56 protein-coding genes, 1 tRNA gene and 1 riboswitch (2 of these 58 running past the window's edge) are annotated in these 55,352 nt (G+C 58.8%); of the genes, 18 read left to right on the top strand and 39 right to left on the bottom strand.

Translation table 11 applies throughout. The features are described from left to right. Nucleotides 1-268: the 5' portion of a glycine zipper 2TM domain-containing protein gene (locus M2367_RS10690; RefSeq protein ID WP_042042904.1), read on the bottom strand. It extends 203 nt beyond the left edge of the window; the window shows 268 of its 471 coding nt (coding positions 1-268); its start codon is at nucleotides 266-268; its stop codon lies off the left edge, out of view. A gap of 20 nt (nucleotides 269-288) precedes the next feature. Here M2367_RS10690 and aat point away from each other — a divergent pair, with 20 nt between their 5' ends. From aat to infA, 3 genes are all read left to right on the top strand, one after another. Further along, entirely contained in the window at nucleotides 289-996 is a 708-nt protein-coding gene (aat, locus tag M2367_RS10695; protein ID WP_259236802.1) for a leucyl/phenylalanyl-tRNA--protein transferase, read from the top strand. Then, entirely contained in the window at nucleotides 993-1,709 is a 717-nt protein-coding gene (locus M2367_RS10700) for an arginyltransferase (RefSeq protein ID WP_042042905.1), read from the top strand. The genes aat and M2367_RS10700 overlap by 4 nt, the downstream gene beginning before the upstream one ends. Before the next feature lie 68 nt (nucleotides 1,710-1,777). Next, nucleotides 1,778-1,996 (top strand): translation initiation factor IF-1, encoded by a 219-nt coding sequence (gene infA, locus M2367_RS10705; protein ID WP_005300033.1) that lies wholly within the window; start codon nucleotides 1,778-1,780, stop codon nucleotides 1,994-1,996. Nucleotides 1,997-2,061: 65 nt separating this feature from the next. On the opposite strand, the gene clpA is transcribed toward infA, so the two are convergent. Together clpA and clpS are read right to left on the bottom strand one after the other, a co-directional pair. Further along, the gene (gene clpA / locus M2367_RS10710) at nucleotides 2,062-4,314 is read right to left on the bottom strand and encodes an ATP-dependent Clp protease ATP-binding subunit ClpA (RefSeq protein ID WP_259236669.1); all 2,253 of its coding nucleotides are present in this window, start codon (nucleotides 4,312-4,314) and stop codon (nucleotides 2,062-2,064) included. Between the two features lie 59 nt (nucleotides 4,315-4,373). Beyond that, entirely contained in the window at nucleotides 4,374-4,691 is a 318-nt protein-coding gene (gene clpS, locus M2367_RS10715) for an ATP-dependent Clp protease adapter ClpS (RefSeq protein WP_005907683.1), read from the bottom strand. A gap of 230 nt (nucleotides 4,692-4,921) precedes the next feature. Between clpS and cspD the strand changes: the two genes are divergently transcribed. Then, nucleotides 4,922-5,140, top strand: a complete 219-nt coding sequence (gene cspD, locus M2367_RS10720; protein WP_005907684.1) for a cold shock-like protein CspD — start codon at nucleotides 4,922-4,924, stop codon at nucleotides 5,138-5,140. 260 nt (nucleotides 5,141-5,400) lie between these two features. On the opposite strand, the gene M2367_RS10725 is transcribed toward cspD, so the two are convergent. Next, nucleotides 5,401-5,488 (bottom strand) — tRNA-Ser (locus M2367_RS10725). Nucleotides 5,489-5,715: 227 nt separating this feature from the next. Next, nucleotides 5,716-6,171: a YbjN domain-containing protein gene (locus M2367_RS10730; RefSeq protein ID WP_083940412.1), complete on the bottom strand. Its 456-nt coding sequence runs from the start codon at nucleotides 6,169-6,171 to the stop codon at nucleotides 5,716-5,718. A gap of 155 nt (nucleotides 6,172-6,326) precedes the next feature. Here M2367_RS10730 and M2367_RS10735 point away from each other — a divergent pair, with 155 nt between their 5' ends. Then, nucleotides 6,327-7,664: a flavohemoglobin expression-modulating QEGLA motif protein gene (locus tag M2367_RS10735; protein ID WP_259236670.1), complete on the top strand. Its 1,338-nt coding sequence runs from the start codon at nucleotides 6,327-6,329 to the stop codon at nucleotides 7,662-7,664. Between the two features lie 106 nt (nucleotides 7,665-7,770). On the opposite strand, the gene M2367_RS10740 is transcribed toward M2367_RS10735, so the two are convergent. After that, nucleotides 7,771-8,352, bottom strand: coding sequence for a thymidine kinase (locus M2367_RS10740; RefSeq protein WP_042042909.1), 582 nt, complete (start codon nucleotides 8,350-8,352; stop codon nucleotides 7,771-7,773). Between the two features lie 85 nt (nucleotides 8,353-8,437). Continuing rightward, entirely contained in the window at nucleotides 8,438-10,012 is a 1,575-nt protein-coding gene (locus tag M2367_RS10745) for a Na+/H+ antiporter NhaC family protein (RefSeq protein ID WP_259236671.1), read from the bottom strand. 84 nt (nucleotides 10,013-10,096) lie between these two features. Beyond that, nucleotides 10,097-10,268: riboswitch (Lysine riboswitch) on the bottom strand. 318 nt (nucleotides 10,269-10,586) lie between these two features. Between M2367_RS10745 and M2367_RS10750 the strand changes: the two genes are divergently transcribed. Beyond that, nucleotides 10,587-10,988, top strand: a complete 402-nt coding sequence (locus M2367_RS10750) for an H-NS family nucleoid-associated regulatory protein (RefSeq protein WP_042042911.1) — start codon at nucleotides 10,587-10,589, stop codon at nucleotides 10,986-10,988. A 97-nt stretch (nucleotides 10,989-11,085) separates the two neighbouring features. Here the strand turns inward: M2367_RS10750 and M2367_RS10755 are convergent, their stop codons facing one another. From M2367_RS10755 to M2367_RS10775, 5 genes are read right to left on the bottom strand one after another with little or no spacing between them, the layout of a single operon-like run. Beyond that, the gene (locus M2367_RS10755) at nucleotides 11,086-11,646 is read right to left on the bottom strand and encodes a cob(I)yrinic acid a,c-diamide adenosyltransferase (protein ID WP_042042912.1); all 561 of its coding nucleotides are present in this window, start codon (nucleotides 11,644-11,646) and stop codon (nucleotides 11,086-11,088) included. Further along, nucleotides 11,643-11,873 (bottom strand): DUF3820 family protein, encoded by a 231-nt coding sequence (locus M2367_RS10760; protein ID WP_042042913.1) that lies wholly within the window; start codon nucleotides 11,871-11,873, stop codon nucleotides 11,643-11,645. The genes M2367_RS10755 and M2367_RS10760 overlap by 4 nt, the downstream gene beginning before the upstream one ends. After that, a complete protein-coding gene (queE, locus tag M2367_RS10765; RefSeq protein WP_259236672.1) occupies nucleotides 11,874-12,545 on the bottom strand; it encodes a 7-carboxy-7-deazaguanine synthase QueE in 672 nt (223 codons plus the stop codon). A gap of 51 nt (nucleotides 12,546-12,596) precedes the next feature. Further along, the gene (gene queC, locus M2367_RS10770) at nucleotides 12,597-13,286 is read right to left on the bottom strand and encodes a 7-cyano-7-deazaguanine synthase QueC (RefSeq protein ID WP_259236673.1); all 690 of its coding nucleotides are present in this window, start codon (nucleotides 13,284-13,286) and stop codon (nucleotides 12,597-12,599) included. Between the two features lie 13 nt (nucleotides 13,287-13,299). Beyond that, nucleotides 13,300-13,923, bottom strand: a complete 624-nt coding sequence (locus M2367_RS10775; RefSeq protein ID WP_259236674.1) for a tRNA-uridine aminocarboxypropyltransferase — start codon at nucleotides 13,921-13,923, stop codon at nucleotides 13,300-13,302. Here M2367_RS10775 and rrtA point away from each other — a divergent pair. Further along, nucleotides 13,922-14,500 carry a rhombosortase gene (gene rrtA, locus M2367_RS10780; RefSeq protein ID WP_259236675.1) on the top strand — a complete coding sequence of 193 codons (579 nt, stop codon included), beginning with the start codon at nucleotides 13,922-13,924 and terminating at the stop codon, nucleotides 14,498-14,500. The genes M2367_RS10775 and rrtA overlap by 2 nt on opposite strands. On the opposite strand, the gene pyrF is transcribed toward rrtA, so the two are convergent. The 6 genes from pyrF to cmk all read right to left on the bottom strand — a co-directional run bounded on the left by pyrF (nucleotide 14,475) and on the right by cmk (nucleotide 19,656). Next, nucleotides 14,475-15,176 (bottom strand): orotidine-5'-phosphate decarboxylase, encoded by a 702-nt coding sequence (gene pyrF, locus M2367_RS10785; RefSeq protein ID WP_224432728.1) that lies wholly within the window; start codon nucleotides 15,174-15,176, stop codon nucleotides 14,475-14,477. The two genes, rrtA and pyrF, sit on opposite strands and share 26 nt — an antisense overlap. 15 nt (nucleotides 15,177-15,191) lie before the next feature. Beyond that, on the bottom strand, nucleotides 15,192-16,358 hold the full coding sequence (lapB, locus tag M2367_RS10790; protein ID WP_259236676.1) for a lipopolysaccharide assembly protein LapB: 1,167 nt from the start codon (nucleotides 16,356-16,358) through the stop codon (nucleotides 15,192-15,194). A 9-nt stretch (nucleotides 16,359-16,367) separates the two neighbouring features. Next, a complete protein-coding gene (locus M2367_RS10795; protein ID WP_005908128.1) occupies nucleotides 16,368-16,664 on the bottom strand; it encodes a LapA family protein in 297 nt (98 codons plus the stop codon). A 158-nt stretch (nucleotides 16,665-16,822) separates the two neighbouring features. Then, complete coding sequence (ihfB, locus tag M2367_RS10800) at nucleotides 16,823-17,107, bottom strand: integration host factor subunit beta (protein ID WP_005908129.1); 285 nt, start codon at nucleotides 17,105-17,107, stop codon at nucleotides 16,823-16,825. Between the two features lie 92 nt (nucleotides 17,108-17,199). Further along, nucleotides 17,200-18,870 (bottom strand): 30S ribosomal protein S1, encoded by a 1,671-nt coding sequence (gene rpsA / locus M2367_RS10805; protein ID WP_042042919.1) that lies wholly within the window; start codon nucleotides 18,868-18,870, stop codon nucleotides 17,200-17,202. A 93-nt stretch (nucleotides 18,871-18,963) separates the two neighbouring features. Then, on the bottom strand, nucleotides 18,964-19,656 hold the full coding sequence (cmk, locus tag M2367_RS10810; protein WP_042042920.1) for a (d)CMP kinase: 693 nt from the start codon (nucleotides 19,654-19,656) through the stop codon (nucleotides 18,964-18,966). Nucleotides 19,657-19,911: 255 nt separating this feature from the next. Between cmk and ribA the strand changes: the two genes are divergently transcribed. Continuing rightward, nucleotides 19,912-20,505, top strand: coding sequence for a GTP cyclohydrolase II (ribA, locus tag M2367_RS10815; protein WP_042042921.1), 594 nt, complete (start codon nucleotides 19,912-19,914; stop codon nucleotides 20,503-20,505). Nucleotides 20,506-20,627: 122 nt separating this feature from the next. Here ribA and cysB read toward each other — a convergent pair whose 3' ends face one another. Both cysB and M2367_RS10825 read right to left on the bottom strand, forming a co-directional pair. Beyond that, on the bottom strand, nucleotides 20,628-21,602 hold the full coding sequence (gene cysB, locus M2367_RS10820; RefSeq protein WP_042042922.1) for an HTH-type transcriptional regulator CysB: 975 nt from the start codon (nucleotides 21,600-21,602) through the stop codon (nucleotides 20,628-20,630). Between the two features lie 44 nt (nucleotides 21,603-21,646). Next, nucleotides 21,647-22,540, bottom strand: a complete 894-nt coding sequence (locus M2367_RS10825) for a LysR family transcriptional regulator (protein ID WP_224432726.1) — start codon at nucleotides 22,538-22,540, stop codon at nucleotides 21,647-21,649. Nucleotides 22,541-22,629: 89 nt separating this feature from the next. Between M2367_RS10825 and M2367_RS10830 the strand changes: the two genes are divergently transcribed. Then, nucleotides 22,630-23,832: an MFS transporter gene (locus M2367_RS10830; protein WP_224432725.1), complete on the top strand. Its 1,203-nt coding sequence runs from the start codon at nucleotides 22,630-22,632 to the stop codon at nucleotides 23,830-23,832. Nucleotides 23,833-23,843: 11 nt separating this feature from the next. Here M2367_RS10830 and M2367_RS10835 read toward each other — a convergent pair whose 3' ends face one another. The 4 genes from M2367_RS10835 to M2367_RS10850 all read right to left on the bottom strand — a co-directional run bounded on the left by M2367_RS10835 (nucleotide 23,844) and on the right by M2367_RS10850 (nucleotide 28,132). After that, nucleotides 23,844-24,419 carry a VOC family protein gene (locus M2367_RS10835; RefSeq protein WP_224432724.1) on the bottom strand — a complete coding sequence of 192 codons (576 nt, stop codon included), beginning with the start codon at nucleotides 24,417-24,419 and terminating at the stop codon, nucleotides 23,844-23,846. Nucleotide 24,420: 1 nt separating this feature from the next. Then, a complete protein-coding gene (locus tag M2367_RS10840; RefSeq protein WP_042043811.1) occupies nucleotides 24,421-25,188 on the bottom strand; it encodes a hypothetical protein in 768 nt (255 codons plus the stop codon). Between the two features lie 178 nt (nucleotides 25,189-25,366). Next, nucleotides 25,367-26,092, bottom strand: a complete 726-nt coding sequence (gene nfsA / locus M2367_RS10845; protein WP_224432723.1) for an oxygen-insensitive NADPH nitroreductase — start codon at nucleotides 26,090-26,092, stop codon at nucleotides 25,367-25,369. Between the two features lie 66 nt (nucleotides 26,093-26,158). Beyond that, entirely contained in the window at nucleotides 26,159-28,132 is a 1,974-nt protein-coding gene (locus tag M2367_RS10850; RefSeq protein ID WP_042043808.1) for a bifunctional diguanylate cyclase/phosphodiesterase, read from the bottom strand. A 289-nt stretch (nucleotides 28,133-28,421) separates the two neighbouring features. Here M2367_RS10850 and M2367_RS10855 point away from each other — a divergent pair, with 289 nt between their 5' ends. The 4 genes from M2367_RS10855 to M2367_RS10870 all read left to right on the top strand — a co-directional run bounded on the left by M2367_RS10855 (nucleotide 28,422) and on the right by M2367_RS10870 (nucleotide 31,513). Further along, on the top strand, nucleotides 28,422-28,964 hold the full coding sequence (locus M2367_RS10855) for a DUF2982 domain-containing protein (protein WP_224432721.1): 543 nt from the start codon (nucleotides 28,422-28,424) through the stop codon (nucleotides 28,962-28,964). A 72-nt stretch (nucleotides 28,965-29,036) separates the two neighbouring features. Further along, nucleotides 29,037-29,930, top strand: a complete 894-nt coding sequence (locus M2367_RS10860; protein ID WP_310504067.1) for a LysR family transcriptional regulator — start codon at nucleotides 29,037-29,039, stop codon at nucleotides 29,928-29,930. 84 nt (nucleotides 29,931-30,014) lie between these two features. Further along, on the top strand, nucleotides 30,015-31,070 hold the full coding sequence (locus tag M2367_RS10865) for a response regulator (RefSeq protein WP_042043804.1): 1,056 nt from the start codon (nucleotides 30,015-30,017) through the stop codon (nucleotides 31,068-31,070). Nucleotides 31,071-31,078: 8 nt separating this feature from the next. Continuing rightward, a complete protein-coding gene (locus M2367_RS10870) occupies nucleotides 31,079-31,513 on the top strand; it encodes a PAS domain-containing protein (RefSeq protein WP_224432718.1) in 435 nt (144 codons plus the stop codon). Nucleotides 31,514-31,605: 92 nt separating this feature from the next. On the opposite strand, the gene maiA is transcribed toward M2367_RS10870, so the two are convergent. The 6 genes from maiA to M2367_RS10900 all read right to left on the bottom strand — a co-directional run bounded on the left by maiA (nucleotide 31,606) and on the right by M2367_RS10900 (nucleotide 37,228). Continuing rightward, complete coding sequence (maiA, locus tag M2367_RS10875; RefSeq protein ID WP_224432717.1) at nucleotides 31,606-32,241, bottom strand: maleylacetoacetate isomerase; 636 nt, start codon at nucleotides 32,239-32,241, stop codon at nucleotides 31,606-31,608. Nucleotides 32,242-32,286: 45 nt separating this feature from the next. Continuing rightward, nucleotides 32,287-33,282: a fumarylacetoacetate hydrolase family protein gene (locus tag M2367_RS10880; RefSeq protein WP_224432716.1), complete on the bottom strand. Its 996-nt coding sequence runs from the start codon at nucleotides 33,280-33,282 to the stop codon at nucleotides 32,287-32,289. A 39-nt stretch (nucleotides 33,283-33,321) separates the two neighbouring features. Next, entirely contained in the window at nucleotides 33,322-34,461 is a 1,140-nt protein-coding gene (locus M2367_RS10885) for a homogentisate 1,2-dioxygenase (protein WP_259236678.1), read from the bottom strand. A gap of 71 nt (nucleotides 34,462-34,532) precedes the next feature. Next, entirely contained in the window at nucleotides 34,533-35,630 is a 1,098-nt protein-coding gene (gene hppD, locus M2367_RS10890) for a 4-hydroxyphenylpyruvate dioxygenase (RefSeq protein WP_259236679.1), read from the bottom strand. A gap of 213 nt (nucleotides 35,631-35,843) precedes the next feature. Beyond that, complete coding sequence (locus tag M2367_RS10895) at nucleotides 35,844-36,584, bottom strand: HAD family hydrolase (RefSeq protein WP_259236680.1); 741 nt, start codon at nucleotides 36,582-36,584, stop codon at nucleotides 35,844-35,846. Next, nucleotides 36,584-37,228 carry a TIGR01621 family pseudouridine synthase gene (locus tag M2367_RS10900; RefSeq protein ID WP_259236803.1) on the bottom strand — a complete coding sequence of 215 codons (645 nt, stop codon included), beginning with the start codon at nucleotides 37,226-37,228 and terminating at the stop codon, nucleotides 36,584-36,586. Before M2367_RS10900 ends, M2367_RS10895 begins: the two co-directional genes overlap by 1 nt. Nucleotides 37,229-37,322: 94 nt before the next feature. Here M2367_RS10900 and M2367_RS10905 point away from each other — a divergent pair, with 94 nt between their 5' ends. Continuing rightward, a complete protein-coding gene (locus M2367_RS10905) occupies nucleotides 37,323-38,915 on the top strand; it encodes a GGDEF domain-containing protein (protein ID WP_259236681.1) in 1,593 nt (530 codons plus the stop codon). 114 nt (nucleotides 38,916-39,029) lie between these two features. Here M2367_RS10905 and M2367_RS10910 read toward each other — a convergent pair whose 3' ends face one another. The 3 genes from M2367_RS10910 to M2367_RS10920 are packed head-to-tail and all read right to left on the bottom strand — an operon-like array spanning nucleotide 39,030 to nucleotide 43,692. Next, nucleotides 39,030-40,433, bottom strand: coding sequence for a coniferyl aldehyde dehydrogenase (locus tag M2367_RS10910; RefSeq protein ID WP_259236682.1), 1,404 nt, complete (start codon nucleotides 40,431-40,433; stop codon nucleotides 39,030-39,032). 19 nt (nucleotides 40,434-40,452) lie between these two features. Continuing rightward, nucleotides 40,453-41,862, bottom strand: a complete 1,410-nt coding sequence (locus tag M2367_RS10915) for a hypothetical protein (protein WP_259236683.1) — start codon at nucleotides 41,860-41,862, stop codon at nucleotides 40,453-40,455. Between the two features lie 45 nt (nucleotides 41,863-41,907). Beyond that, a complete protein-coding gene (locus M2367_RS10920) occupies nucleotides 41,908-43,692 on the bottom strand; it encodes a DUF1302 domain-containing protein (protein WP_259236684.1) in 1,785 nt (594 codons plus the stop codon). 172 nt (nucleotides 43,693-43,864) lie between these two features. Between M2367_RS10920 and M2367_RS10925 the strand changes: the two genes are divergently transcribed. The 4 genes from M2367_RS10925 to M2367_RS10940 all read left to right on the top strand — a co-directional run bounded on the left by M2367_RS10925 (nucleotide 43,865) and on the right by M2367_RS10940 (nucleotide 48,370). Continuing rightward, complete coding sequence (locus tag M2367_RS10925; protein ID WP_259236685.1) at nucleotides 43,865-44,776, top strand: LysR family transcriptional regulator; 912 nt, start codon at nucleotides 43,865-43,867, stop codon at nucleotides 44,774-44,776. 286 nt (nucleotides 44,777-45,062) lie between these two features. Beyond that, nucleotides 45,063-45,719, top strand: a complete 657-nt coding sequence (locus M2367_RS10930) for a Bax inhibitor-1/YccA family protein (protein WP_005904184.1) — start codon at nucleotides 45,063-45,065, stop codon at nucleotides 45,717-45,719. Between the two features lie 129 nt (nucleotides 45,720-45,848). Further along, complete coding sequence (gene yccS / locus M2367_RS10935; RefSeq protein WP_259236686.1) at nucleotides 45,849-48,005, top strand: YccS family putative transporter; 2,157 nt, start codon at nucleotides 45,849-45,851, stop codon at nucleotides 48,003-48,005. A gap of 20 nt (nucleotides 48,006-48,025) precedes the next feature. Next, nucleotides 48,026-48,370: a TusE/DsrC/DsvC family sulfur relay protein gene (locus M2367_RS10940; RefSeq protein WP_042043788.1), complete on the top strand. Its 345-nt coding sequence runs from the start codon at nucleotides 48,026-48,028 to the stop codon at nucleotides 48,368-48,370. 82 nt (nucleotides 48,371-48,452) lie between these two features. Here the strand turns inward: M2367_RS10940 and dedD are convergent, their stop codons facing one another. The 6 genes from dedD to M2367_RS10970 form a co-directional block, all read right to left on the bottom strand. Next, nucleotides 48,453-49,181, bottom strand: a complete 729-nt coding sequence (gene dedD / locus M2367_RS10945; RefSeq protein WP_259236687.1) for a cell division protein DedD — start codon at nucleotides 49,179-49,181, stop codon at nucleotides 48,453-48,455. 50 nt (nucleotides 49,182-49,231) lie between these two features. Beyond that, nucleotides 49,232-50,500 carry a bifunctional tetrahydrofolate synthase/dihydrofolate synthase gene (gene folC / locus M2367_RS10950; RefSeq protein WP_259236688.1) on the bottom strand — a complete coding sequence of 423 codons (1,269 nt, stop codon included), beginning with the start codon at nucleotides 50,498-50,500 and terminating at the stop codon, nucleotides 49,232-49,234. A 2-nt stretch (nucleotides 50,501-50,502) separates the two neighbouring features. Further along, nucleotides 50,503-51,366 carry an acetyl-CoA carboxylase, carboxyltransferase subunit beta gene (gene accD, locus M2367_RS10955; protein ID WP_259236689.1) on the bottom strand — a complete coding sequence of 288 codons (864 nt, stop codon included), beginning with the start codon at nucleotides 51,364-51,366 and terminating at the stop codon, nucleotides 50,503-50,505. A gap of 118 nt (nucleotides 51,367-51,484) precedes the next feature. After that, nucleotides 51,485-52,294: a tRNA pseudouridine(38-40) synthase TruA gene (gene truA, locus M2367_RS10960; RefSeq protein ID WP_042043783.1), complete on the bottom strand. Its 810-nt coding sequence runs from the start codon at nucleotides 52,292-52,294 to the stop codon at nucleotides 51,485-51,487. 108 nt (nucleotides 52,295-52,402) lie between these two features. Then, on the bottom strand, nucleotides 52,403-54,451 hold the full coding sequence (locus M2367_RS10965) for a FimV/HubP family polar landmark protein (RefSeq protein WP_259236690.1): 2,049 nt from the start codon (nucleotides 54,449-54,451) through the stop codon (nucleotides 52,403-52,405). 245 nt (nucleotides 54,452-54,696) lie between these two features. After that, nucleotides 54,697-55,352: the 3' portion of an aspartate-semialdehyde dehydrogenase gene (locus M2367_RS10970; RefSeq protein ID WP_259236691.1), read on the bottom strand. The gene runs 361 nt beyond the window's last position; only the last 656 of its 1,017 coding nucleotides appear in the window; its start codon lies off the right edge, out of view — the gene reads right to left on this strand; it ends in the stop codon at nucleotides 54,697-54,699.

The following is a 55,352-nucleotide window of genomic DNA, read 5'->3' on the forward strand; positions in this document are numbered from 1 at the left end:
AGGCCCCCACTGCGGTGGCTATCTCCCGGCCATGGCCGCCGCCAAACTGGTTGCCGATCAGCCCCCCGATAAGGGCGCCACCCAACGTCTTCCAGCCAGATTGCTGCGACTCAATCACCTGACGCTGGGTAATGTTGCGCATCGTCTCGACCTGACCAAACACCACCTGGTTGACCGGGCGCGCCGTATTGCGTTGATAGACCTCGGCACTGGCCTGCATCGTGACAAAGCACAGCAGGCTGGATACTATCAGGATAATGGCCTTCATCTATGAAACCTCTCGATGCTATGTCTTGCTACCTGACCCAACTGGATGATGAGCCGACCCGGTTCCCCCACCCCAAACACGCGCTGGATGAGCCCAATGGCCTGCTTGCGATTGGAGGCGATCTCTCCCCTCCTCGTCTGCTCGCAGCTTACCACAACGGGATCTTTCCATGGAATGAACCCCACCAGGCCCTGCTATGGTGGTCACCGGATCCCCGTGGGGTAATAGTCCCCTCCCGCCTGCATGTGGGACGCAGCCTGAAAAAGTTTTTGCGCCGTCATTCATTCGATATTTCCATCAATCGCGCCTTTAATCAGGTTATCACCGCCTGCGCCGCCCCCAGGCCCACCGCCAGTGGCACCTGGATCAGCAGCGAGATGATAGCGGCCTATCAAGCATTGCATCGTCTGGGTCACGCTCACTCCATCGAAGTGTGGCAAGACGGGCAGTTACAGGCAGGGCTCTATGGTATCGCCGTCGGTCGCCTCTTCTGTGGCGAGTCCATGTTCAGCCGTATCGATAACGGCGCCAAAGTGGCCATGTGGGCCCTCTGTCGTCATTTCGAATGCCACGACGGTGCCCTCATCGACTGCCAGATGCAAAACAGCTTCCTGGCGACCCTGGGCATCGAAGAGTGGCCCCGTAGCCAGTTTTTAGCGGCGCTGGCGACACTGCGGCAGCAACCACTGCGTAAGGGGTGCTGGCAAACGAGGTCAATCAGCCTATGACAGAAGAAGTGATCCTCAAAGTCGGCCTGACCCCCAAACATGCCTGCAGCTATCTGGAACATCAACAGGAGCAGCTGCTGGTACTGATGGACAACGACCTGCTCAATGCTCACGGTTACGAACGCTTGTTGACTGCCGGTTTTCGCCGCAGCGGCAACGACATCTATCGCCCCCACTGCCCGAGCTGCAGCGCCTGTCAGTCTCTGCGTATCCACAGCGAGCAATTTGTGCCCAGTCGCAGCCAGAAGCGCATCCAGCAACAAAACCAGGATCTCTCCCTGGTGCTGAGCTATGACGACAAGCCCGAGTATTACCAGCTGTATGAGCGCTATATCCGCCAGCGACACCGGGACGGCAGCATGTACCCTCCCAGCCGTAGCCAGTACAAGGGCTTTCTGCACTGCGACTGGATGCCGCCGCTCTATCTCGAGATCCATCAGAATAACCGGCTGATCGGTGTGGCCGTCACGGACCTCTTGCCTCACGCCTTGAGCGCCATGTACACCTTCTTCGATCCCGCCTTTGCCGATCGATCCATCGGGACCTTTGCCATCTTGAGCCAGCTGGATCTGGGGCGGCGGACTGGTCGTCAGTGGCTCTATTTGGGCTATCAGGTTGAGGAGTGTCGCAAGATGAAATACAAGAGCCGCTTCCTGCCCCATGAGCGACTTATTAAGGGTGAATGGAAAAATATCGTCACCAAGCCCGAGTAAACTTTACACATTGGCTTAAATCCGGCATGATCCAGCGGATTTTTGTTGTGGCTTATCAAGAGGATTCAATGGCTAAAGAAGACAGTATTGAGATGCAGGGCACTATCTTGGAAACCCTGCCCAATACCATGTTCCGTGTGGAACTGGAGAATGGTCACGTGGTTATCGCTCACATTTCCGGCAAGATGCGCAAAAACTACATTCGTATCCTGACTGGTGACAAGGTGACAGTCGCTCTGACTCCCTACGATCTCTCCAAGGGTCGTATTGTTTTCCGCTCTCGCTAAGCCAGGAATTCAGCAAAAAACCCCAACCTGATGGTTGGGGTTTTTTGTCGTTTCGTGGTTTCTAGTTAGTGAGGCACGGCTTCAACATCGACCTGAAAATCGAAGCTGAGGCTATCATTTACTACTTCAACCTTGACGATACCCCCATCGACCAGTGAGCCAAATAGGATCTCATTGGCCAGGGGTTTCTTGAGGTGTTCCTGAATGACCCGTCCCATGGGTCTAGCTCCCATCGCCCTGTCATAGCCCTTCTCGGCCAACCAGTGACGGGCATCTTCCGATATCTCGAGGGATACTCCCTTGGCATCCAGCTGCACCTGCAGTTCGACGATGAACTTGTCGACCACTTGATAGATCACCGCCATATCCAAATGATTAAACCAGATGGTGTGATCGAGCCGGTTACGGAACTCAGGGCTGAACGTCTTGTTGATCACTTCCATAGCATCGTGGCTGAGATCTTGCTGCTGGAAGCCAATGGACTTGCGCTGCGTCTCCTGTACACCCGCATTAGTGGTCATCACCAAGATGATGTTACGAAAATCCGCCTTGCGCCCGTTATTATCGGTGAGCGTCCCGTTATCCATGACCTGCAGCAGCAGATTGAACACATCCGGGTGTGCCTTCTCGATTTCATCGAGCAACAACACGGCGTGGGGGTGCTTGATCACCGCATCGGTCAACAGGCCACCTTGTTCAAAGCCAACATAACCGGGCGGGGCACCAATCAGTCGAGAGACCGTATGACGCTCCATGTATTCCGACATGTCAAAGCGCAGCATCTCGACCCCAAGGGCCTTACCGAGCTGCTGGGTGACTTCTGTCTTGCCCACCCCGGTTGGGCCAGCAAACAGGAAGCAACCGACCGGGCGTCGCTCGTTCCCCAACCCTGAACGAGAAAGACGAATGGCATCGGTCAGCACCGAAATCGCCTTATCCTGGCCAAACACCACCATCTTGAGGTTACGTTCCAGATTCTTGAGCACTTCCTTATCGGAGGAGGAGACAGATTTTTCCGGAATACGCGCTATCTTGGCCACAATGGACTCAATCTCGGCCACATTGATCACTTTCTTGCGCTTGCTCACTGGCAACATACGCTGCCCTGCCCCGGCTTCATCGATCACGTCAATGGCCTTGTCTGGCAGATGGCGATCATTGATGTACTTTGCTGAGAGCTCGGCCGCGGCCCGAATAGCCTTGGCGGTGTAGCGCACACTGTGATGCGCCTCGTAGCGGCTCTTGAGGCCCATCAGGATGCGAGTCGTATCATCTATGGTCGGTTCTACGATATCGATCTTCTGGAAGCGGCGCGCCAAGGCACGATCTTTCTCGAAGATCTGGGCATATTCCTGATAAGTGGTGGAACCCACGCAGCGCAGCAAGCCATTAGAGAGCAGAGGCTTGATAAGGTTTGCCGCATCCAGCTGGCCACCAGACGCCGCCCCTGCACCTATGATGGTATGAATTTCATCGATAAACAGAATGGCCCCTTCCTGGCGCTCGATCTGTTTGAGCAGCACCTTGAGGCGCTTTTCGAAATCACCACGATATTTGGTACCGGCCAGTAATGACCCCATGTCCAGGGAGTAGATGGTACTGCCGGCAATGACCTCAGGCACATCGCCCTTGACGATGCGATAAGCCAAGCCTTCGGCGATCGCGGTCTTGCCCACTCCCGCTTCCCCAACAAACAAGGGGTTGTTTTTACGGCGGCGGCACAAAACCTGTATGGTGCGGCTCAGCTCCTGATCGCGCCCGATCAAGGGATCAATGCGGCCCTCAAGCACCAGCTGATTCAGGTTAGTGGCAAAGCTCTCTATTTGGGCGGCTGAGACATCATCATCAGCATCGGTATTGTTTTGCGGGGTGTCTGGCTTGTTGTCTTTACGCACACCATGGGAGAGGAAGTTGACCACATCCAGTCGACTGATATCGGATTTCTTCAGGAAATAAGCGGCTTGGGACTCTTGCTCGCTGAAGATGGCCACCAGCACATTGGCGCCACTGACTTCAGTATGGCCCGAGGACTGCACGTGGAATACTGCGCGTTGCAGTACACGCTGGAAACCTAGCGTAGGCTGGGTCTCTCTATCTTCGTCATCGACGGCAATCAGCGGCGTAGTCTGATTGATGAAGGCCGCAATCTCCTTGCGCATCAACTCCACATCCGCACCACATGAACTCAAGGCCTCATGGGCTGAGCTGTTATCCAGCAGGGCCAACAACAGGTGCTCAACGGTCATGAATTCGTGACGCTCATCGCGAGCGAGCTTGAAAGCCTCGTTCAGCGTCTTTTCTAACTCTTTGTTCAACATAGGCACCTCCCCTAAGTACAGCAACAATGTGGTGTCGTTCTGTCATCACGTCATGTCGTTTAGGCCTTTTCCATCGTACATAGCAGTGGATGTTCGTTATTACGTGAATAGGTATTGACCTGGACCACCTTGGTCTCCGCTATCTCTGCGGTGAAGGTGCCACAGACTCCTTTACCACTATAATGCACACTCAGCATGATCTGGGTAGCCTTATCCAGATCCATCCGGAAGAACCGCTGCAAGACTTCAACCACAAACTCCATTGGGGTGTAGTCGTCATTATTGAGCAGCACCTTGTACATGGATGGCGGCTGCAGCTTGGTCTTCTCGGACTGCGCAATCTCTTCATTAACAAAGAGTTCTTTTTGCTTACTCATGATTGTGCTTGGGTACCTCTAGATTACTACCACCAGGCGTCAGGCTGTCAATAGAGTTGTTAACTGGATCACATGACTTGTTAACAACTTCTTGACTCGACCATCAGTTGGACTAAATTGGTTACTTGCTAATCGGCGCCCTACCATTATTAGGTTGATATCACTAGTTATAATGGGCTGGCGCAGGTTACTCAACGACTTTAGGGTAATCAATAAAAGGATGTAGATGTATGGCAACCGGAACAGTCAAGTGGTTCAACAACGCAAAAGGATTTGGGTTTATCTGTCCGGAAGGGGGCGGTGACGATATCTTCGCCCACTACTCCACCATTCAAATGGAAGGTTACAGAACCCTGAAAGCGGGTCAAGCCGTTCAGTTTGAACTGCAGCAGGGTCCGAAGGGAAATCATGCCGCTGTTATTGTGCCGAATGAAGCACAAAACATCTGAGCCAAGGTTGGATAAATAAAAAATCCGGCCTCATTTAGGCCGGATTTTTTATTTATCACTGCCCACAATCGCCCTCCTCACACTCAGCCAGGCGTCATAGAGGGAAGATACGCTGCTGCTTTCTAGCCCCAATATGAGACAGAGTGACGAATGTTGGCAAACAGCAGACAGCAGACAGCAGACAGCAGACAGCAGACAGCAGACAGCAGACAGCAGACAGCAGACAGCAAAAAGCCCGACCTGGGTCGGGCTTTTCAATATGGCGGTGAGGGAGGGATTCGAACCCTCGATACGTTGCCGTATACACACTTTCCAGGCGTGCTCCTTCAGCCACTCGGACACCTCACCAAATTTTTTACTGCTTTGAAGTGGCTTGCGGAGCACGCGTTGCGTGCTTCTCTTCCGACTTCGTCGGTGGGCAGCCACTTGAACAGCCCACCAAATTCTTGACTGCTGCTTTACCTGTTCAATCACCAGGGTTGCTCACGGCCAATGCCGCGACAACGGGGCGTAATTTAGGGGAAAGCCGCTCGCCCGTCAACGGCTTTCTCTGCCTCTTGCGCTCGACTGCCGGATTAATGCACAGAACCCGGTTCAACCACCACATCGACCAGGTTGAGGAAGCCCAAACGCTCACACTCGGCAACCACGTCATGGGTCGCGGCTATGGTGCTCTGCACAAACAGGATGAATTGCTCAACCGTGAGGCCCGCCTTGGTAAACACCGTATGACCGACCACCAGCCGTGGCAGATTGTCATCAATGATGTCGAGAAACACCTTGAGGGAGGGATACTGCATGTTGAGCCGGCCCAGCTCGGCCACCATGGGCAACAGCGCCGCAGGGCGGATTTCCAGCTCGGAGGAGAACAACAGTCCTTCCTCTTCGACAAAGACGCGGCTCTCCTGAATGCCTTCCACCGATTGCAGGGAGACGATATGGATGCCATGACACTGATCGCAGACATAGTGCTCGATACGAGCCTGTTGCAACCAACGCATTATCATTTCGGAGCTGGGTGTATTCATCATGACGTTATGGGACTCTTGAAAGCGAGGGGCGCAGTCTAAACCAATTTGTGGCCAACCTAAAGCAGAGGCCCCTGCCCGCCTCTGTTTGCGCTTCTTTTTGACACTGACAGTCCATATACTCAGCCCACCTGCGCGCAGCCCTCAGCCGAGTATCGATGACCATCCAAGAGAAATATCGCCTGCACCTCAAGTCCCTTTCCGATGAATTGCTGGTGTTGCAAAAGCCGATCCGCATTCTGGATGCCATCAAATGGCCCCATCATATCCGCCATGACTTCCTGGCAAAGGGGGGCCGTGAACTCCCCGCCATCGATGCCAACTTCTATCAGGGCTTGGATCTGGGCTTCGATCCGCGCAACAAGTACCTGGAGCTCAAGGAGCTCAGGGACAGGATCCGCCGCAAACTGGGCCCCCATGACGATCTGGGCCGCATACTGCAGGCCAACGTCGACCAATATATGGTGGTGATCGAGATGCTGCGCCAACGCGGTCAGCCGGACTTTCTGCGTTACAGCCAGCGTCTCTATGGCTCGGCCCGGGATCATCTGCGTGGCGATCGCAAGACACTGCGCGAGCTGGGAGAGCGGTTGTGCGACATCTTCTCCCTGCCTGGCGCCCGCAATCTGGTGCGCCCCTATCCCAAGGAGTTTGAGGGGCAGGCAGCGGTCGACCGGCTGCAGGACAAGCTATCCAGTTACTTTCGCGACGGTCAGGTGCAGGTAAAGCTGAGCGATGGCATCGTCTCGGATGCCGCAGCCGGCGGTGACTATATCAAGCTGAGCAGCCATGCCCGCTTCTCCGAGCTGGATCTGCAGGTGTTGGAAGTCCATGAGGGCTGGGTTCATGTCGGCACCACCCTCAATGGCCGACAGCAACCTTATGCGACCTGGCTCAGTGCCGGCTCACCACGCATCACCGCCTGCCAGGAGGGGTTGGCTGTGCTGATAGAGACTCTGACCTTCAGCTCTTTCCCGGACCGGGCTAAACGCATCTCGGACAGGGTGATGGCTATCGATATGGCCGAGAATGGCGCGGACTTCATCGAACTCTATCGCCATTTTCTGGACAAGGGCGCGAGCGAGCATGATGCCTACAAGATCACCCAACGCGTATTCCGGGGCGGCATGGTGGAGGGGGGCGCCTGCTTTACCAAGGATCTCTCCTACGTAAAGGGCTATGTGGAGACGGTCAACTTCATCCGCAGCGCCGTGTTGGAGGGCGTACCCGAAATATTGCCCATGCTGTTTGTGGGCAAGGTGACCCTGGATGACATTCCTGTGCTCTATCAGCACTATCTGGAGGGGTTGATCGCCGCCCCCAAGTACCTGCCCCCCATGTTCCGTGACCTGACCGGTCTCTATGTCTGGTTCGGTTTCGCCTCCGGCATGTCCCTTGTCGATATAGGCCGGGTTCAGCAGCATTTTCGTCAGCTGTTTCATCGCCTGCCGGTGGCCGACCCCATCATTACTCCGGTCGACAGCGAATTCGATTAAGCTCCCCGCCTCCCCTGCCTGAGCCACTTCCCATGGCTGCACCCACCATCAGAAAAGGGCCCGACCGGGCCCTTTTCATCCTAATTCAAGCCTGCACTAGCTGAACTTAACGAAATGCCCGGCCAGCCAGATAGTGCTTGCGGCACAGGGAGACATAACGGGCATTGCCCCCTATCTCCACCTGAGCGCCATCCCGCACCACCTGACCATCGGCATTGACCCTGGCATTCATGTGCGCCTTGTTGCCACACCAGCAGATGCTCTTGAGCTCTTCCACCTTGTCGGCCAGACAGAGCAGATGGTAGGAGCCCGGGAACAGCTCGGCACGAAAATCAATCTTGAGGCCATAGGCAATCACGGGAATACCCGCCTCATCCACCACCCGGGCCAGCTGATAGACCTGCTCCTTGGTGAGAAATTGCGCCTCATCGACGATGAACACATCGATGGCCTGCTCCGCATGGCGGGCCTTGACCATCTCGAACAGATCGCAGCTGTCGCTAAACACCTCCACCTTTAACGTCAACCCGACCCTGGCGCTGATCACCCCGAGTCCGGATCTGTCATCAATGGCTGGCGTCATGGCCAGAGGGTGCATGCCCCGCTCGAGATAGTTGAAGTGTGCCTGGATCAACTGGGTGGATTTGCCCGAATTCATCGCGGCGAATTTGTAATGTAGTGAGGCCATGCCTGCTCCGATACCAATTTATGGCGCGCATGCTAACGCAGCATGGCGTCAAAAACAAAGGGGCCCGCAGGCCCCTCATCATTCATCAGGCGGTGGCTGCCGCCTTCTGATTGGCTCTCAGGTAGAAGAGTGTCACCCCGAGGAACCAGACGCCGCTGGTGACAAAACCTGCGCCGACCGAGTGGGTCAGTCCCAACGTCAGGTAGCCGAAGGCAGCGCCGATGGCGATGGTCAGCGCATAGGGCAGCTGCGTCATCACGTGGTCGATATGATGGCAACCGGCCCCCGTGGAGGAGAGGATGGTGGTGTCCGATATCGGTGAACAGTGATCGCCAAATACGGCCCCGGCCAGCACCGCAGAGAGCATCGGCAACATCATGCTTATCTCGCTGGCGGCAGCCATATCACCGGCCAGAGGCAGCATGATACCGAAGGTACCCCAGCTGGTGCCGGTGGCAAACGCCATGGCGCCGGAGAGGCAGAACATCACCACGGGCAGCAACTCGATGGGCAGCCCGCTCTGGGCCAGGGAAGCCAGATATTTACCGGTCTCCACATCGCGGATGACGGCGCCGATGGCCCAGGCAAACACCAGAATATAGATGGCGGGCAGCATGGCCATGACGCCGTGCTTGATGACCTCGAGCCAGGTGCGCAGGCTCAGTCCCATGCGCAGAGTCAGCACCACGGCCACCCCAAGACCGCACAGGCCGCCATTGACCAGAGAGGCACCCACATCGGTATTCTCGAACGCGCCCAGCACCCCGAACGGCAGTCCTTTCTCGGCCAGGGCAGCAGCCCCGGTGGCCATCATGAAATAGACGGTGGACGCGGTCAGGGTCAGGATAGGCAACACCAGATCGATGACCCGGCCGCGACTGGAGACCGGCAGATCGCCGCTGCTGCCGGGGGGCACACCCTTGGCCGGATCCCACAACTGCCCTTTGAGGGCGCGCTGCTCATGCTCACGCATGGGACCGATGTCGAGCTGGAACACTATCACCACCAATACCATGGCCAGGGTGAACAGGGCATAGAAGTTCATGGGGATCATCTGCACGAAGGCAGAAATGGGACTCTGATCCTGGATACCATGGGCCGTCAAGATGCCGCCGATGAGGGCGATGATATAAGCCCCCCAGGAGGAGATCGGCATCAACACACAGACAGGGGCGGCGGTTGAATCAAGCAGATAGGCCAGCTTGGCCCGGGAGATATTGAAGCGATCGGTCAGCGGACGGCAGATGGTGCCCACCGACAGACTGTGAAAATAGTCATCGATGAAGAACAGGAACACCAGCAGGCCGGTCAGCAGCTTGGCCCCCCGTCGGTCCTGGATACGCTGCGCCGCCCATTCTGCAAATGCCAGGGTCGCGCCCGACACCGTCAGCAGACTGATGATGCCGCCCAGTAGCAGCAGGAATATCAGTATATTGACGTTCCAGCCATTCAAGGCGCCGTCAGCCCAGAATATCCCCTTGGCCACCTGGCCGAGATACTCGGCACTGGCCAGGGGGGCAAACTGATTTACCAGCAGGCAGCCCAGCACGATGCCGACGCCGAGGGAGAGCAGCACCTTGCGGGTCGTGACGGCCAGTATGACTGCCGCCAAAGGGGGAATGAGGGACCACGCCGAATCGGCGTAATGGGTAATGTCCATGATCTCTTGACACCTACAACATAAGGTGGAGATCTACCGAGAGGATAAAGAAGAAAATGAGCCCGCGAAGGGTTACTCCTCAGCCCCTTCAGTAGCGCTCCATAGTGATTGACTATGGCAGTACTGCACCTGTTCGATGCAGTCCCAGCGACCCTGCATGATGGCATGATCACTTCGGCGCTGGCTCCTTTCCTCATGCTTCACAGGCATCACCCTCCGCATGAGTAGTTATAGGCAGCGCGCCTCTACTTAAAAGGTATTCGGCGGGCATTTTATCGTGCTGACATTTTATATCAAGTTTTTTGATTTAATACTCATTCGAATCAAGTCTTTCCGCACAATGGCAGTGAGAGATATCACGGAGGAAAGATCTGACGAGATTTTAGCCTGACACCCACCTTGATGAGGTTTCTCACCCTAATTAACCCGTCGACAGGGATTAAAAAATAATGATCTTAATTTCAGGCAATTATTTATTAATTCTCTCGACTTGACTTAATGTCGTCCTGACGTATAAATTACCAGAAAATAGTTATCCAATATTTATCCCTTTCTTGCTCGCATGGTAACCACTATGACTGAATTTCTGAAAGTACTGCTGAATATCCGTAGCCTGCGTGCCGCTTGCCGTGAGCTGACTCTGGAACAACTGGAAGAAGGGCTGGAGAAATTCTCCGCCATCGTTGCTGAACGTCAGCAAGATGAAGCCGTCGATCGTCAAGCTCGCGAAGAGCGTCAGCGTAAAATCAATGAATATACCGAAATGCTGAAAGCCGCGGGGATCGACCCGGCTGAATTGGTTAGCACGGCTCCTTCCGCCGAACCGGCTAAAGGCAGCAAGCGCGCTCCGCGTCCGCCGAAATACCGTTATGATGATAACGGTGTCGAGAAAACCTGGACCGGTCAGGGTCGTATGCCTTCCGCTATCGCCAAGGCCGTTGAAGCAGGTAAATCCTTGGCAGATTTCGCTATCTGATTTATCCAGGCATTCCCTATAAAAAAACCTCGCATGGCGAGGTTTTTTTTTGCTCCAGACAAGGTTGCTCACCCTGTCGTCAGAACCATCTGGGTATTTACCTGTCTGCCGCTTTAATCCAATGCACTTCCGGCTTGCCCTCTTGGCAGACCAGGTAGCGAGCCAGGGTAAAGAACCAGTCGCTGAGCCGGTTGACGTAGGGGATGACGGCAGGGTTGATCTGCTCCTGTTCCGCCAGGACAAGCAGCTGTCGCTCACAGCGCCGCGTCAGTGTCCGTACCACATGGGCCAGGGCAGCCGCCTCAGATCCGCCGGGTAGAATAAACTGGCGCAGCGGCGCTAATTGTTCAGTGTAATGATCGATCTGGGATTCCAGTCGTGTCGTCCACTCCTCCCTGACCTGCCAAATAGCACTCGACTGTGCCTCACTCGAAAATGCCAATTCACCTCCCAGGTCAAACAACTCCTGCTGAATGAGTGTCAGCTCGGCTAATACCTGAGGTTGCTGATCGGTTATTTTCGCAGCAAGAAGACCTATATGAGAATTTAATTCATCTATGTCGCCATAACTGGCCACTCTCTGATGACTTTTGGCAATGCGGCTACCATCTGCCAATCGGGTCATCCCCTTGTCGCCTTGCCGGGTATATATTCTCATACTGATATCCTATCGATGATGGGTAGTATCATGGACTCGAGCCCATTTAATTTTATCTCATACGCCAATGCCAGTGATTGCCCCAGAGAGCCAGCCGGAAATCCACTCCGTGCCATCCACACCAGATAAGGTTCAGGCAAATCGATGAGCCTGCGCCCCCGATATTTGCCATAAGGCATTGGCGTGGCCAGAGTCAGCAATATCTGTTCGTCAGGCAAGCCGGTCATTTAATCGATTTCCAGATATTTATGAGTCTGGATAGAGAGGCGCCAATTACGTTCAATACAGACCGCCATGGCAAGCTGGGTTGCCCTGGGTTTCTGGCTGATGGGTTGCAGCGCGATCACCACATCCTCGCGCAGCTGGACACTGGCGAGCAGGGCATCCAGCTCCTCGACATGTCGCATCATGGCCACAGGATGCTTGATTTCATTGGCCCTGGCCAAGGCGTTGGGCAGCACAGTCAAGCCGCCTGCCATCCCTATTTTAGGGGATACTGTGACCCAGGTCGACGGATGGGTCAGCACCTCGCTGGTACCACTCGTTTCTATCTGCAGCTGATAACCGGCCTGGTGCAGGGTCTCGCTGAGCTCGTTCAGATCATAGAGGCAGGGTTCCCCTCCGGTGATCACCACGTGCTTGGCCCGATAACCCAGCTCGGCAAAACTGGCCAATATCTGGGCGCCGCTCATCGGGCTCCAACCATCGGATTCGTTAGAACAATCCAGCACCTGGCTGACCGGCACCTGGCGCGCCGGATCCACCACCCAGGTATGACGGGTGTCGCACCAGGGGCAGCCGACGGGGCAACCCTGCAGGCGCACGAAGATAGCGGGCAGGCCGGTGAACACCCCCTCCCCCTGTATGGTCTGAAAAATTTCGTTAATCGGGTAGAGCATCATAAAACTACTGGTTACCAATCACTGTGACCCCGTGCGGGGTGAATAAGGCTAGCGCCCCTGTTTGTGTTGCAGACGCAGGCTGACGCCTGCCCGATCAGCCAGATACTGATCCAGACCACGGCGGCGCAGTATGCAGGCGGGACAAGTCCCACAGCCATCGCCAATCAGGCCGTTGTAGCACGTCAATGTTTGTTCGCGCACCAGGTTCAGCTGGCCGAACGTATCGGCGAGCGCCCAGGTCTCGGCCTTGTCGAGCCACATCAAGGGCGTCTCGAAACGCAAGCCACGATCCAGTCCCAGCGCCACCGCATGGTTAAGCGCCTTGACGAACTCATCGCGGCAATCGGGATATCCGGAGAAATCCGTCTCGCAGACCCCGGTGATCACCGCCTCCGCGCCCACTTGATAGGCATAGATGGCCGCCAGGGTCAGGAAGAGTATGTTACGGCCCGGCACGAAGGTGTTGGGCAAGCCATTGTCCTGCAACTCGCCGCTGACCGGAATATCGTCCCGGGTCAGGGCCGATATGGCCAACTCCCCCAGCAAGGTGACATCCATCACTTTGTGGGCAGCCATGCCCAGCACCTTGGATAGGGTGCGGGCCGTCTCAATTTCCGCCAGATGGCGCTGGCCATAGTCGAAGGTAATGGCGTGAACCTCGTCATATTGCGCCTTGGCCTGTACCAGACAGGTGGTACTGTCCTGACCGCCACTGAACACCACAACTGCTTTTCTCACTTGATAGATCCTCTTAAGGGCGCAGGGCCGCTGGCTTGCGCGTCGAATAGGAGAGCCACTGCTCGTTGAGACGATGGAACAGGCTCGGCAAGGGGGCATATTTGGCCGGGTCGCCCTCCCATTGCGATAACAGATGATAGCCAGCCTCCAGGGTCGACAAGGCCGTGGCAAAAGGCTTTTTGCGGATAAGGTACTGGCCTTGGACGGTGGCGAGGGCAATGCGCGGCAAGGCGGCCAGCGCCGGGTTCAGACAGAGCATTTTATAAGCCTTGCGCCAGGTGCCATCGAGCAGCAGGAAGCAAGGCTCCCCCTGAGCTGAGCCCGGGGACAAGGCACGCACCTCGGCCAGAGGCCGGGCCTGTTCATCGGGCCAGAGCAGATAGCAGGGACGAGTGGCCAGCAACTGCATCAGTGCCGGGTGCTCGCTGAACGTCTCCCCGACCCAGATCTGGGCCTCGGTCAGGCTGGCGGCCAGCAGGGACGCGGTACCCTTGGGATGCCCCACCTCACTCGGGTGTTGCAAAATGACCAGGGGGGCCCGATTCACCACGGGATGAATATATTCGCATAGACAGGCTTTGAGGGCGCGGACGCAGCGTGTACAGTAGCGACTATTTTGTTCGTTGGGCCCTTTCATGTTGTCAGTCAAATCCGGGCTATTCTGGCTCATCACGCTTTCACTCGCCTGCCTGATCCTCTTCTTTACCGTGCCAAACGATCTCATCGCCTTCAACCGGACGCTGATAGCTCAGGGAGAAGGGTGGCGCATCATAACAGGCAATCTAGCTCACACCAATCTGTGGCACCTGCTGCTCAACCTCGCCGGCCTGCTGGTGCTCTACGCCTTGTTCTGTGATTACTTGCAGAGTTGGGCCTTGCCGCGGCTGCTGGCCGTGCTCAGTCTCGCCGTGGGCCTGGGCCTGTGGTATGGCTATCCGCACACCCAATGGTACATGGGCCTGTCCGGCATGCTGCATGGGCTCTTCGTTTGGGGGGCCATTCAAGACATTCGCCACCGCCGTCATTCGGGCTGGCTCATGCTGCTGGGGATTGCCATCAAACTGGGACTGGATCACTACTCCGGGGGGGATGGTCCGGCCGCCATGCTGATCGGGGCCAAGGTACACATAGGGTCACATCTGGTCGGTGCGGGAGCAGGCCTGGTGCTTGGCCTGCTCACGCTCTTGGTCAGCGGCTGGCGAGATCGTCGTTGATTTCTGCAAGGGTCAGAGCCGGATCGGCCGATTGGGTGATCGGACGCCCAATCACCAGATAGTCCGCCCCCGCAGCCACTGCCTCACGGGGCGTCATCACCCGGCGCTGATCGCCCTGTGCCACGCCCAGAGGGCGTATTCCTGGCGTCACCAAGGTAAAGTCATCCCCCAGCGCGGCCTTCAACTCCCTCGCTTCGTTGGCAGAACAGACCACTCCATCGAGCCCGGATGCCCTGGCAAGGCGAGCCAGGCGCAGCACCTGTTCGGCCGGGCTGATATCCAGACCAATGCCCTGCAAATCCTCTTGTTCCATGCTGGTCAGTACCGTCACGCCAATGAGCAACGGCGCTTTATCGCCATAAGGCACGAGGGCTGCTTTGGCGGCCCGCATCATGCGCTCTCCCCCGCTGGCATGCACGTTCACCATCCAGACACCCAATTCGGCACTGGCCGCAACGGCCTTGGCAACCGTATTGGGGATGTCGTGAAACTTCAGATCCAGGAAGACGTCGAAGCCCTTGGCAACCAGCTGACGCACGAACTGGGGGCCAAACAGCGTGAACATCTCCTTGCCCACCTTGAGGCGGCACTGGGTCGGTGAGACCCGTTCAACGAAGGCCAGGGCATCGGCTTCACACTGATAATCCAGCGCGACCAGAACTTTGGGATCTAGCATCTCTCTTCCTATAGGTTATTCACCGTCCAGACCACGGATCGGCTTGATGGAGCCCCACTGCCGGCAGGAGGGACATTGCCAGAACAAGGAGTGGGTGGCAAAGCCACACTGGCGGCACTTGTGGGTTGATTTTATTTTGATCTGTTCGCCGACCAACTGCTGTAACAGCTCCAGGCTCTCCTTGGCGGGGCCTGGCTCCGCACTGGCAAGCTGGAAGCCTACCAGCTGGTAGAAACCCTTCATGGAGGGGTGGCGGCGCAACTGCCGCAATACCAGGGCACGAGCCTGGTTCAGGCCATCACGCTCTCCCACCAGCTTGGCTAGCGCCAGTGTGACACTCACCCCTGCGTGATCTTCCACCGCTTTCTCAAGCAACGGGATAAGCTCGGCACTGCGGCCCAGCTTTTCATAACAGTCGCTCAGCAGTGGCATGGCTTCGGAGGCAAAATCGATATCCTGCTCGAAGACGCGCAGCAGTTCGCGGCTCGCCTGCAGGTAATCGCCCTCCTCCATGTCCAGCTTGGCCAAACGCAGGCTGGCTCGAGCGCAATGGGGATTGACCCCCAGTGCCTTCTTCAGACGAGCACGCCCCTCACTCAGGTCACCATCCATCAGTGCCTGCTCAGCCAGTTCGCAATGGAAATGGGAGATGGGCTCGGCCAGCTTCTTGCCGGGGAATTTTTGCAGACGCTGGGCAACCAGAATAGCCTGCTGCCAATCCCGCAGCTGTTGATGAATGATCAGCAACTGGGTGAGCGCCGTCTCCTCGAAATCACCATCCTCGCACAGCTCAACCCAGATGGCTTCAGCCCTGTCGAGCAGACCGGCAGCCAGAAAATCCCGCGCCAGCTCCTGCAGGGCAAGCTGGCGCTGTTCGCGCGTCAGCTCGCGACTGACCAAATTCTGGTGGATCTTGATGGCGCGATCGACCTCCCCACGCTGGCGAAACAGATTGCCGAGGGAGAGATGGGTTTCGATGGTGTCGCTGTCGACTTCAAGCAACTGAATGAAGAGATCGACGGCCTTGTCAGACTCGTCGGAGAGCAAATAGTTAAGGCCCGCCACATACTGGCGGGAAAACTGGTTGCTCTGTTTCTGGGTGTCCTGGCGAACACTCCTGCGCCCCATATACCAGCCGTAACCGGCTGCAATGGGTAACAACAGGAAAAGCAGTTCAAGCATGGAGGAACGTTATTCCTTACCGGACCCCTTGTCCGATGCAGTGGCTAGTTCTAACTGGCGAGATTGCCGACGCACGGTGCGATTCAAAGTGCGATTCTGCAGCTTGAGGCGCAGGAACAAGAGGCCAAAGACCAGCCAGCCAAGCAGGAAGCCGGTACCAAAAAAGAGGCCAAGCAAGAGGGAAAGGGAAAACTCGCCTTGGGCAATCAGATAGTTGAATTGCACCAACTGACCATTCTGTGAGCCAAGGGCCAGGGTGAAGATAAAGACCAACACCAGCGGGATAAGGGCCAAGATACGCTTCATAGGATCTTCCTGTCAGTATCGAAAAAGACCTGATGATTATCCTTAAAATCCACGGCAGACTCTAGAGAGAAAGGGAAAAGACTTTCAGAAACAAGTGAATTGGCACAATTAAAGGGACAAAAACAAAAAAGGCATACTCAGGTATGCCGTTTTCTGCATTATTCAACGAGGTTGACGCGTTCGCGTAACTCTTTACCCGGTTTGAAGTGCGGGACGTATTTACCCGTCAATTCCACCTTGTCGCCAGTCTTGGGATTTCGCCCGACCCGCGGAGCACGATAGTGCAGAGAAAAGCTGCCAAAACCGCGAATTTCAATCCGATCGCCGTTTTGTAAAGTCGATGCCATCTGCTCAAGGATCTCCTTGATAGCGGCCTCAACATCCTTAGCCGGCATATGCATGCGGCTCGCAGCCAGTTGTTCGATGAGGTCTGATTTGGTCATAACGTTAAATCTCCTTCCCCGATCACATGCAATATTCATGACGTCAAAATAAAAAAGGGCGGCGTGATGCCGCCCTTTTCTCGCATCAAGGATTACTCACCCTTGGCTGCTTTGAACGCTTCCATCATAGCATTACTGAACACAACTTCTTCTTGTTGGTTCAGGCTATCGATAGCAACGCGCTCGTCAGCTTCGTCCTTAGCACGGACGGACAGGCTAACGGTGCGGTTCTTACGATCAACGCCCATGAATTTGGCTTCAACTTCGTCACCAACAGACAGAACCAGCGTCGCGTCTTCTACGCGGTCACGGGCTGCATCAGAGGCACGCAGGTAGCCTTCAACGCCGTCAGCCAGTTCGATCACGGCACCTTTGGCATCAACCTCGGTAACCTTACCGATCACAATAGCACCTTTCTTGTTGTCAGCCAGGTACTTGTTGAACGGGTCTTCTTCGATCTGCTTGACACCCAGGGAGATGCGCTCGCGCTCTGGATCCACTTGCAGAACAACGGCTTCGATCTCGTCGCCTTTCTTGAATTCACGCACTGCTTCTTCGCCCTGGTTGTTCCAGGAGATGTCAGACAGGTGAACCAGGCCGTCGATGCCGCCATCCAGACCGATGAAGATACCAAAGTCAGTGATGGACTTGATCTTGCCGGAAACACGGTCGCCTTTGGCGTGAGTTTCGGCAAACAGCTGCCACGGGTTGGATTTGCACTGCTTCAGACCCAGGGAGATACGACGACGTTCTTCGTCGATATCCAGGACCATGACATCTACCAGGTCGCCAACGTTGACAACTTTGGACGGGTGGATGTTTTTGTTGGTCCAATCCATCTCGGAAACGTGTACCAGGCCTTCAACGCCTTCTTCTATTTCAACGAAGCAGCCGTAGTCGGTCAGGTTGGTCACGCGGCCGGACAGACGAGTGGTCTCCGGGTAACGCTTGGCGATAGCAACCCAGGGATCTTCGCCCAGCTGCTTCAGACCCAGGGATACACGGGTACGCTCGCGGTCAAACTTCAGTACCTTGACGGAGATCTCGTCGCCAACGTTGACGATTTCGGAAGGATGCTTAACACGCTTCCACGCCATGTCGGTGATGTGCAGCAGGCCGTCAACACCGCCCAGATCTACGAATGCACCGTAGTCGGTCAGGTTCTTAACGATACCCTTAACTTCTTGACCTTCTTGCAGGTTGGCCAGCAGGCTTTCGCGCTCGGAGGTGTTCTCGGTTTCGATCACGGCACGACGGGAAACCACAACGTTGTTGCGCTTCTGGTCCAGCTTGATGACCTTGAACTCGAGTTCTTTGTTTTCCAGATGAGCGGTGTCACGGATCGGACGCACGTCAACCAGAGAACCCGGCAGGAAGGCACGGATGCCATTCAGTTCAACGGTGAAACCACCCTTGACCTTGCCGTTGATGATACCGATAACGGTAGCTTGCTCTTCGTAAGCCTTCTCAAGCTGCAGCCAGGCTTCGTGGCGCTTGGCTTTTTCGCGGGACAGCTTGGTTTCGCCGAAACCATCTTCGATAGAGTCCAGAGCTACGTCGACAGTGTCACCTACGTTGATTTCCAGCTCGCCCAGGGCGTTCTTGAATTCTTCAGCAGGAATGGCAGACTCGGATTTCAGACCGGCATCAACCAGTACGAAACCGTTCTTGATACCAACGACGGTACCCTTAACGATGGAACCTTGACGGGTTTCAACGGAATTCAGGGACTCTTCAAAGAGTTGAGCAAAAGATTCGATCATTGTTTGTGTCACAAATGAAACATCCACTAGCAATCCGGCACCAGCGGGGTTGTTTGAAATAATCTGCTCCATCCTTGGCGCAGACGACTGATGTCAGCGTGAGCTGACATCATTGAGTTGTTGCTTTGCATAGGATAATACCGTTGCCAGTACTTCCTCTATGGTCAGCGCGGTGGAATCCACCACCAGGGCATCTTCAGCCGCTTTCAGTGGCGCTACGGCGCGATTTCTGTCGCGGTCATCACGTTCCTGAATCTCGGTTAAAAGACGCTCGAAGTTAACATCAAAGCCCTTATCTTGCAACTGCTTATAGCGGCGCTGGGCCCGCTCCTCGGCGCTTGCGTCAAGGAAAATCTTGATCTCTGCTTCGGGGAAAACCACAGTGCCCATGTCGCGGCCATCGGCGATGAGGCCCGGGGTCTGACGAAATGCGCGCTGGCGGCGCAGCAGGGCTTCACGCACTCGCGGGAAAGCGGCAACCTTGCTGGCCGCATTACCCACCGTCTCGGTACGTATGGTGCGGGAGACGTCTTCGCCCTCCAGCACCACCTTCATGTGGCCATTTTCGACCGGAAACTGCACATCCAGATTGGCGGCCAGGGGGACCAGCGCCGCTTCACTCTCGAGCTCCACATCATGATGCAGCGCCGCCAGGGCGAGTACCCGGTAGATGGCACCGGAATCCAGCAGCTGCCAGCCCAGCTGTTCGGCCAGCAGTTGGCACAGGGTGCCTTTACCGGCACCGCTCGGGCCATCGACTGTCATTACGGGGGCCATTTGGGACATAACATATCTCCTGCACTTGATGTTGCGCATCATCCCGGCGGGGATGAGGTAATGGGCGCAGAGTATACCCAAATGTGAGGTCGCTGGCAGTCGCCAACGCACAGTTCCGCGTAAAAGCTGTCGTAACTGAGGTTTTTGTGTACAAAGTTTCTTCTGGGGATTCAGACTCTTCCTGACGGGTTCTGATGGTCGCGGAGCCCGAGGCGCGCTAAACTGATCCCCTTTTTTCGCGTCCTCGTTGTTAAGGAGTACCCCATGAGTAGCATTACTCTCGTGGCCAAATCCAAATTGCCAACCCCTTGGGGCACCTTCACCCTGGTGGGCTTCCAGGAAGTTGGCACAGGTAAAGATCATGCCGCCCTGATGATGGGCGATGTCAGCGGTGATGAACCCGTCCTCGGCCGCATTCATTCCGAGTGTCTCACCGGTGATGCCCTGTTCAGCTTGCGCTGCGACTGCGGTTTTCAGCTGCAGGCCGCGCTGCAGCATATTGCCGAAGCCGGTCGGGGCGTGCTCCTCTATGTGCGCCAGGAAGGGCGGGGGATCGGCCTGCTCAACAAGATCCGCGCCTATCATCTGCAGGATCAAGGCGCCGATACAGTCGAGGCCAATGTGGCCCTGGGCTTTGCTGCGGACATGCGCGATTACACTATCTGCGCCGACATGCTCAAGGCACTCGAGATCAAGAGTCTGCGTCTGATGACCAATAATCCACGCAAGGTCAAGGCGATGGAGAGTTTCGGCATCCCCGTCACCGAGCGGGTGCCACTGCAAGAGGGGCGCAATCCCCACAACGAGTTTTATCTCGCCACCAAGGCGAACAAGCTCGACCACATGCTGAAGAAATAACCCCCCGCTCTTGCACCACGCAATAAAAACGCCTCCGATGGGAGGCGTTTTTATTGCGTGTGAGAAAGCCCGTTACAGCACTTTTTATTTGGCCATCGTCATTGTTAAAGTGCCAGTCCCCGTTAGCGAACCGGCAGATCGATGTTGGCAAACATGGCATCCACGTCGTCACTGGAGCGCATGGCGATGGCCTTCTCGACCACATCTCTGGTCAGATGCGGCGCGAAGCGGGTCATGAAATCATACATGTAGGTGCGCAGGAAGGAGCCCTTGCGAAAACCAATCTTGGTGGTGCTGTGAGCAAAGAGGTGGCTGGCATCCAGCGCCACCAGATCCGTGTCCGTCTGTTTGTCCAGGGCCATGGTGGCCATGACACCGATGCCAACCCCGAGGCGAACATAGGTCTTGATCACATCGGCATCCGTGGCGGTGAAGACAATATTTGGCTCGAAACCGGCGCGGTTAAAGGCGGTATCGAGCTCGGATCGGCCGGTAAAACCAAACACATAGGTGACCAGGGGATAGTGTGCAATATCGGCGATGGAGATCTTGCTCACCTGGGTCAGCGGATGACCACGAGGCACTATCACGCTGCGGTTCCAGTGATAGCAGGGCAGCATGATGAGATCTTCATAGAGGTGCAGCGCCTCGGTGGCGATGGCAAAATCCGCCAACCCTTTCACCACGGCCTCACTGATCTGGGTCGGGGTGCCCTGATGCATGTGCAAGGAGACCTTGGGGAAACGCTTGATAAAGCCCTTGATCACATCAGGCAGGGCATAACGGGCCTGGGTGTGAGTGGTGGCAATGTGCAAGGTCCCCTGCTCGGGGTGAGTATGCTGGCTCGCCACCGACTTGATGCCCTCCACCTTGCCAAGGATCTCGTTAGCAATCTTGATCACGTCCCGCCCGGCCGGCGTGATCTGGGTCAGATGCTTGCCGCTGCGTTCAAATATCTGAATTCCCAGCTCATCTTCGAGCATGCGAACCTGCTTGCTGATCCCCGGTTGAGAGGTATACAGGCTCTCCGCCGTCGCCGACACGTTCAATCTGTGGTTGGCAACTTCCACGATATAGCGCAACTGTTGGAGTTTCATGGTGTTAGGCTCTAAAGACGACTTCAACTAATACTAACAAACTTTTAGTTATTAGCCTTCGTTTCTGTCATGGGCTGTGACAGCAGGAAATCTCGCAGGGCCCGATTGGCCAGAGAGAGGGGATCCCCCCGCCGCCAGGCGACGCAGAGATCCAGAAAAATGGGCGGCTCGAAGGCAATCCCCTCCAGCTCAGCGTCCTCTTCTACCACCATGCGCAGAAAGGTACTCACCGCAAAGCCCTGGCGCACCACCGCCTTGAGCAGGGGGATGAGATTGCTCTCGAATGCGATATTGGGTTCTATGCCGAGCCCCTGGGCGAGCGCCTCCATGTGCTCCCTGTGATAGAAGCCACGGCGAAACACCGCCAGCTCCTGTTGAAAGTACTCGGCCAGGGTGACACTCGGAGCCCCATGCAAGGGGTGATCCTGACCCACCACCATCAGCATCTCCTCGCGCAGCAGCTGTCCCCCCTCCAGGGCGGGCGGCAGATCGCTGGTGATCAAGATGGCCAAATCCAGCTCCCCCGCCACCATACGGCTGAGCAGCTCCCGGGTCCCCGCCTCCTCCACTCGGATCTTGAGACCAGGATACTGGTGCTTGAAGGCCATCAGAATGGGCGGGAAATAGTAAGAGCCCATCATGTAGGGAATGCCGATGCGCACCTCCCCTCGCTCCAATCCCTTGAGCTCGGCCATTTCGGCCTCGGCCTGATGCATCTGCAACAGCAGACGCTCGGCATGACGACAGAGCACCTCCCCCTCAGGGGTGAGTCGCACCGACTTGTCCTGGCGATCGAACAGACGCAGCGCCAATGCCTGCTCCAGCTTGGCAATGGCCATGCTGACCGCAGGTTGCGCCACATGCAGTTGCTGGGCGGCCCGGGTGAAGGAGCCAGTATCCCGCACCGCCAGCAGATAGCCGAGCTGCTTGAGGTCCATATCAATTCTCGTTATGAGTTGGATAACTTAAATATATTATATTTATAGAAGGCGACCCACTAATCTAGGGAAAACCTTGGAGTCTCCCCATGATCGAAGTAGGAAGTCGCGAGTGGCTGCGCGCCACCCTGGCCCTGAGCCTGGGCTCATTTCTGGTGTTTCTGAATCTCTACCAGACCCATCCCCTGCTCCCCATGCTGGCGAACTCGTTCTCCATCAGCTCCCTTTACTCCAGTTGGACCCTGGCGGGCTGCACCGCCGGGCTCGCCTTCGCCCTGCTGGTCTGTGCCCGCCTTGCCGACCGTTTCGGCCGCCGCCGAGTCATGTTGTGGACCCTGGCCGGTGCCATTGCCCTCTCTCTGATCGCAAGCGGTGTCGAGCAATTTGAATCCCTTGTCCTGCTGCGGATCCTGCAAGGCATGCTGCTGGCCGGGCTGCCAGCCACCGCCATCGCCTACATGGGGGAGGAGTTCAATCGCCGTGCCCTCATCTCGGCAGTGGGGATCTACATCGCCGCCAACTCCCTGGGAGGCATTGCCGGTCGGGTGCTCGGCGGCCTGTTGGCTGGCTGGTTTGACAGTTGGCACGCCACGTTTCTGGGCATAGGCGTCATCAGCGTGCTGCTCTTTCCCCTGGTGGTGTGGTTGCTACCGGTTCAGCGCAACTTCACCCCGGCCCTCGCCACGCCCGGCCAGCTCAGGCAGGCGCTAGGAAGCCACTTGCGCAATCCCTTGCTAGTCGGCGCCTACCTCATCGGCGGCCTCAACTTTCTGGTGTTCCTCAATCAGTTCAGTTACCTCACCTTTTTGCTCTCGGCCGAGCCTTTCGCCCTGCCGCCCCAGTGGCTCGGCATGCTGTTCCTGACCTATCTATCGGGCACCCTGGCCTCCTCCATCAGCGGCCGCTGCGCCCAACGAGTCGGGGCAGAACAGCTGTTGCTGGTGGGGATCGCCTTGATGGCGCTGGGGGGCCTGCTGCTGCTCGGCCAGACGCTGGCGTTTATTCTCGGGGGCTTGCTGGTGTCGAGCTTTGGTTTCTTCCTCGCCCACGCCTGTGCCAGCGCCTGGGTCGGTCAGCATGTGGAGCACAACCGGGCACTGGCCTCTTCACTCTATCTGGTTGCCTACTACCTGGGGGCGAGCCTGGGGGGCTTCTATCTGCATCCCTTCTGGGAGCAAGGGCAGTTGCCGGGTCTGGTCTTGGGAATAGAGCTGGTGCTGCTGGTAACGGCTGGCCTCTCGTTATGGCTGGCTCGCCAGAAGGCCCATCGCGATCAGCCATTGACCATTTGAATTGACAGGCCTCAATCTTGCTGCGTGAAGTAATCCTTCGGCACCGGCACCACGGCCGCCGTGCCAATCTCCTCTTCGATGACAGCTTCGAGGGAGCGCAGGTGGAACTTCACCTGCCCCGAGCCGAGCATCAGTCCCACATCCGGATTGCGACTGTCCCCCATGTTGCCCGTCTTGAAGGCAAGCTGGGGATGCGCCGCCACCAGGGCTGGCAGACTCGCCACCACCAGTTCGATATGCTCCAGACCCGCCTGATGATTGCGACCCGGCTTGGGCGCTGCCAGTTCGATGCAGGGCACCTGGGTGTCGATCGCTGCGCCATCTTTGCTGCGCATTTGAATGTGCAGCGGTTGATGCAAACGGTAAGTCGCGATGGGGCGCCCTCCTATCATGCCCTCCACCAGCAGATCGCCTGCATCGGCCAGGCAGTCGCTTAAAAGCAGGTATTCACCCGGGCTGGCCGCGCGATAGCAGAGGTGATCGATCTCCGGTTGGCAGAGATCGATACCGAGCGCGTCCAGCTCCCGCAGCAGACCAATAACAAAAGGGGCCATGGGCCCCAGTTTTTCGTCGAGGAGATGGGTCATGTCACCACTTCTTCTTGGGTTGGAACAGGATGTCGAGTTCATCGGTCTCTTTATCCTTGATGTTTTGCAGCTCGGACTCACTCTGCTGGGCCAGGTGTTCATCCAGCGATTGCAGCCCCTGACGCATGTCCTCCTCCCGGGCCAACAAATAGGCATCCTTGTCGCCGATATTGCTCACCGCCGCCAGCCCCTTGGTGAACAGCTGGCGGCAGGTTCCATACTGCCCCTGGATCTGGGCATCCATGGCCCGTTTGAGCAGGTTGGCGATGTTGATCTTGAGCTGCATCAGTTCGAGGCGGCGATCTTCCTGGGCAAAGCCCTGAGGATCTATCTTGCCCTTGTTGTGTTCGACCCGCAGCACGGCGCGCATCTTCTTGACCAGTTGCAGCATCTGGATCGCCTGGCGATCGGATTCCGGCGTCTTGAAGTGGCCCTCATCGTGGCTACTGTAGTTCTCCCGCACATTCTTGATCTGGGTCTGCACATCCAAGACACGCTGACGGATCTGAGCGTTCCCCGGCATCACTTGGGCGATGGCGCGGTAAGCGTCCAGGATCCTGTGCTGGAGCAGTAACACCAGATTCTTGGAGAAAGGCACCAGGTTGACGTTGAGCAGCACCTCTTCGGTCTCATCGGCGATGGACTTGTGCTTGGCAATGGCCTGGCGCTTGTCGGCTTCCGCCTTCTGCTTATATTGCTGCATGACGTTATAGGCGATCACCAGAAACAGAAGCGCGCCGATCGACAGCAATATCAGTGTTAAAATCATAGGCTTTATCCGTTCCTTCCCTATCCAATTGCCTGATCCTACAACAGCTTACCCCAGTACGATAGCCTGCAGGGCTCACAGTCTCACCAAGTCATCATCAAGGAGAGAGCGCCTTTAATATCGTCCGTCGCCGTCAATACTTGAGCCAAACAGGGCAGCTACCCCCACCAACGAGGCCTTACTTGAGGTTAAATCCCTGGGATTGCAGGAAAGCATCCATGAAGGGGCGCGCCTCTTTGCCGAGGGTAGCCTCGATTTGGCTGCTCCAGGTCTGCACCTTGTTGTTGCTGCTGCGAGCCTGATAGTACGCCTGGATCTGGCGATCGTAATCGGCAAGCAGTTCCCTGTCGAGTTGCGCGGGATAACGGTTCTCATGCACCACCATGGCCTGGGGCAGACGAGGCTTCTGCTCGGGTTGCTGCTCGGGGTGACCCAGGCAGAGGCCAAACAGCGGGATCACATGCTTGGGTAGACCGAGCAGTGTCACCACCTCGACGGGGTGGTTGCGAATGCCACCGATATAGACGCCGCCAAGGCCAAGAGACTGAGCGGCCAGCAAGGCGTTTTGCGCCATCAGGGCCCCATCGATGGCACCAATCATCAGCTGCTCCACGAACCCTGTGTAGGCATGCGGCACGATTTGCAGGTGGCGATGAAAATCGGCGCAGAACACCAGAAACTCGGCGGCCTGGGCCACATAAGGCTGGGGCCCCGCCAACTGGGCAAGTTGCTGGCGCAGTGCCATGTCTGTCACCCGTATGATGCTGTTGGCTTGCAGGAAGCTGGAGCTGGCCGCCGCCTGGGCTGCCTGCAATATGAGATCCAGCTGCTCGGCCGCGATGGGATCCGGTGTGAACTGGCGAATAGAGCGATGAGAGAGAATAAGATCTATGGTCTGGTTCATGCTGTCTCCTGATAAGGGTCACACTCTAACCTAAAAAAACAGAGGGCCCCAAGGCCCTCTTTCTATCTATGACTGGCCGAGGACAAACTCCCCCACCGGGCAGTAGAGGATGAAGCGGCTCTCCTCAATGTCGGCCACCGTCATCGGCTTGCCAAACAGGAAACCCTGGAACACGTGGCATCCCTGGGAGCGCAGTGCCACCAGCTCATGCTCCTCCTCCACCCCCTCCGCCATGATGCCAAGCCCCAGACCCGTTGCCATGGCGACAGTGGCGCGGATCACCGGCAGGTTGAGCCCCACCACGAAGGAGCGATCCAGCTTGATGGTGTCGATGGGCAAGCGGTTGAGATAGGCCAGGGAGGAGTAACCCGTGCCAAAATCGTCGATGGCTATCTTGATCCCCTGCTCACTCAGGCGATCCAGAATGCCGATGCAGCCGTTCATGTCGAGCATCAACACGGTTTCAGTCAGCTCTAGGGTCAGCAGATGGGGATCCACCCCATGCTCCTTGAGCGAGGCGGCCACCTGCTCAGGCAGGGAGGGCGCCAGCTGAAAACCGGACAGATTGACCGAGACCGGCACCCGCACTCCAAAGTGACGTTGCCAGTGGGCCATTTGGGCCAGCGCCTTATCCAGTACCCAGCCCCCTATCTCGCGTATGAGCCCCATCTCCTCGGCAAGGGGAATGAACTCCCCCGGGGAGACCTGCCCCAGCACGGGATTATGCCAGCGGATCAACGCCTCGAAGCCGAGCAGTTGCTGGCTGGCGGCATCGACCTGGGGCTGATAGTTGAGGCTCAGCTCCTGGCGGCCTATGGCCTTGGCCAGGAACTGCTTGAGGGTCAGCTTGCGATGCAGGTTCTGCTGCATGCTGGGGGTGAAACGCTGCCAACGCAGCCGTCCCATCTGCTTGGCCTGGTACATGGCCATGTCGGCGCGGGTGATCAGGTTGTCGCCATCATCGGCATCGTCCGGATAGACGGCGATACCGATGCTGCCGCCGATAGTCACCTCGGGCACCCCGCTCAATTGCAGCGGTTTACTCATCTGGGAGAGCATCAGATCCGCCACCTCCTGAGCCCGCTCGCTGCCGCTCGTCAGAGGCACCAGTGCCGTAAACTCATCCCCCCCGAGCCGGGCCAGTTCCACATCGCGCGGACAGACCTGTTTGAGACGACCCGCCACCCGCTCGAGCAGGCGATCGCCGGCCTTGTGACCATAGTTGTCATTGACCAGCTTGAAATTGTCCAGATCCATGAACACCAGGGCGAAGCGGCCCCCCATGCCGCAGTAAGCCTCCAGCGACTTCATCAGACCATAACGGTTGAGCAAGCCGGTCAGGGAGTCATGCCAGGCGAGATGGCGATGCTCCAGCTCTTCGAGCTTGCGATCCGTGATGTCTCGCATGGTGAGCAGCGTCTGCGCCCCCTGCTGGATATGGCGAAACTGGTACTGGAACCAGCGCATGCCCCGCAGGGTGCGGCACTCCCCCTCGGTCACCACCTCATCGAGGCGCGACAACTTATTGAAGAACGCATCGTCATTACCGGAGAAGACCTGCCCAAGGGTATCAATACTGCCCCCGAAGCAGGCGTCGAAGTGGTGATTGCCACTCACCAGCTGACCGTCATCATCGAACAAGCAGGCCAGGGTGTCACCGGTGGCGAGGGAGGATTGCTGATGGAGGCTGTCAGCATCGATCACCGCCTCGGTCATCATCATCAAGCGCCCCGCCAGCTGCACTCCGGACAAACGGAGATAGACCTGCTTCTTGACCCCCTTTGGGGAGAGGCTCCACCACTCGCTGTAACTGCGACCCTGTTGGAAATCACCGAGATAGCGTTGCAGCAGCAGAGCGATGGCATCGGCCATGTCGGCACCAAAATCCCGCGCCTTGAGTTCGGCGAGCGAGCTCGCCTCCCAGATAGCGAGGGCGGCTTCATTTGCCCAAAAAATGCGGTGATGGAGAATGTCATAGACCCAGATAGGTGTGTGCAGCACCTCAAAGCTGTCGAGGGTGCCTTCGTCGAGCGTATTCATCTGTTATGGTGATTCATCAGCTTGTTCCTTGAGAGTGAGGAACGATCGTCCACGGCGCCATATCTGCCTGACTACAACATATCTTGATATGGGGCTTAGACTGAAAATATAGGAAGAGCGGCAAGGTCGTCCTCATATGAAAACACTGCACGTACAACCCATGGTCAGAAGAAACGGACTCACGCTGGTATTGCTCGGGTTAATAGTAACCATTGCCATGATTTCTATACTTTTTTTATTCAGTGAACAACCACTAATCCCTGTCTATTGCGGCCTGCTGACTGGTCTGATGACACTGTTTATCGGCTCATTGAAGCTAAGAGAGCCTCATTTCAGTCTCTCTCTCTGTCACGACTGCTTGCAATATCACCACAAACAGGGTGGGTGGGTTCTCAAATGGGTAAATATCCAACGGATCGATCGACCCCGCATCCATTTGGGCTGGGATCTGGTCGAGATCCCCTACATTGGCTTGCGGATAAAAGATTACGACAGTTTTTTGAACTTGATCACACCTCGACTGGCGGTGGGCATACTCACCGAGCAACGGGCCGTGCTGATGCAGGTGCTGCAGAGCGAGCAGGCCGACTGCCCGACAGGCACCTGCGCCAGCCAGTTCGATGACTTGTTCGAAGAGAGTCACTATCGCTCAGGGGAGGGTCAGGACTACGAGGGGGTGATAGCCATGCTGGCCAACCGCATGACCCGGCTGCGGACACTGATAGGTTACGATCTGCTGGTACCGGTCAGCAGCCTGGATCGGGAGCCCGATGAGTTCGTGCGCCTGTTGCATCAGTACCAACTCGAGTCGAACCTAATCCAGATCAATTAAAGCCGTGATTGCCCTTGCCAAGGAGGGGACCGCTTCTTAAGGTCACTGTTTGACTCGAGTGCCATGCCTCCTATGAAGTTCATCGAAGAGTTCTATTTATTCGTCAAGGTGGTACAGGAGGGGGGCTTCTCCCACGCAGCCAGTGCCCTGGGCATGCCTACCGCCAGCATCAGTCGCCGCATTACTCATCTGGAAGAGGCCCTCGGCTACCCCTTGCTGCACAGATCCACTCGCAAGATCCGCCTCACCGACGAAGGATTGCGCTACTACGAGCGACTCTGTACGCCACTGGCCCAGATCGAGCAGGCAACGGGGGAGATCCAGGGCAAGGAGGCTGACCTGGCTGGCCTTATCCGGCTGGCGGCGCCGGTCGCCCTCTCCAGTACCCTGCTCATCGACATGGTGGCCGACTTCTCCTTGCACCATCCAGAAGTAGAGTTCGACATCTGCCAGACCAATGATCATCAACAGCTGTTCGAAGGCGACAAGGATCTGGTGCTGTTCCATGGCGAACTGCCGCAGACCCTGGCCCATGCCACCCTGCTGGGCCGGGTCGAATACGGCCTCTTTGCCTCTCCCCTCTATTTGGAAAAACGGGGCCAGCCCGCGCACCCACATGCCCTGGCGGATCACGATCTCATCTACTGCTGGCCGCACCAACACTGGCAGCTCAACGACCGGGAAGGGGCGGTTGCCCAGATCCGCACCCGGGCCAAATTGACCGTGAGCCAGACTCAGGCCGCGGTACGGGCAGCCAGCCAGCATCTGGGCATCATCAATGTGCCCCTCCATCTGGCACACCAGGCCTGGCAGGCGGGTCAGCTTCATCCGGTTCTCGCCGACTGGAAAACCGCTAGTCGCCCCTTCTACATGCTGGTGACGCAACCCAATTTTGCCCCGCTGCGTGTTAAGCTGTTTGCCGAGTTTGTCGAAAAGTACTCGGAACGTTACCGGCGGGATCGCTAGCACTCGCCGTTGCCCACCCCAATGTCATGGCAGCTGAGGTGGACGGGCCACACTTATCTTCAGGATTTATAAGAGGGCGGCCCCATGAATGTATTGATCTGTGATGATTCGGGCTTTGCCCGCAAGCAGCTGGCCCGGGCCTTGCCCCAGGAGTGGGCCATCACCCTGCACCAGGCAGCCAATGGCGTGGAAGGGTTGGAGCAGATCCTGATGGGTCATGGCGACCTGGTGTTGCTCGATCTCACCATGCCAGAGATGGATGGCTATGGCGTGCTGGAGACCCTCCAGCGAGAAGGGATCCGCAGCAAGGTGCTGGTAGTCTCGGGGGACATACAACCCGAGGCGCATGCCAGGGTCATGGCCCTGGGCGCACTGGATTTCATCAAGAAACCCGCCTCCCCCGAGACGCTGCAAGCCTTCTTGCAGCAACACGGCTTCTGGCAACCCAAACAGGAGCAGGCCAGTCTCCATAGCGCGACAGTCCCTGTGATGGCCCTGGCCAGCGCCGATGACGCCACGGCGGATGCACCCTCGCAGAGCGAGTTGCAACTGTGCCCCCAAACTCGGGATCTCTATCAGGAGCTGGCCAACGTCGCCATGGGCCAGGCCGCCGCGCTGCTGGCCCGCCTGCTCGACGCCTTCGTCATCCTGCCCATCCCCAACGTCAATGTGCTCGAGGTGTCAGAGTTGCACATGGCCCTCTCTTCTGCCGCCCGCTCGGAGACGCTCTCCGCCCTGTGCCAGGGATTCATCGGGGCCGGTATCGCCGGTGAGGCGCTGCTGCTGTTCCACGATGCCAGTTTCACCGATCTGGCACGGCTGATGAAGCATGAGGGGGAACTCGACAGAGCCGCCGAGCTGGAACTGCTGATGGACACCGCCAACGTGCTGATCGGCGCCTTTCTGCGCGGTTTCAGTGCCCAGCTCGATACCCACTTCAGCCAAGGCCATCCGGTATTACTCGGTCAGCACAGACCCATCCACGAGCTCATCGACACCAACAAAAACCGCTGGCGCCGCACCCTGGCCATCGAGATCAACTACAAGATCCAGGGCTATGGCGTGCAGTGCGATCTGCTGCTGCTGTTCACCGAGGACTCCATCGCCACCATGAATCACAAGGTTCAACACCTGCTCTAGGAGTTCACATGGAAATACGGGAATTTCACTGGCTGATGAACATAGTCCAGAACCTGGATGTGGGCCTGATCGTGCTGGATCGCCAGTTCAAGGTTCAGGTATGGAACGGCTTCATGGAGAGCCATAGCGGCCGTCTGGCCGCCGAGGTGCGTGACCGTGAGCTGTTCACCCTGTTCGAAGAGCTGGACAGGCCCTGGTTCGAGCGCAAGGCCAATCAGGTATTCACCCTCAACAACCGCGCCTTCAGCACCTGGGAACAGCGCCCCTATCTGCTGCGCTTCTCCAACTATCGCCCCATCACGGGGGCGGCGCCCTTCATGTACCAGAACCTGACCCTGGTGCCCCTGGCAGACTTCTGTGGCCAGGTCACCCATATCGGCGTCATGATCTACGACGCCACCGACGAGGCCATCTTGCTCGGCCAGGCCCGCGCCACCCGTTGACCCACTCGGCGACCAGGCGGCCCTGACTTCGTCAAGGGCCAATACGACAGCGCCCCCGCAATGCGAGGGCGCTGTCGTTTCTGGTTGTCACCTCAGGGGGCGTCGGGCTGCTGCTCGGGCGCCGCCTTGACGAAGGCCTGCAAGGGCTCACAGTTGGCGACGATGCGCGCTATGGTGGGATATTCATCCAGGGACATCTGGTAGCGTCGGGCGTTATACACCTGAGGCACCAGCATGCAGTCTGCCAATGTGACCTCGTTGCCGACGCAATAGACGCCGGCCGTGGTCATCAACAGGGGCTCCAGCGCCCGGAAGGTCTCATCAATCCAGTGACGATACCACTCATCCCGGCGATCCTGCCCCAGACCCAGCTCCTGTTCCAGATAGTCGAGCACCCGCAAGTTGTTGAGCGGGTGTACATCGCAGGCAATCATGTTGACTATCTGGCGAACCCGCGCCCTGTCCTGAGCCTTTGAGGGCATCAGGGGGTGAGCGGGATAGGTTTCATCAAGGTACTCCATGATGGCCACCGACTGGCCTATCTCTATCTCATCATCGATGAGAAAGGGCACCAGCCCCTGGGGATTGATGCGTTTGAAGACTTTATCTTTCTGCTCACCCTTGCCCAGGTGAACGGTTTTCTGTTCGTAACTCAATCCTTTGAGTTGCAACACCAGACGTACCCTATAGCTTGCTGACGAGCGCCAATATCCATACAACTGCAACATAGTCTGTCCCTGTCCTGGCGGGCAGGGCATGCCCGCCTTTGCATGTCATTCCGCTTGGGTCACTCGTTGAGATATGGTCCCAAACAGATTCAGTCCATTGCGATCCTGCATCGCGATGGACACTGTATCACCAAAGCGCAGAAAGGGAGTAGTTGCCTGACCCGACTCGATTATCTCCAGCATCCGGCGCTCGGCGAGGCATGCCGAACCGGCGCTGCGATCATAGTTGGAGATGGTGCCGGAGCCGATGATGGTGCCCGCGCCGAGCGGCCTTGTACGCGCCGCATGGGCGATGAGATCATGAAAATCGAAGGTCATGTCCACCCCGGCATCTGGGGCCCCAAACAGAGCGCCATTGAGGTGAGTCCGCAGTGGCAGATGCACCTTGCCATCCGCCCAGGCCTCCCCCAGCTCGTCCGGGGTAATGGCCAGTGGCGAGAAGGCACTGGAGGGCTTGGACTGGAAGAAGCCAAACCCCTTGGCCAGTTCACCCGGAATGAGATTGCGCAGGCTGACATCGTTGACCAGCATCAGCAGCCGAACGTGGCGAGCCGCCTTGCCTTTCGGCGTTCCCATGGGCACATCGTCGGTGACGATGGCGATCTCGGACTCAAAATCGATGCCCCAGGCCTCGTCGGCCATCAGGATGGGGCCACGGGGCGGCAGAAAGCTGTCCGATCCCCCCTGGTACATCAGGGGATCCTGCCAGAAGCTCGCCGGCATCTCGGCCCCGCGCGCCTTGCGCACCAGCTCCACGTGGTTGACATAGGCACTGCCGTCTAGCCATTGATAGGCGCGGGGCAACGGCGAGAGGCAAGCGCCTTCGTCAAAGGGGAACGCACTGGCGCAGGCGCCGTCGGTTTTCCCCTCGTTCAGGGCCTGATAAACCGCTTCGAGACGGGGCGCCAATCTGTGCCACTCATCCAGCGCCCCCTGCAGATTAGGGGCTATCTGTGGTACCTGCACGGCGCGGCCCAGATCGCGACTCACCACCAGCAGGGCACCGTCGCGACGGCCATTATTCAGGGTTGCCAGTTTCATCCTTGTTCCTTTTCTCTCAATGCAAACATGCGGTTGGGGCTATTTCGGCAGTGGCTGCCAGCTGTTGACATACTGGCCATTCTCGACCCGTTCGCACAGATCCCCGACCTGCAGGGCATCCCGGGTATCGAGCATCACGGCCACCTCGTCGGTGAACTTCTTGGCATAGGCCTGCCCTGCCGCGAACGCCTTGGGGTGCGGACCATGGGTGAAACCGGCCGGATGAAAGGTGACCATGCCTTTTTCTATGTTGTCGCGGCTGAAGAAGTCGCCCGCGTGATAGAAGAGCACCTCGTCAAAATCATCGTTGCTGTGATAGAAGGGCACCCGCAACGCACCGGGGTCGCTCTCTATGGGGCGCGGCACGAAGGTACAGACCACGAAGCGGCTCGCCACAAAGGTGGAGTGCGCCGAGGGTGGCAGGTGGTAGCGATGGCTCATCAGCGGACGGATATCACGCCAGTTGATCTTGACCAGGGTCAGATCCCCGTGCCAGCCAAGGGCATCGAGGGGGTTGAAGGGCCAGGTCACCACAGAGACCTGATTGTGGCGCTTGATCTGTAGCGACCAGGGCTGCTCATCTTGCTGGGCGAGAAACGCCTCGTCGATGGCAGGCACCACCAGGGCGGCCGAGTCGAAGATGGCATGATTGCCCACCAGCCCCTTGTCCGGCAGCTGATAGCTGTCATTGGTGGCCTCGATGAGCAGGATGAACAGGGGCTCGTGCGGCTCGATGCGCCACATGGTGCCTCGGGGGATCACCACATAGTCCCCATCGCGCAGGCTGAGGTGGCCATAGTCACAGAACAGTTCGCCACTGCCCTCGTGGATGAACAGCAACTCATCGCCATCGGCGTTGCGTACCAGGAAGGGCATCTTGTCCGCCAGCCGCCAGACCCGGTAACGACAGTGCACGTTATGGAGCAGATCCGGCACCACCCAGGGCGACAGCGAGTCTATCTCTGCATGGAGACCATTGAGATCGAAGGCCCTTGGTCGCAGCGGCCCCTCCCAGCTGATCCAGTCGGTCGGGGCATGCTTGTGATGCATGTGGGTGGCGGGACCGAAGAAGCCGGAGCGGCCGAGCTCCCGCTCAAAGATGGCCTGCTCGGGCAAGTCGGCATGAGCCTGGCGCGATGCCGTGCCCTCTCTATGGGGGAAGTTGATCCAGTTACGCATGACGGACTCCTTGCGCGGGGCTGATCCCGCCACGGGACAAGAGGTGAATCCCACATTGGCTCATCCCGACCTTATTGATCATTGAGCACACCCCGGCGGATCTGATCCAGCTCAATGGATTCGAACAGTGCCTGGAAATTCCCCTCGCCGAATCCTTCATTGCCCTTGCGCTGGATGATCTCGAAGAAGACGGGGCCTATCACAGTATCGGTGAAGATCTGCAGCAAAATGCCGTCCTTGGTAGGGGCGCCATCGATCAGGATGCTCAGCGCCCTGAGCGCCGCCAGATCTTCGTCATGACCGGCCACCCGCTCGTCGACCTTCTCGTAATAGGTATCAGGGGTCGACATGAAGGCGGTGCCCCTCTCCCTCAGGGTGCGGATCGTCTGGTAGATGTCCCTGGAGGCCATGGCGATGTGCTGTATCCCCTCCCCCTTGTACTGGCGCAGGTACTCCTCTATCTGGGACTTGTCGTCGGAGGACTCGTTGATGGGAATGCGGATCTTGCCGCAGGGGGCCGTCATGGCGCGGGAATGAAGACCCGTCAATTTGCCCTCGATGTCGAAGTAGCGGATCTCGCGAAAATTGCCGACTCGCTCATAGAAGTTCGACCAGACATCCATGTTGCCACGCTGCACATTGTGGGTCAGGTGATCTATTTCGTAGAGCCCGGCGTCAACCGCCTCCATCCGGGCCTGCCAGTCTGGGTGGAAGACGAAGTCGACATCATAGATGGAGCCGCGACTGCCATAGCGGTCCACAAACGACAGCGTGCTCTCGCCGATGCCATAGATGGCGGGGATGTTGAGCTCCATGGGCCCTATCTTGCCGACGAAAGTCTTGGCGCCCTGAGCCAGGGCGTACTGCTGCGCCTTGCCCGCATTGTCGACCCTGAACGCCATGCCGCACACGCTTGGACCATGGACGCTGGCGAACTGCTCAGCTTGGGAGTGCGGTTCGGCGTTGACCACAAAATTGATCTCCCCCTGGCGATAGAGCCAGCACTCTTTGTGTTTGTGGCGAGCCACTTCGGCGAAACCGAGGGAGACAAACAGGGCCTTGAGCGCGGCGATGCCTTTGCCATCAGGCGCCGTGTATTCGACAAACTCGAAGCCGTCTGTGCCGAGGGGATTGATGGTGTTGGCGGCGGTCGCCTTGGCTGCAATCATGGTGCGCTCCTTTGCACGAAATCAGGTTGAACATGGGTGTTAACAACTTGTTTCATTAGAGGTGCGCTGTCGCGGGAAGGAAAGAGGACAGGCTCAGATAGTCGGCGGGCTGAACGGGACAATGAATGTAAATAATAAGTTACATAAGCAATGGCAACGGGTAGTGACGGCCCCGCCCCCCATTCAGGCTGTCAGCTTTGGCTTACAAGAGGCTCAAGGGCGAGGGGGCAGCGCTGGCAGCCGCCACTGCTTGACCACAATATGGGGTAATCGAGTCCTGACACGGCGCAACAGGCTGGGCGCCGGATTGATTAGCCAGGCCACGCGGCCCAGACGCAGCAGCGGCAGATCGTGCAGGCTGTCACTCAGGCTGAGCGCGACCTTCAACCGGGCCATGACCGGGGTTATCTTGGCGGCGCCATGGCAGTAGTGGCGCGGGATCAAGCCACCCAAGGCATAACGCAGCCGGGTCGCCTCAATATGAGCAGGCCATGGCTTGCCGTCGGGCTCATGGGCCAGTGCCAAGGCAAGCTGGCCTCGCACCAGGGCCCGGGGACTGGCCGACACTATCCAGAGCCTGTGATGGTAGCCCGCCAGCAAGGCTCTGGCAGGAACAAAGAGCCCCGGACGGCTGGCGCTGTAAGCACGCACCCAGGCTCGCCAGGCCAGGGGAGAGAGACCCAAGGTAATGCTCCACCAGATGAGCGGGATCCCCCACCCTCTCCCCCTGGCAAATGACCTCCCAGGTAAAAAAACAAGCAGCGCCCCCAGGATCAGCAGAGGGAACAGCAGCAGCGGCCAGCGGCGCCTGACCAAGATGAAACGCAGCAGACCGGCATGGCTGTCACCCGGCGCCAGGGTGCCATCGAAGTCGGCCAGAATGAGACCCTCACCAATGGGCCCGAGTCCCCCTTCCCGCAGCGCGGGATCCTGGCTTGCGCCGGGCGCTGGCATCAGGGCGCCAGCCTTGCCATCGCCGCCGCCAGTTCAGGAGCGCTACATGCCGGACCTGGTTCGGGGGGGCACTCGAAGGCAAAAGGGGTATCCCAGAGGACAAAGTCGAGGCGCCATGCATGGAGATAACCGCGCTCAGCCGGGCTACCGCCATAGCGTTCATCACCCAGGATGGGGGCCCCTATGCTCTTCATGGCAACCCGGATCTGATGGGTCTTACCGGTCTGGGGCTTGATACGAAACAGGCGTAATCCTTCTCGCACCGGCGTGGAATCGAACCAGCTGATGGCGGGGTTCTCCAGGCTGCGGGTCAGCAGCCAGCTGCCACCTCGCCCCTTTTGCATGTCGCCCTTGATCCAGCCCTGCTTCTTCTTGGGTTTGCAGTCAGAAAGAGCCAGATACTGCTTGCTCACTTGCCGCTCCGCAAAGCTCATGCTCAGCGCCCGATTCGCCTGCGGGGTACGGGCCAGTAACAGCAGGCCCGAGGTCATCTTGTCGAGCCGGTGCACCGGATAGAGTTCGAGCCCGGTATCGGCTCGCACCAGGCTCACCAGACCCGCGTCTCCTCCTTCGTCATGCATGCCAATTCCAGGCCCTTTGTCGATGACCAGGAAGTGTTCGTTTTGTGACAGGATGCGATACATAGGCAACATTTTGACGTATTCTCATGGTAGTTGGCACTCAAACGTGCCCGATCATAACATCCCACACTGGCTCACAAATTGAAGACTCGCACGGATGATGAGATGCTTATTTTACTTGATCTTGCTCTGCCTTGAGACCATTCCCTCGGCCCAGGCCAGCGAAGATACTGCGCCCGGGGCAGACAGTGTTGTCTTGCAACTGCGCTGGCTACATCAACCCCAATTCGTTGGCTATCACATGGCCAAGGCCAAGGGCTTCTACGCAGAACTGGGCCTGGACGTCGAGATTCGTCAGGGGGGCAAGGGGCTGAGCCCGGTGGCAGAGGTGTTGAGCGGGCGGGCCGACTTTGGTGTCGGCAATACCGAGGTGTTGACCCAGTACGCCGAAGGGGAGTCCCTTCTGGCACTGGCGGCCATCTTCCAGCACTCTCCGTCCATTTTCCTCGCCCGGCGCGACAGCAATATTCTCACCCTTGCCGACATGCGTGGCAAACGCATCATGATGTTCCCCGAGCATCAGGACGCCGAGTTGCTGGCCACCCTCTTCTATCAGGGGATCCGCGAAGATGAGCTGATCCCGTTGCAGACCTCGGTCAACATCGATGATCTGGTGGAGCGGCGAGTCGACATCTTCAATGCCTATCTGAGCAACGAGCCCTTCTATCTGGAGGAGCGAGGCATCCCCGTCTCCGTCATCAGTCCACGCAACTACGGCGTGGATTTTTATAGCGACATCCTCTTTACCACCCAGGCGAACCAGGCCGAGCACCCCGAGAGGGTCGAGCGCTTTCGCGCTGCCAGCCTGCGCGGTTGGCAGTACGCCCTGGCCCACCCTCAGGAAGCCATCGCACTGCTGCGCGATCAATATGGGGTGGCTCGCTCCCAGGCACACATGGAGTACGAGCTGCAGGTCAGCAAGGAGATGATCCAGCCGCTCTATGTGGAAATGGGCTACATGAACCCCGCCCGTTTCGAACATATTCTCGACCAGCTGGTGGAGATAGGCCTCCTCAAACACAAGGTGCCCCTGACCGACTTTCTCTACCATGCCCCCTCAGCCCAATGGGTCTTCTGGCGCCCCTGGTTCATGCTGAGTCTGGCCGCCACTGCCTTGATCCTGGGGCTGGCCCTCTATCTGTGGCTATGCAACGATCGATTGAGCAAGGAGGTCGCCCTGCGCAAGCGGCGTGAAGCGGAGATCATGCAGCTCGCCCAGCGCGATCCCCTCACCGGCCTGCCCAATCGCCTCAGCCTGATGAACCGGCTGCACCAACAGATAGCCCAACCCACTCCAGGCTGCCTGCTGTTTTGCGATCTCGATGATTTCAAGCGCATCAATGACAACTTCGGCCACAGTCAGGGGGATGCCATCCTCTGTCAACTCGCCCATAGAATTACCCGCGCCATCGGCCATCACTGCTTCTTTGCCCGGTTGGCGGGGGACGAGTTTATCCTGCTGCTGCCCAGTTACAGCCTCAAGCAGGCTCACGATGTCGCCGAGGTGATCCGCCTCGCCATGGCTGCCCCCTTCGAGATAGACGGCCAAGCCATGCAGGTGGGGATCAGCATAGGCGTCAGTCACTATCAGAGTGGCTGGAGCGCAGAGCAGTGGTTGATCCAGGCTGACAAGGCCATGTACTGCGACAAAGGCGTGGCCCTCACCGCCCTGGCGGAACAGTCGGGCTGAGCCCCGACTCCCACTCAGAACAACACAGCAGGCCCGCATCACTGTGGGCCTGCTGTTTTCAAGATGCAGAGGTGCTGGCCGATCAATGCGAGATAGCGCCTCTCTTTTGCCCCCTCAGCGCAGCAAAAACGCGAGCACGCGATCGATGAGCTTGCCATATGGGGGAGCCAGCAGCCTCAATCCCGAAAAGCGGGCCTGGTAGAACACAGGGCGCAGTTTGGAGAAGGTCTCGAACCCCTCCTTGCCATGATAATGGCCCATGCCGGACTCACCGACGCCCCCGAAGGGCAGGTCATGCTGACCGACATGGAACAGGGCGTCATTGACCGAGACGCCCCCGGACATTATCCGCTCAAGTACCCGTTCAACCCGAGGGGCCTGATAGCTGAACGGGTAAACCGCCAAGGGTCGAGGCCCGGCGTTAACCCGCTCGATCACCTCGTCGAGTTGCCGATAACCGATCAACGGCAAGATAGGGCCGAAGATCTCCCTTTGCATCAGCAGGCAATCATCCGGCGCATTGAGCACCAGATGGGGAGCCAGTTTGCGGCTGACAGGATCCCACGAAGGCCCCTCCAGCAGAGGAATGAGGATTGCCCCCCGAGCCCGCGCCTCCTCCAATGCGTGCAGCAGCCGCTCGAAGGCACCCGAGTCGATGATGCTGGTGTAGTCCGGCGCATCGAGGTGCGGGTAGCGAGCCGCCACGATGCGCCGCGCCAATGACACGAACTCATCGATACGATCCTGCGGCAGATAAGCATGATCGACAGTGGTACACACCTGACCTGCATTGACAAACTTGGCATACAAGATGCGCTCGGCGGCGGTGTGCAGGGGAAAATCATCACAGACAATGGCCGGCGCCTTGCCCCCCAATTCCAGAGTGACAGGGCACAGGTTCTGGGCCGCGGCGGCCATCACCGCGCGCCCCGTCTGGCCAGATCCGGTAAACAGCAGATGATCGAATGGAAGGCGGGAGAAGGCGATGCCCACCTCGCCGCTCTCTTCGAAAAATTGCAGCTTCTGGGGCGGGAAGTAATCCGGCATCCGCGCGATCAGCAACTGGGCGAGATGGCGGGAGTGCTCGCTCATCTTCACCATGGCGCTGTTACCGGCGGCGAATATATAGGTCAACGGCAACAGACTGAGATTGAGCGGGAAGTTCCACGGCACTATCACCCCAACCACCCCAAGGGGCTGCGGGATCACCCGGTTGCGCGCACCGAGAAACACCAGGCGATCGATGCCGCGCCGCTGGGGACGCATCCAGCGGCGCAGATGTTTCAAGGCGTGGCTGATGCCATCGATGACCGGAAAGACCTCCAGCAACATCGTCTCGTGATAGGAGCGATGGCCATAGTCGGCACTGATGGCCTCGGCAATCGCCTCCTTATGGTCACGCACGAAGCGCTGCAGGCTGAGCAGATCGGCGCGGCGCTGTGCATAATCTGGCCCAGGCCGCCCTTGACGGGCGGCGCGCTGCATTGCCAATGCCGATGCCAACTGTGTTGTCATCATATTTGCTCCTCAGCCATCGCTAGCGTTGCTCGATCAGGCAAGGCAGCGCTGTCTCGAAGGCCGAAGTCGACAGATAACGGCCACGGGGGTAGTACTCACCCATGTCCTTGGCTTCATCCCCGGGCTTGCCGACATTCTGCACCGCATGCTGGAACTGGCCGGTGCCGAGCATATGACGCAGTTGCAGCACAGTCACATCGGCATCACCGGCACCATCACCATCATCGGCCATCGGCAGCCAGGCGACACCGCACTGGGGAGTGGCATTGCGCGGCCTGTCTTCGGCACGGCTGACCACTATGGTGTAATAACCATCCGGCCCCACTGGAATATTCTCATCCTGAACGCAGTCGTTGACGCGAGTATTGGCAAAGCCTTGATTCGAGCAGAAGGACCAGTAGCGCAGATCCCCCTCCCCCATCTTGCTCTCACCGGCCAGGGTTTTCGGCGTAGTCGGCGCCTTGCCGCGCACCACGAACACCTTGCCCAACTTGCGATTAAGAATGGTGCGGATGTACTGGTTATCGAGGTTGGGGTAGAAGCCACCCTCGCTGCGCCTGGCATCCACCTTGAGCGGTTCACCGGTATAGATGGCGTAGAGCGCCTCCCGATCCAGTTGCTGGTACCAGGTCGGCGGGTTGGTCGCCGGGGCTGCAGGGCCACGCTTGGCGGCGGCGTTGAGCAGCGCCTGATACTTCTCCATCGGCACCGCCATGGCGGCAGAGTCCAGCTGCAGCGGCTGGCGGGTTCGCAGTGCCGGGCAGGCTTCGGCCCCCTTGAGCACCTTGCCATCGGCCAGGGTCAGTACGGGGGTCGGCAGGCCCACGCCTCCCGTCTCATCCTGCCCCCGATCGGCGGCATAGATGCGATACAGGACAGTTTGCTGACCCGGGCCTTTGCCGTACTTGGGGGCGTGCAGGCTGTCGCGACTTTCACCCACCAGGTTCATGCCCGTCTTCTGCTTGGGATCCGGCTTGGCATCGATGACGTTCAGGCTATAAGAACGGGCACTGCCAGTACGATCGGCCCCGGTCAGGAAGGGGTTGATCGCCCCCTCTTTCGGTTTGATCAGATAGTCGGCCACCGATTCTAGGGGGCGGCCGGCTTCGTCATAGCTGATCAGCGACATATAGCGTGAGTGGGGGTACTGCCCTTCGAGAGAGAGCTTGGCCCCTTCGGGGATGGTGAACACCGCGGCCCAGTAGAAGGTAGCCGCATCCGGGTAGGCGATGTTGATGTAGGGATCGGCGCTGGCCGGGCCCCGGGCCCAGAAACAGCTACGCGGTCCCGGGATAGGATCTTTACCGGCCGAGATGGCCTTGATGCCCTCCTCGACGGCCTTGGCCTGATCCCAGGCGAAGGCGTTGTTGCACAGACCAGCCAGCAGGGCCAGCGCGGTCAGATGACGGAGAGTAGGAGTGAGATTCATCGTTTACCTCGTTGATTAAATTAAAATGCGGCTTCTTTTGACAGATCAGAACTGCATGCCAAGGGTGGCCTGGGCGACACTGCGGTCGCGCAAGTTGTTGTAGTCACCACCCCAGATGGGTAGCCAGGCTATCTCGGCGGTATAGGCCCTGTTCAACACGGCCTTGAGGGAGAGGATGGCGAACTTGCGATCCTCGAGTATGGTGCCGTCTTCACTCCAGCCAGAGAGATCGTGGCCGAAGAACAGAGAGGGAATAAGATTCACGCCGCTGACCACATTCTGATAGACGAGATTGGCCTGCACCCTGTAGCCATAGGCTTGCTTCGAGACATAGCCATCGCTCGAGCACTGCACGCTTGAACCGGTGCAGTCGCCGTTGACCGGCCCCTGCCCGAACACATCGGAACGACGAAAACGCACGCTATCCACATCGGGCAGATCGGGCACCAGCCGGTAGATCCCCTGGATCCCGAACTGACCCTTTGCCGCGCCAAGCACTGCGTTGAATGGCATGCTGCTGCCTAGTTGCAGCTGCATCGACTTGTGGCGCTCGTAGCCATGGAAGCTCTCGCCCGGAGCCAGATTGTCGATCTGAGGGCGCAGCGGCGTCGCCCCTCCCTTGCTGGTAAAACCGCTCAGGATATCGACCGCGTTGTACTGAAATGGCTGATTGGGTCGGTAAGCCAGCTCGCCAAACAGGCTGGTATCTTCCAACTTGCTGTCAAATGAGAGGGCATACATGCGGATATCTTCCGGATACTCGGTGAAGTACTGGGGGTTCTTGCCGCCGGGATCCCCCGGGAGCAGCGGTGGACCCGCGGGACGCTCTGACTTGACCGCACTGTAGTAGCTGGAGCGGGAGTGAAACTGGGCCGCATAGAGACCAAACTCGGTATTGAGTGCATCGACTCTGTGCTTGAGGGCAACGCCGAACTGGCCACTGTTGGAGGGGTCCTGCGTATCGGCCCGGTTGACCACGACGCCATTGTTGATGGCCTGCGGATCCGAGGCGTTGCCTATGGTGATGACATCACAGCCCTGCGCCACGAAGTCAACCTGGGAATAGAAGATACCGCACTGATTGGGGGAGTTCGGCGTGAATGCGAACTGCCAGAATGCCTCCAGGGCCGTGCTCGGCGTCAGTTCGGCGCGGATAAAGATCGCCGGAATGGGGATCCGTGTCTCCTCGTCCCGCTTGACGCCCGGGCGCAGCTCGGCCGGGAAGTCCACCGGCATCAGATCCCGCAGGCCACCGAAGGCATAATACTGATTGCCCCAGTCGATGCGCTGCCAGCCAAGCTTCCAACTCACCGGGATCTCGGCTATCAGATTGCGACCGAAGACATTGGCATCGTTGAACACAGCCCCAGCAAACTTGGATCGGGTGGCGGCGCCCTCGTCCGAGAGCGGCTCCCCCCCCTGATAACCACCGGGAGAGTTGCCCCAGGCCACGGGTCCCTTCTCCAGGCCTACGTCATACCAGGCCTTGCCACTGAGTTCGACGCCATAATTATCCCTGGTATAGGTAAGATGGAGCCAGCCCTTGGCCACCTTATAGACGGAATCACCACGGTCGTAGTTAAGGTCACCATCATCCTGATTGCGACCACTGCTCGCCCCGTCATGGATCCCCACTGCCGTGGCATTGGCACCGTATACCAGAGAGGGATCGCGATTGTCGGTACGAATGGAGGTCCCCATGGTCATGGCACCGTTAATCACAAAGTTGCCGCCAGCCCCCTCAAACTCAACCCCCTGAGCCGTGCCCGGCAGGGCGAGGAAACTCGCCACGTTCAGTAGCGGGATCACACATAGCATGGTGTTACGCATCTTGTTGCTCCACAAATCCATTTGTGTCTGACCGGACCCGGTTTGCCCGGCTGGTCTGCCTACAATCGCGCCCTAGTGCCTAGGTCGACGAAATTGTTAAATCATTGTGAACAACTCGCACTCTGTGTTTCAATGACCAATACGCCCATAACCATGCACGGTATGCATATCGATGATGCTATCCCGCGAAATTGATTACTTCTTGCTGGTATGCGATTACCGCAACATCGCCAAAGCCGCAGACGAGCTGGGCATGAGCCAGTCGGCACTGACCCGGGCCATTCAGCGGCTCGAGTCACAGCTTGGTACCACCCTCTTCGTGCGCACCTCACGGGGTGTCGAGCCGACCCCTGTCGGTGAGGTGTTGCGCAAACACAGCGAGCATGCCCGGGTAGCCATGCAAGATGCCGAGCACGAAATCACCCAGATGACCGCAGGCTTGCGAGGCCGGGTCCGGATAGGGGTCGGTCAGACCCTCGCCCGCCATATCAGCCAGCGCCTGCTGTCGCGATTGATCCATGACAGGCCCGGCGCCCGGATCCAGATCCAGGTGGCCTTTAGCGCCGAATTGTTCGAGCTGGTCGAGGCCGGCGCGCTCGATTTTGCCGTGACCGGTCTGCCGGATGTCCTGCCCGCCAATCTGCTGGCCCGCCCCCTGACGCAGATAGAGATGTGCGTCGTCGTGCGCAGCGGCCACCCGCTCACCAAGATAGCGGCGCCCGGTATCAGCGACTTGCTCCCCTACCGGAGCGCCGCACCGCGCCAGGATGTACATGCCCGCCGAGTGGCCGAACAGATCCTGGCGAGCCATGGCTCGGACCTGCACCATGTCATGCTCGAATCCAACTCCTGGGAGACCATACTCGAGACGGTCTCAAGCACGGATCTGTTCACCCTGGCGCCCTGGTATCACGACTTTGAGCAACAGTGGGCAGGCCGATTGCAGCGCATCGATATCCCCGAGCTGACCCGCCAGCAGACCATAGGCCTGGTGCAGCGCCAGGATGCCTATGTCTCATCTCTGGCCGAGCGGGCGATGGCGCTGCTCATGAGTGGCGAATGGTCGCTGCCTCCCGAGCAGTGATGCCCTGGTGTGTGGTCGAAGGATATGAGGATCCCGGTAGCTGGCACCCGCAGGCTGGTCGGTATGAGGGAGAGGCCGACCTTCGCCAGAGGGTGAAACCGACGCGGGTTGGTCGGGGAGTCAACCAGCCCTTGTTCAGATACAATACATAATGGCTCTGGAATAGTGTTGCCAGGCATCTGGGGGTCGACTTGAAATTGCTTCTCGTCATCCCCATTTGTTCTCCATACAATAGGTTGAAGGGACGACTGGTTTCGTCCTCCCCAGTACCAACGAGGAAAACAAGATGGATACCCGTTCTGTCTATACCGGCACCCAGGGTGCCGTGCGTGATACCAACAAGGTGCTGCGCAATACCTACATGCTGCTCTCCCTGACCCTGGGCTTCTCTGCCATCGTCGCCGGGGTAGCCACTGTGATGAACATGCCGCCCCTGCACTGGGCCATCTTCCTGGTTGGCGTCTATGGTCTGATGTTCCTGACCGAAAAGAACCGCGACAATGGCATGGGCCTGGTATTCACCTTCGCCCTGACCGGCCTGCTCGGTTACAGCCTTGGCCCCATCATCAACATGTACATGAACAATGGCGGCGGCGAGATAGTGATGACGGCGCTGGGCGGCACGGCGCTGACCTTCTTCGGTCTGTCTGCCTATGCCCTGACCACCAAGCGGGATCTCTCCTTCATCGGCGGCATGCTGTTCGTCGGTTTCTGGGTGCTGCTGGTGGCCATGGTCGCCAACATCTTCCTGCAGATGAGCGCCCTGAGCCTGGCCCTGTCCGCCATGTTCATGCTGTTCTCATCCGGTGCCATCCTGCTGACCACCCAGCAGATAGTGCGCGGCGGCGAGACCAACTACATCTCTGCGACCGTGACGCTCTATGTGTCCATCTACAACATCTTCCTGAGTTTGCTCAGCCTGCTCGGCGGCAACCGCAACTGATGACCACCAACCCCGCTTCGGCGGGGTTTTTTATTGCATGCTCCCCGGCCAGCCTGATCCAAATCAGGGTCATTTGATGGCGTTCGCGTTACACTGCTGACCTCGTATCGCAAGAGACTCTCTGCCCCCATGCCTGTTGAATACTCCGGCCTGCTGCGCCGCCTGCTCACCGACAGCCATGTCTACTTTGCCCTCAAGGTACTCATCGCCATACTGGGTCTGCTCGCCATCGCCCTCGTCGTGGGCGACATCCAGCTCACCGTGCGGCTCTCCCTCGGGGTGGTCGCCGGGGCCATCGCCGAAACCGATGACAGCCTCTGGGGACGGGTCAAGAACCTGACCATGACGCTGTCTTGCTTCTTATTCGCCTCCCTCTGCGTCCAGTATCTGTTTCCGACACCCTGGTTGTTTGCCCTCGGGCTGGCGGGCTCCACCTTCCTGTTCGTCATGGTCGGCGCCCTGGGGCAACGTTACGCCACCATCAGCTTCGGCTCGCTCTTGATCGCCATCTACACCATGCTGGGGGCCGCCAAGGCGCCGGATCTCTTCTACCAACCACTGGTGCTGACTGCTGGCGCCCTCTGGTACGGGGTGGTGTCGCTCATCTGGCTCTGGCTCTTGCCCTACAAGACACTGCACGAACAACTTGCCCAGAGTTACTTTGCCCTCTCCCGCTACCTGCGGGAGAAATCCCGCTTCTTCCCCGCCGATGAACATGGCGCCCAGGCCATTCGCCACAACCTGGCCCAGCTCAATATTCAGCTGGTCGGCTCCCTCAATCTCACCAAGACGGCCCTCAATGCCAGGCTGCACAGTCAGCGCCGCCAACCGGCCCCCGAACTCACGGGTCTATTGCGCCTCTATCTGCTGGCCCTTGAGATGCACGAGCGTGCCACCTCGAGTCACTACCCCTATAGCCAGCTCGAGGCCGAGCTGAAGCAGGGGCTGGTCATCGATGGCTTCCAGGAGGTGCTGCTGCAACTGGCGGAAGCCTGCCAACAGCTCGGCTACGCCATCCTGGTGCACAGCCCCTACCGCCATCCCAAACGCATTCGCTGGGCTTTGGAGGCCCTTGGTGATCAGCTCGAGTTCACCCATCTCAAGCAGCACTATCCCAAGAGCCTGCTGACACCGATGAAGTTCCTGCGCCGCAATCTGGCCAGCATCAATCAGCTGCTGACCAGCGCCGAGGAGCTGCAGAACCCGTCGGCGACGCAAGGAAGCCTGCCCCCCCTGGCCAGGCCGCCGCACATCCCCCTGCTGACCCAGTTGCGCCAGCACCTGAGCCTCGACTCCATGGTATTTCGCCATGCCTTGCGGCTGTCGCTCGGACTGGTGGTGGGTTATGGCATCTTGCAGGCCTTCCACCTGGACAAGGGTTACTGGATCTTGCTGACAGTGCTCTTTGTCTGCCAACCCAGCTACAGCGCGACCCGTCGCCGCCTGATGCAGCGCATGCTCGGCACCTTCGCAGGCCTGCTGGTCGGCGTGCCCATTCTCTGGCTGCTGCCCACTCTCCATGGTCAGCTGGTGGTGATGGGGCTGGCCGCCTTCTTGTTCTTCACCCAGGTGCGCAGCAACTACAGCGCCGCCGTCTGCTTCATCACCCTCTATGTGTTGATGGCCTTCAACCTGCTCGATGGCATCGGCTTCGCCATCCTGGGGCCCCGCCTGCTCGACACCCTGCTCGGCTGCCTGCTCTCCTATGCCCTGGTCGCCTGGCTCTGGCCTGACTGGCAGTACAAGCGCCTGCCGCAGCTCATCGCCAACTCGCTGTCGGCCAATGCCCGCTATCTGGAAGCCGTGCTCGCCAGCTTGCACCTGCGCCGCGATGAATCCCTCGACTACCGCATCGCCCGCAAGAATGCCCACCTGGCCGACAGCGAACTGGCCATGGCCTGGCAGAGCATGCTGGTCGAACCCCAGCGCCGACGCCGCTTCCTGGATCTCTGTTTCACCCTGACCTGGCGCAACCATGCCCTGCTCTCCTACATCTCGGCGCTGGGTGCCCACCGGGATCAACTCGAACCCATCCCAGGGCTCAGCCAGATCAGCCGCCACCTGAGTCATACCCTGGCCCTGGCCGCGGGCCAGCTGGCCGGTGATGACCCCCTGGCGGAGCAAGCCAGCTGTCCCCTGCCCACCCAGGAGAGCACGGAGGAGCAACTGATGCTGAGCCAGCAGTTGAATCTCATCAGCCAGCTGGCCGATGAGCTGCTGGCGCTGGCCAACCAGAGCCGGTTGCTCGCGGCGTCCCAAGACGCTACCATGCCGACCCCATCCTGACTTGCCCCAAGGAGGCACGCATGTCTGATAATCCGGTGCTGACATTCAACGGGCGCACTATCGAGACCGATACCAAGGGCTATCTGCTCAATGTGAATGACTGGAGTGAGGAGCTGGCCGTGGTGCTAGCCGCCCAGGAGAGTATCGAGCTGGGCGAATCCCATTGGGAAGTGGTGCGCTTCGTGCGGGCCTTCTATCTGGAGTTCAATACCTCCCCCGCCATTCGCGCCCTGGTCAAGGCGATGGAGAAGCAGTTCGGCCCCCAGAAGGGCAACAGCCGCTATCTCTACAAGCTGTTCCCCCTGGGACCCGCCAAGCAGGCGACCAAGATAGCGGGTCTGCCCAAGCCGGTGAAATGCATCTAAGACAGCCAATAAAAAGACCGCGCCAAGGCGCGGTCTTTTTATTTGAGCTCTGTGTACATATGTCGGTGACTATCCCCTCTCATCAGGGGTTATACGCCACCACTGAGCCGCTCAGGCCGGTCTGCTGGCTCACCTTGGCCTGGATGCTCTGCAGCTTGGCCTTGGAGACATCCGGGCCGATGAAGACCCGGTTGATCTGACCCTGTACCGGAGTACGGGGCACCGTATGGGCCGAGTAACCCGAGGCTCGCAACTTGCTCACCAGCGCATTGACGCTGTCCTTGTTGCGGAAGGCGCCAAGCTGGAGGATCCAGCTGCCCTGAGCCGGTGCCGGGGCGGCCTGAGCCACCAGCTGCTTGCTCTGCAGCAGATCGTCCATGCTCTTGATCTGTGGCTTGACGGGCTCCGGCTTGACCTGAGGCTTGGGCTTTGGCACGGGCTTGGGTTGCACCTTGGCCGGCTCTGGCTGCTTGGCCACCACGGGCTCCGGCTTGACAACCGGCGGGCTGACCACGTGCGGCGCGCCACCTTGCTGGCCCAAGGTAACAGGGGACGAGACCTCCTCGACCTGCCACTGTTCGGCGGCCCTGGCCTGCTGCTTGCTCGCCTCATGATCGCTGGGCAGGGTACTGGCGGCAGAGACCTGAAGCGCGGGCTTGGCGGGCTCGAGCTCGGGGCGCAGCGGGATAGTCGCGAACGCCTCATCCTTTTGCGCAATTTTCTGGCCATCGAGCATATCCGGCAAGAAGATGACCACCAGAGCCACCAGGATAACCGTGCCCACCAATCTGTTTTGGAACTTAGAAGCCAAACCTTACTCCTACCCTTGTGTTGCTATCCAGCCCGGCGCCCGTGGCGCATTCAGGCCGGTTGTGTCGCCAGAATATCGGCGACAGTGTAAAACGATCCAAAGACAATGACCACATCAGCGGGACTCGAGTCAGCCAGTGCCTGCTGATAGGCCTCGGACACGGCATCATATTGGGTCACGCTCCCCTTCCCCTGCCCCAGGGCATCCGCCAGCTGGCCTGCGGTCGCGGCCCGCGGCCCGGTGAGGCTCGCCAGATACCAGCAATCAACCAGGCCATCGAGCTCGGCAAGGGACCCCGCCATGTCTTTGTCCTTGAGCATGCCGACCACGGCGCGGCGTACCCCGCGGCACGGGATGGCGCTCAACTGACTGGCCAGATAGGCCGCAGAGTGGGGATTGTGGGCCACATCGACGATGACCAGCGGATCCGTCTGCAAGCGCTGCATCCGACCCGCAAGACGCGCCTCACTCAAGCCCTGGCGAATGGCTGACTCGGGCAACGTCAGTCCGAGCCGCTCCAGGGCGGCCAGCACTGTCACCGCATTCATCAGCGGCAAGGCGGGAATTGGCAGGCCTTGGTAGCATTGCAGCCCCCGATAATCCCAGCCAGCCGCGGCATCGTCATGGGCTTGACCACTGAAATCACGGCCTACCTGATAGAGATGAGCGCCCAGGCGCGCCGCTTCGCTGGCAATGGTGGCGGGGGGATTGGGCTCACCGCTGATGGCGGCTCGCCCCTTGCGGTAGACCCCAGCCTTCTCCACCGCCACTGCCTCGCGGGTATCGCCGAGCCAGTCGCAATGATCCAGGGCGATGCTGGTGATCATGGCCACATCGGACTCCACCACATTGGTGGCATCGAGCCGGCCCCCCAGTCCTACCTCCAGCAATACCACATCCGGGGCATGGCGGCGAAACAGCCAGAGCGCGGCCAGGGTGGCAAACTCGAAGAAGGTGAGCGCTATCTCGGCGCGGGCCGTTTCCACCTCGGTGAAGGCGGCGCAGTGCTCCTGCTCGCCCAGCTCCTGGCCATCGAGGCGCACTCGCTCGGTAAAACGCAGCAGATGGGGGGATGAGTAGACCCCGACCCGGTAACCGGCGGCCATCAGGATACTGGCCGCCATGGCACAAGAAGAGCCCTTGCCATTGGTACCGGCGACGGTGAGCACCTTGCCGGGCAAGGTGGTCAGCCCCATGCGCCGTGCAACGATGCCGACCCGTGTCAGACCCATGTCGATGTTGACCGGATGGATCTGCTCCAAATAAGAAAGCCAGTCGACCAGCGACCGGCTTTGAGATTGTTGCATGTTTGAACTCATGTTCAGTCTTCGACGACCTGGGTATTCATCAGCTTGGCGAGCAAGCTGGCCAGACGATCGCGCATCTCGCGGCGGTCGATGATCATGTCGATGGCACCCTTCTCCAGCAGGAACTCGGAGCGCTGGAAGCCTTCTGGCAGCTTCTCGCGCACCGTCTGCTCGATGACACGGGGGCCGGCAAAGCCGATCAGCGCCTTGGGCTCACCCACGTTGATGTCACCCAGCATCGCCAGACTGGCAGAGACGCCACCCATGGTCGGATCGGTCAGCACCGAGATATAGGGCAGACCCGCCTTGGTGAGCCTGTCCAGCGCCGCACTGGTCTTGGCCATCTGCATCAGGGAGAACAGGGCTTCCTGCATCCGCGCCCCACCGGAAGTGGAGAAGCAGACCAGGCCGCGGCCCTCCTTGATGCTCTCCTCGACGGCGCGCACGAAGCGGGCACCGACCACGGAGGACATGGAACCACCGATGAAGGAGAACTCGAACGAACAGGCGACGACAGGCACCCCTTTAAGGGTTCCCTTCATCACCACCAGCGCATCTTTTTCCCCCGTCTCTTTCTGGGCGGCGGACAAACGATCCTTGTAGCGCTTGGAATCCTTGAATTTCAAAATATCCTGCGGCTCCAACTCGGCGCCGATTTCACTGCGACCATCTGCGTCGAGGAAACACTCGAGGCGGGCACGGGCGGTAATGCGCATGTGATGGTTACATTTGGGGCAAACCTCAAGGTTGCGCTCCAGCTCTGCCCGGTAGAGCACCTGTTCACAAGATCCGCACTTGGTCCACACCCCTTCCGGGATGTTATGACGACGGGGGGTAGTGATCTTGCTCTTGGGAAGGATCTTCTCAAGCCAGCTCATGGAATTCCTTAATGCTTTTGTGCCTGACAATACGCATCGAGCCTTGATAGTTCAATGACTTACGGCTCGATGGCAATAAACGACGGATCATTAAACCACAATTTTTCGGGCGCAGTTACTAAAAACTGGTCGTACCCGGTGCCGAGTCCGGCAGCCAGAGCGGGCCGAGCGGCAGCCTGGGCAGCCCCTGTTCGGCGGGATAATCGACGTCGACCAGATAGAGACCACCGGCTTTGGCGGTGGGGCCTGCCATGTCGCGATCCTTGGCGGCCAGCACCTCGGCTATCCACTCCACGGGTTTGAGTCCCTGCCCCACCAGCAGCAAGGAGCCGGTGACGTTGCGTACCATGTGGTGCAAGAAGGCATTGGCACGGATATCCAGCACTATGTAGGGGCCGCTGCGACTGACGCACAGATGGGTCACATTGCGCCAGGGGCTCTTGGATTGGCAACCCGCGGCGCGAAACGAGGTGAAATCCCGCTCGCCGAGCAGGCTCTGGCCCGCCTGATGCATCAGGGCCGCGTCCAGAGTCTCGTGGTAGTGGCTGACGCCGCTGCCGAGGATGGCGGGGCGGAAGTTGTGGTTATAGATGACATAGCGGTAGCGACGGGCGGTGGCGCTGAAGCGGGCATGGAAGCCCTCATCCACCTCCTTCACCCAGCGCACCCCGATGTCGGGGGGCAGGTTGGAGTTCACGCCGAGCGTCCAGGCGCTCTCGCTGCGGATGGCCTGGGTATCGAAGTGGATCACCTGACCGGTGGCATGCACCCCGGCGTCGGTGCGCCCGGCGCACTGTATGCTCACCTCGTGGTTGGCGATGCGGCTGAGGGCCTTCTCCAGCTCCTGCTGGACGCTGATCACTTCCCGTTGACGCTGCCAGCCAAAATACCGGCTGCCGTCATATTCAATACCTAAGGCAATTCGCATGAGTCTTATTATCGCTCTGTGAGAGAAAACGCGGCGAATTATACCCACACCGCCGCCAATATCCCAAAAGAAGGGCGACCCTGGGGTCGCCCTGCTTGCATCCGGCCATCAGGCCAACCGCTTGAGCAGCTTCTCGGCCTCGCTGCGTTGCTTGTCGTTGCCCTGCTCGGACGCCTCGACCAGCAGCTCGCGGGCGCTCTCCTTGTCATCTATCTCGAGGTAAGCCCGGGCCAGATCCAGCTTGGCACCCACGCCGCCATCATCGGCATCCACGTCGAAGCCGCCAGACTCTGGCAATACCTCGGGGAAACCATCCAGCCCCACATTCAGGGAGAAGCCCTGGTACGGCTCCTGCTCGTTCTGGTTGGCATTGGCATCGGCCAGCAGGCTGTCTATCTCGACAAAATCATCGGCCGCGGCCTGGGCCCTGGGTTTGAGCTCCTCGCTAGGCTCGACTTGTGCGAAGGCATCCTCGAAATCGGCAAGGGCCAGCTCATTGGGATCCTTGACAGGCTCAGGGCTCATGCCCCACTCAGCCAGCAATTCGTCGGCGGTCTGGGATGCTTGATGGACACTGGGCGCCGGCTCGTCGTCCAGGCTGGTGTCGAGGTCGCTGAAGTCCAGCTCCGGCAGATCATCCTCGTCACGGGCCCCACGGCCAGCGGGGGATTGGGCGGCGAAGCGATCCTCTTCGGCATCAAGCTCGGCATTGAGATCCGCAAACAGGGCGGCCTGCAGCTCCTCCTCGCTCATCAGTGCCTCATCGGCAGCCGGGTTGAACTCGCTGGCGAGATCCATCTCGGGCCGCTCGGGTCGCTCAAACTGCTCGTCGGCGGCGAGATCAAGCTCGGGCACCAGCTCAGGATCCCGCATCTCGGACTCCCGCACCTGCTCCCCTTCGTCGCTAAAGACCAGATCCAGATCCTCAGGCTCATGAGCTGCGGCTTCATTGAGGTAGGGCGCGGCACGGGCGACAGGCTCTTCATCAATGTCGGCGCCGATGAGCTGATCGAACTCGCTCATCTCCTGCCCCATCACCACGGAGGTGGTCTCGGAGAGGTTCTTCTCCTGCTCTTCCAGCTCGCGGCGAGCACGGGCCCGCAGCCAGAGGGTCACCAGCGCCAATACCAGCAGCACGGGCAACAGGATGACCATGGCCAGGTTCAGAGGGGATGCGAGCAAGTCCGTCAGCCAATTCTGGGGCGGGGGGACAACGGCCACAGGTGGCACGGGATTGGCCCTGAGCTCGGCCACCTCTTTTTGCAAGACAAGCTGATCTTGCAGCTGCGCCTTGAGGGTCTCGACCTCTTCGGTCAGGGACTGCAACCGCAGCTTGAGCCTGTGGTTCATCTCGGTGACTTGACCTAGCTGGGCATTGGCATCTTCCAGTGCCAGGGCCATCTCGGTACCCGGCTTGGCCTGAACGGTTTCAGTGGCGACCGGCAAGGGCGCAGGGGCACCGCTGGCGGCATTGGCCAATACCGGTACCGTTGGCTGTGCGCCGCTGGCGAGGGGGTTGACCTCACCGGCAGCCTTGGCGGCGGTCACCGCCAACACCGGGGCCACAACCGGGGCAGGAATGGGGGCAGCCGATGGGGCGGCGGGCTTGGTGGCTGGCTTGACAGGCTGCCTGGCCTGGGGCTGGGCACTCTGCTTGCTGGCGAGATACTTGGGACTCAAGCCTTTCCAGCTGGCGTTATCGCTGTTGAAACGTTGGCGAGCCTGGGCGTCCGTATGGCGGCGCGCTTCGGCTTCGCTTGGCAGGGTGATGCTGGACCCCACCAAAATATGATTGATGTTGCCATCGGCGAAGCTGCCGGGGTTCTTGTCATAGATGGCAACCATGGTCTGATAGACGCTCACCCGATTGGAGGGGCGATGCTTGCTCGCGAGACTCCAGAGCGTATCGGTGGGACGAACCGGGCCATAGCGGCGGCCGCTCTGAGGGGCTGCTGCTTGTGGCTGGCGCACAGGCTGGGCCTGACGCTGCACCGGCGTCGCGGGCTGAGTCGGCTGGATCACCTGACTGGCAGGCTCATCCGGTCCCTTCAACTCCACGAAGAAGGGATCCCGGCTGGCCTCTTCGGCAGAAGCAGAAGTGGTGTTGAGCAGACTTAACGCGAGAAGCGTCGCCAGTGTTATGCGGGATTGTCCCATGTTCGTTCCTTCGTATGACGGCCTATCACATTGAAAAATCTGGATAGTTGCCCCAAAACAGTCGGTTCAATATAAATCAGGCTCGAGTCTCAAGCCAGTCATCCGACGCAAATAGCACCCAATTCGTGCCCGAGTGTAGGGGCAAAGTTAATTAATTGATATTAAGGGGGAATGTCGAGGCCGCTTCCTGCAACTTCGATCACACTCGGCCCCCCTTGGACGAGAGGCCGAGTGTCGACAGGAACTTACAGGTAGTCGCGGATCAGCAATTCGGCAATTTGCACACTGTTGGTTGCCGCGCCCTTACGAACGTTATCGGCCACGATCCACATATTAATACCGCAAGGGTGAGAAATATCCTGACGGATACGACCAACCATGACGTCATCCTGACCGGTGGCGTCGCCAACCGGGGTCGGATAGCTGGCATCCTCGTCAAACAGGCTGATACCGGGGGCCTCGCGCAGCAGCGCTTTAACCTGCTCGGCATCCAGGGGTTGATGCAGCTCGACGTGCAGCACCTCGGCGTGGCAGTAGAACACGGGCACCCGCACACAGGTGGGGTTCACGGCGATGCTGACATCCCCCAGGATCTTCTGGGTCTCCCACACCATCTTCATCTCTTCACGGGTGTAGCCGTTGTCGGTGAACTCATCGATCTGCGGGATCAGGTTGAAGGCGATCTGCTGAGGGTAGAGGCTGGGCTCTACCGGCAGGCCGTTGAGCAACTTGGCGGTCTGGCCAGCCAGTTCGCTCACCCCCTCCTTGCCCGACCCCGAGACCGACTGATAGGTCGCCACATTGATGCGGGCAATGCCCACCTCGTCATGCAGGGGCTTGAGCGCCATCAGCATCTGTATGGTGGAGCAGTTCGGGTTGGCGATGATGTTGCGATTGCGAA

This window comes from Aeromonas sp. BIGb0445 (genome assembly GCF_024809075.1).
Taxonomy (GTDB): domain Bacteria; phylum Pseudomonadota; class Gammaproteobacteria; order Enterobacterales; family Aeromonadaceae; genus Aeromonas; species Aeromonas rivuli.

Excerpts from the sequence above, each read along its gene's own strand:
- M2367_RS10835 (WP_224432724.1), bottom strand. The coding sequence starts at position 24,419 with ATGACCCATCTCCTCGACGAAAAACTGGGGCCCATGGCCCCTTTTGTT.
- rpsA (WP_042042919.1), bottom strand. The coding sequence starts at position 18,870 with ATGATCGAATCTTTTGCTCAACTCTTTGAAGAGTCCCTGAATTCCGTT.
- M2367_RS10755 (WP_042042912.1), bottom strand. The coding sequence starts at position 11,646 with ATGAGAATATATACCCGGCAAGGCGACAAGGGGATGACCCGATTGGCA.
- M2367_RS10910 (WP_259236682.1), bottom strand. The coding sequence starts at position 40,433 with ATGATGACAACACAGTTGGCATCGGCATTGGCAATGCAGCGCGCCGCC.
- M2367_RS10855 (WP_224432721.1), top strand. The coding sequence starts at position 28,422 with ATGACACTGTTTATCGGCTCATTGAAGCTAAGAGAGCCTCATTTCAGT.
- M2367_RS10760 (WP_042042913.1), bottom strand. The coding sequence starts at position 11,873 with ATGACCGGCTTGCCTGACGAACAGATATTGCTGACTCTGGCCACGCCA.
- M2367_RS10830 (WP_224432725.1), top strand. The coding sequence starts at position 22,630 with ATGATCGAAGTAGGAAGTCGCGAGTGGCTGCGCGCCACCCTGGCCCTG.
- M2367_RS10930 (WP_005904184.1), top strand. The coding sequence starts at position 45,063 with ATGGATACCCGTTCTGTCTATACCGGCACCCAGGGTGCCGTGCGTGAT.
- M2367_RS10895 (WP_259236680.1), bottom strand. The coding sequence starts at position 36,584 with ATGCCAGCGCCCGGCGCAAGCCAGGATCCCGCGCTGCGGGAAGGGGGA.
- M2367_RS10885 (WP_259236678.1), bottom strand. The coding sequence starts at position 34,461 with ATGCGTAACTGGATCAACTTCCCCCATAGAGAGGGCACGGCATCGCGC.
- M2367_RS10795 (WP_005908128.1), bottom strand. The coding sequence starts at position 16,664 with ATGAAGCGTATCTTGGCCCTTATCCCGCTGGTGTTGGTCTTTATCTTC.
- M2367_RS10965 (WP_259236690.1), bottom strand. The coding sequence starts at position 54,451 with ATGGGACAATCCCGCATAACACTGGCGACGCTTCTCGCGTTAAGTCTG.
- M2367_RS10730 (WP_083940412.1), bottom strand. The coding sequence starts at position 6,171 with ATGATGAATACACCCAGCTCCGAAATGATAATGCGTTGGTTGCAACAG.
- folC (WP_259236688.1), bottom strand. The coding sequence starts at position 50,500 with ATGAGTTCAAACATGCAACAATCTCAAAGCCGGTCGCTGGTCGACTGG.
- ihfB (WP_005908129.1), bottom strand. The coding sequence starts at position 17,107 with ATGACCAAATCAGACCTCATCGAACAACTGGCTGCGAGCCGCATGCAT.
- M2367_RS10925 (WP_259236685.1), top strand. The coding sequence starts at position 43,865 with ATGATGCTATCCCGCGAAATTGATTACTTCTTGCTGGTATGCGATTAC.
- M2367_RS10880 (WP_224432716.1), bottom strand. The coding sequence starts at position 33,282 with ATGAAACTGGCAACCCTGAATAATGGCCGTCGCGACGGTGCCCTGCTG.
- M2367_RS10745 (WP_259236671.1), bottom strand. The coding sequence starts at position 10,012 with ATGGACATTACCCATTACGCCGATTCGGCGTGGTCCCTCATTCCCCCT.
- clpA (WP_259236669.1), bottom strand. The coding sequence starts at position 4,314 with ATGTTGAACAAAGAGTTAGAAAAGACGCTGAACGAGGCTTTCAAGCTC.
- hppD (WP_259236679.1), bottom strand. The coding sequence starts at position 35,630 with ATGATTGCAGCCAAGGCGACCGCCGCCAACACCATCAATCCCCTCGGC.
- M2367_RS10905 (WP_259236681.1), top strand. The coding sequence starts at position 37,323 with ATGATGAGATGCTTATTTTACTTGATCTTGCTCTGCCTTGAGACCATT.
- M2367_RS10775 (WP_259236674.1), bottom strand. The coding sequence starts at position 13,923 with ATGAAAGGGCCCAACGAACAAAATAGTCGCTACTGTACACGCTGCGTC.
- yccS (WP_259236686.1), top strand. The coding sequence starts at position 45,849 with ATGCCTGTTGAATACTCCGGCCTGCTGCGCCGCCTGCTCACCGACAGC.
- M2367_RS10940 (WP_042043788.1), top strand. The coding sequence starts at position 48,026 with ATGTCTGATAATCCGGTGCTGACATTCAACGGGCGCACTATCGAGACC.
- pyrF (WP_224432728.1), bottom strand. The coding sequence starts at position 15,176 with ATGCTAGATCCCAAAGTTCTGGTCGCGCTGGATTATCAGTGTGAAGCC.
- maiA (WP_224432717.1), bottom strand. The coding sequence starts at position 32,241 with ATGTTGCAGTTGTATGGATATTGGCGCTCGTCAGCAAGCTATAGGGTA.
- M2367_RS10865 (WP_042043804.1), top strand. The coding sequence starts at position 30,015 with ATGAATGTATTGATCTGTGATGATTCGGGCTTTGCCCGCAAGCAGCTG.
- queE (WP_259236672.1), bottom strand. The coding sequence starts at position 12,545 with ATGCTCTACCCGATTAACGAAATTTTTCAGACCATACAGGGGGAGGGG.
- rrtA (WP_259236675.1), top strand. The coding sequence starts at position 13,922 with ATGTTGTCAGTCAAATCCGGGCTATTCTGGCTCATCACGCTTTCACTC.
- accD (WP_259236689.1), bottom strand. The coding sequence starts at position 51,366 with ATGAGCTGGCTTGAGAAGATCCTTCCCAAGAGCAAGATCACTACCCCC.
- M2367_RS10740 (WP_042042909.1), bottom strand. The coding sequence starts at position 8,352 with ATGGCCTCACTACATTACAAATTCGCCGCGATGAATTCGGGCAAATCC.
- M2367_RS10870 (WP_224432718.1), top strand. The coding sequence starts at position 31,079 with ATGGAAATACGGGAATTTCACTGGCTGATGAACATAGTCCAGAACCTG.
- M2367_RS10915 (WP_259236683.1), bottom strand. The coding sequence starts at position 41,862 with ATGAATCTCACTCCTACTCTCCGTCATCTGACCGCGCTGGCCCTGCTG.
- aat (WP_259236802.1), top strand. The coding sequence starts at position 289 with ATGTCTTGCTACCTGACCCAACTGGATGATGAGCCGACCCGGTTCCCC.
- M2367_RS10850 (WP_042043808.1), bottom strand. The coding sequence starts at position 28,132 with ATGAATACGCTCGACGAAGGCACCCTCGACAGCTTTGAGGTGCTGCAC.
- clpS (WP_005907683.1), bottom strand. The coding sequence starts at position 4,691 with ATGAGTAAGCAAAAAGAACTCTTTGTTAATGAAGAGATTGCGCAGTCC.
- M2367_RS10920 (WP_259236684.1), bottom strand. The coding sequence starts at position 43,692 with ATGCGTAACACCATGCTATGTGTGATCCCGCTACTGAACGTGGCGAGT.
- truA (WP_042043783.1), bottom strand. The coding sequence starts at position 52,294 with ATGCGAATTGCCTTAGGTATTGAATATGACGGCAGCCGGTATTTTGGC.
- M2367_RS10860 (WP_310504067.1), top strand. The coding sequence starts at position 29,037 with ATGAAGTTCATCGAAGAGTTCTATTTATTCGTCAAGGTGGTACAGGAG.
- cmk (WP_042042920.1), bottom strand. The coding sequence starts at position 19,656 with ATGTCCCAAATGGCCCCCGTAATGACAGTCGATGGCCCGAGCGGTGCC.
- M2367_RS10750 (WP_042042911.1), top strand. The coding sequence starts at position 10,587 with ATGACTGAATTTCTGAAAGTACTGCTGAATATCCGTAGCCTGCGTGCC.
- M2367_RS10825 (WP_224432726.1), bottom strand. The coding sequence starts at position 22,540 with ATGGACCTCAAGCAGCTCGGCTATCTGCTGGCGGTGCGGGATACTGGC.
- M2367_RS10840 (WP_042043811.1), bottom strand. The coding sequence starts at position 25,188 with ATGATTTTAACACTGATATTGCTGTCGATCGGCGCGCTTCTGTTTCTG.
- M2367_RS10735 (WP_259236670.1), top strand. The coding sequence starts at position 6,327 with ATGACCATCCAAGAGAAATATCGCCTGCACCTCAAGTCCCTTTCCGAT.
- cysB (WP_042042922.1), bottom strand. The coding sequence starts at position 21,602 with ATGAAACTCCAACAGTTGCGCTATATCGTGGAAGTTGCCAACCACAGA.
- M2367_RS10900 (WP_259236803.1), bottom strand. The coding sequence starts at position 37,228 with ATGTATCGCATCCTGTCACAAAACGAACACTTCCTGGTCATCGACAAA.
- infA (WP_005300033.1), top strand. The coding sequence starts at position 1,778 with ATGGCTAAAGAAGACAGTATTGAGATGCAGGGCACTATCTTGGAAACC.
- M2367_RS10700 (WP_042042905.1), top strand. The coding sequence starts at position 993 with ATGACAGAAGAAGTGATCCTCAAAGTCGGCCTGACCCCCAAACATGCC.
- ribA (WP_042042921.1), top strand. The coding sequence starts at position 19,912 with ATGAGTAGCATTACTCTCGTGGCCAAATCCAAATTGCCAACCCCTTGG.
- nfsA (WP_224432723.1), bottom strand. The coding sequence starts at position 26,092 with ATGAACCAGACCATAGATCTTATTCTCTCTCATCGCTCTATTCGCCAG.
- cspD (WP_005907684.1), top strand. The coding sequence starts at position 4,922 with ATGGCAACCGGAACAGTCAAGTGGTTCAACAACGCAAAAGGATTTGGG.
- lapB (WP_259236676.1), bottom strand. The coding sequence starts at position 16,358 with ATGCTTGAACTGCTTTTCCTGTTGTTACCCATTGCAGCCGGTTACGGC.